We start from the raw sequence: 57671 nt of genomic DNA on the forward strand, positions 1-57671 counted from the left end.
CTGGTCACTTGGCTGAGACCTTCCCCCGGCGGCTGACCGACACGCCAATGGCGCCGACTTTTGGCCAAGACCCACATCACGAACGTTATACCGAGGGTGTCTTCATGGGCTACCGCTATTATGATACCCATGAAATGCATGTGCTGTTCCCATTCGGCCACGGCCTGAGCTACACCACGTTTGAATACACCAACCTGGCTATCGATGAAAACGAACACGGTGCCACGGTCAAGTTTGACTTGACCAATACCGGCGACCGCCCGGGGCAAGCGGTACCGCAACTTTACATCGCAAACCACGCCTCCCACGTCCCGATGCCAACCAAGGAACTGCGCGCCTTCACCAAGGTTGCCGTGGCGCCTGGTGAAACCAAACCCGTGACGCTGAAGCTCAGCCGCCGCGACTTTAGCTGGTGGTGCGAAGGCAAGGCCCGCTGGCAAGCCGATACTGGTGACTATGAAATTATGATCGGCGATTCCTCACGAGACATCCGGTTACAAACCAAGTTGACGATGGACTTTAAGAACTCTCCAGCCCCCGTTACCATGGAGACTTACCTGTCCACCATCGTCCAGGATCCGCGCTTGCGGGCCATCTTCCAGGCGACGGTATTGGCACCGAAGTATGCCGGCGCCAATAATTTCTTGGCTGCCACTGATGAAACCGGCAACCTGGCCTTATTGCAAGACCAAATGTTTCTGAACATGCCGTTGCGTGCAGTCATTGCACTCGGCGGACCTGCACCGTTGATTGCTGACTTCATTGCCGCGGCTAACGAACGGGCCAAATAATTTTGTATCTAAAACAGGCACGATGATCAAGTAGATTGTTACTTGGTCGTCGCGCCTGTTTTTTGCTACTTCGTTAGCGGCAATACCATGTCCAGATGCGGAATACCGGTCTCCAGGTACACGTCACTGACGGGTTGAAAACCGAGCGACGCATAGAAGCTTTGCAGATAGGCTTGGGCCTGAATCACGATACGCTTTGCTTGCGGATAAGTGGTCCGAGCAGCCTGAATGGCCGTGGTCACCAGTTGACGCCCCGCACCATGACGCCGAGCCGTGGGCGCTACCACCACGCGACCAATGCGAACCTGTTGGGGTTCCGGAATCAACCGAGCGTAGGCCAACACGTGACCGGACTCATCCTGGCGAAACAGGTGTTGAGCAATCTGGTCAGCATCGTCAACTTCCTGATAGGCACAGTCTTGTTCCACCACGAAGACGGCCACCCGCAGTCGATAGATTTCTAACAACTCCGTCGTGGTTAACTCAGAAAAGGCTTTTTGGACAAACGTACTCATGTGACCTCCCACTAATTCATGTACTTGACGTGGGCTTGATGATCCAGGGGATATTCAACGGGTGTATCCCAATCATTCAGCATTTCGTCAGTCAGGTGAATACCCTGTAATTCCTGGTTGTCGTACGGTTCCATGAAGTAGGTCCGGTCATCCAGGTTTGCATAGCCCCGGTACTGCGTGTAATCACTCTTGCCATCGGCCTTTAGCTTGACACCCTTAGGAATCGTCACGCTATCCAGCAGGTGTTGTAACAGATTCAATGTCGCCGGCGTCCCGGATGTTGGCAAGCTGTAATGCTTGTTATAAACCGTCCGCACAAAACGTGAAGGCGACGTGTAATCCCCTGGCAACCCCAGCGCCCCCGTTCCTGGCCCCTGCGTCTTCAACGAAAAGCCCATATAATCGTGCAATGGCCGTTCTGCGGCCTGCATCGTGCCATACGTACTAAGGTTCTGCAAATGCCAGCTGAGTTGTGGCGCATTCGTCATGACGCCCACTGGATCGTCAATCAGACGCAGGTCCTCACTGGTTGCTTCCAAGACCGCCGTATCTCCGGTTCGGTCGCTGAAGATGAAATGCAGTGGCGTGGTCAATCCTAGTAAGGCCACGGGCACGTCTAAGATCTGAATGTGATGGACCAACTCCCGTAAGTCAGCCACACTCTTGGCGTTTCCTAAAGCCCAGGCGGTCACGTCATGTGGTGCCAAGCCTAACTTATCTGCTGGCGCCGTCTTTTGGTACTGTGCATATTGTGGGAAGTAAAGGGCCGCGACGCCCAGACCGAATTCGTTGACGCCATCCACAAACATGTAGTGACTAAGATTCCGGCCAGCGCCGATGAAGCCATACTTCGTGGTAAAGGCGCCCGCATCCCCCTGAATTTTTTGGTTCCGCGGCATAAAGACTGGCTGACCTCCTAGTTCAAAAGCAAAGTCCATCGTGCGTGCTAGAAAATGGTCCCCCTGACTATTTTCGTAAGTCAAACTCGTACACATTGAAAATCATCCCGTTTCTAATTTAGTTACTCATTATTCTAACCCTTCGAAATCAATTTTGCACGGATAATCGTTAAAACTATAATCGGTTAATTAGCTTCCGCACTAAACCATTTCTGATGGTTATTTAACGGTTTACGTCACTAAATTTGGGGGTGATAAACCGTTACGGGATGAATTCAATACATCGCTCTCAGTTACCCTCACTTATGCGACCGTTTTCTGGATTATACGGGAATCCAGCCACACCTAGGCATTGTCCAGAGTTAAGGCCCGCGTTACTCCGCGGCATGGTAGCGGATCGTACTTTCCCCATTACCGTTAGCAATGACTTGAAGTTGGTTTTCCACCTGATCACGTAGCTCGCTGACGTGACTGATAATGCCGATCATGCGGTGTTGGCCCTCGATGGTTTCGAGCGATTCCAAAGCCGTCATCAAAGCATCTTCGTCCAAGGAACCAAAGCCTTCGTCGATGAACAATGCATCAACGTCCACGCTCCCAGTGGTCTGTTGAATGACTTCGCCTAACGCCAAGGCCAAGGCCAGTGAGGCAATGAAGCTTTCCCCACCAGATAACGTGTGGACACTCCGTTGCTCACCCACGTGGTCGTCATACACGTTGATCTCGAGACCCGAGCGTTTCTTGGAATTGGCCTGTGCCTCGTCGATCACAAACTGATAGCGACCATTTGTCAGCTGTTTCAGCCGATGATTGCCGACGGTGAGAATTTGCCGTAGATAGGTTTGCAGGACGTAGCGTTCCAAGCCCAGCTTGCTGTTCGGACCATCCCCATTGACGACGCCGCTCAATTCGGTGAGCTCCTGCGTTTTCTTCAGGGTAGTGGCTTGTTCAGCGACCAACTTATCCAATTGGGTGACCCGCTCGGTGTTAAATTCGACCAGATTTTGTAATCGACGTTGCTGCTCCTGTAAGTCCGTGACTCGGGCTTTCGCCGCCACTAGCTGGGCCTGTGTTTGTTCCCGTTGTGGCGTCGGCTTGCCCTGCGTTCGTTTGACCAGAGCGGCAATCGACGTGGCCAATTGCGCTTGATGTTGTTGGTACGCCTGCAGCGTTTGGCGCTTGGCCGGCAACGTTGGTAAGTCAGCGATGGCAGTCGTGACCACCGCTTCTTGTGCGTCATCGGCCGCCTGAAATTGTGCCAGCAACTGTTCGCGCACTGCCGCTTGAGCCGCCGTCAACGCCTGTTGGCTGGTAGTCAATTCTTGTTGTGACTGGGTCACTTGAGACTGGCGCACTTCCACGGCTTGTTGGGCCTGTTGAACCGCCGTTTGGGCCGCGTCCAGGATTTGTTGATCGTGATTGATCTGCTGAGTCAACGCGGTCAGTTGTTGATCGAAGTCAGCAACCGTGGGCGCATCGGCTGGTAAACGCTTGGTTTCCGTTGCCAATTCTGTGCCGAGCTTATCAGCCGCAGCCTGCCGCTGCTTGACCGTCTCGTTCGCCGCGGTCAACTGGGTCGTCAGCGTTTGCGCGTCGGCTTGTAATTGCGTCAAACGGGTCTGTGCAGCTTGCAACTTAGCCAGCTGCTGGTGATTCTCCGTCACGGCCTGCTGATACGCGGTCATCGCCGTTTGTTGCACGTCAGCTAATTGTGTCAAGGTCGTCGTTGCCGGCTGAGCCATCAGCTGTTGCAGGGTCGCCAGGCCGGTTTGCATCGCCGTTTGCTGCTCAGCGACCCGTTGCTGGCCGTTCTTAAATTCAGTGGTCAGTCGCGTGGCTTGTTGTTCTCGCTCCTGCGCCACGGCCGCCAACTCCTTGACCTCGTCTTCAGAAATAGCCACGGCCGTCGTCGTTGCGGCAGGGTGTGGATGATGCACCGATCCACAGACTGGGCACGGACTTCCTTCGGTCAACTGCGCACTCAATAACACGATTTGGTTGCGTAAAAATTCTTGATTCTTCGCTTCGGCCAAAGCCCGCTGCCGCTTGGCCGCTGCAGTGGCTGCGTTGGCTTGTACCGTCAACGCCTGTTGTTGGGTCATCAGTTGATTCTGGCTCGTCGCTAGCTCCTGTAACGCAGCTAACTGTTGCTGTTGCTGGTCTAGCGTTGCTTGTTGCTTAGCCAAAGCGTTTTGCGTTTCATAAATCGTCGCTTGTTGGTCGATAACTTGTTGCTGTTTGGCCTGAGCCGTCTGATTTTCAGCCACCGCAGTCTGACTAGTCGTTGCGGCCGTTGCCGCCTGCGTCACGGCCTGTTGTGCTGTTTGAACTTGCCGTTTTAGTTCCGCTACGCGTTGATAGACAGGCACTAACGCCTGTTGCTGGGCCAACTGGGTATTGGCCTGCTTGAGCTTTGCCACTAGCGGTTGTTGTCGCGTCTGTTCCTGCTGTGCGGCGACCAGCTGGGCTTGTGCTTGGCTCAGTTCTTGCTGGGTCGTTTGTTGCTGCCGTTGCCGCTGGGTCACCATTTGCTGGGCTCGCTCACGCTGCTGCCACTGCGGTTGAAGCTGCTGCGTCCATTCCAATTCGGCGATGCGTTGTTTGAGCTGGTCCATAGCGGGTTGCTGAGCTGTCAGCGTTTGCTGTTCAGCGCGTTGTTGCGTCAATTGCTGCTGATCCTGTAGGAATAACCGTTCCTGCTCATCTTGTCGCACCAAGTCGCTGTGCACTTGATCAGCCGTCGCCAACTTCTCTGTCACGGCTGCCACATCTTGTCGGGTCGTCGCCTGTTGACTGGCCATTAGCGTTAAAATATCTGGCGTCTGGCGATTGGCCAACAGGTTCTGTGCGGCTGTTTGATTGGCCGCGGTCCATTTCAACTCGTTTAACAACCGATCCTGTGTCGCCGCCGTCTGCCGATTAGCCGCCTCATTTTTCTTAAGTTGCCGTTTCAACTGGTCCGTCCAACGGGCGAAAATGGTGGTGTTGAAGAGTTGCTCTAGCACCGCTGCCTTGTCTTCGCTGGGCGCAATCAGGAACCGTCGGAACTGGCCCTGCGGTAGCAAGACGATTTGGGAAAATTGTTTACCGTCCATCTGCAAGAGGTCTTGTAGGTAGTCACGGACTTGGCCTTCCTTGGTCAGCTGAGTCACTTCATCCTCGCCAGCAAAGACCGTCAACGTAACGCTGGCCGTCGCCTCGTGCACACCGGTCCCCCGCTTTTTCGCCAATGTTTGGCTGGGTTCGCGAACGATCTCGTAACGCCGGTCACGGTGGGTAAAGGTAAACGTGACCCGCGTGGTGTCCGTCATCGTGGCAAAGTCCGAGCGCATCGACTTGGCTTCGCGGTCGACACCCGAGGTCTGATTGAACAGCGCGTAGCACATGCCATCAAAGATGGTGGTCTTACCACTCCCGGTCTTGCCGCTGATCAGAAACAACGGCGTGGCGGCGAACTTGGTGAAGTCGATGGTCGCATCGCGATAGGGACCAAAATATTCAAGATGTAGGGTTACTGGACTCATTGCTCTTGCTCCTTTTCTGCGCGTTGTAAGGCCTGCTTGGCCCAAGTCAATTGCTGGTCGCTGAGGGGATGCTGCGTAACCTGCGCAAAGAAATCACTCAGTAAGGTCACGGGATCCTGTTGGACTTGTTGCACGTCTAACGTCTCCGGCGTCACGGTCAACTGGTTGACCCGATTTAACTCGATCACCCGCGGAAAACGGGTCTTCAGCCGTTGCATGACGTTGGTGATTGGCGTGGTGTCCGTCAGATTCACGGCAATAAAGTCTTCTGGTGTTACCGGATAGATGTGATTGCGGTCTAGCAAGTGGTCAAATCTATCTTCCAAGACAACGAGATCATGCCACGGCTTCAGGGGCTTAAAGGTCACCGTTACCGGTGTGGTATCGGTATCCACGATCCACACACCTTTGGTATCCGCCGCCTCACTAGTCGAAAATTTCAGTGGTGAACCACTGTACTTGACCGTGGGTTCATTTTGCAAGGCCTCCTTGCGGTGCAAATGTCCGAGCGCCACGTAGTCAAATGGGGCTAGCAGGTCAACCGGCACGGCATTTAGGCCGCCGACTTGTACCTGTGTTTCCGAATCCGTATGTTGGCTGCCTGCCGCGAAGAAATGGGCGATCAACACGTGCTTTTTATCTGGGGCAAACTGCGCTTGCATCGCCGCCACTAGCCGTTCCATCGCTTGATTGACGGTCCTGATCTGGTCATCATCAAAGAATTGGCGCGCAGCAATCGGTTCAAAATATGGCAGCAAGAAAAACTGCGTGTCCCCTAACGTTACGGGTGACAGCACGTCTGCTAGTTTAGTCCGTAAGAAAAAGTCCGTGCTCGAAAACCACTCGGCACCGTAGCCCAGTCGCACACCGGAATCATGATTTCCACTGATGGCCAGCAACGGGAATTTGTCCTGACGGTTCAGGTCCACCAGCATCTTGGTCAACGCCGTCACGGCCGGTTCACTGGGAAGTGCGCGGTCATAAAGGTCCCCCGCAATCACAATGGCATCCACGTGTTCCGCCTCGGCAATGGCCTTGATCTGGCGGTAGGCCTCTTCTTGTTCCGGAATTAAATCATAGCCATGAAGCTTCTTGCCAATATGCCAATCCGCTGTATGTAAAAAGCGCATAGTCTTTCCCTCTTTCTACTTGTTCTCTGGTGCCCAATCGCAGCCGATCACGTGGTCGTTCACCAAGCCTGCCCCTTGCAGAAAGGAATAGACGGTCGTCGGCCCCACGAACTTGAAGCCCCGTTTCTTCATTTCTCGTGAAATGTGCTGGGCCAAATCAGTCGTTGCCGGAACCTGGGCGTCTGACTGAACGGCGTGGCGAATCGGCTGACCACCCACAAAGGCCCACAGCCACGTGGCGAAGTCTGATCCCGCTGGCCAATTTAAAATGACCTGGGCGTTATTGACCGTGGCTTCGAGTTTCCGCCGGTTACGAATGATTTCGGGATCGGTCAGCAAGCGGTCAATGTCTGCAGGCGTCATGGCAGCGACCTTGGCGATATCATAATCGTAAAAGTCCTGGCGGAAGGCTGCGCGCTTATTCAACACCGTTTGCCAGCTCAACCCCGCTTGATACGTTTCTAAACAAAGCATCTCAAATAGCTTCTGCAGGTCGTGCTGTGGCCGACACCACTCCTCATCGTGATACCGCTCCATCACCGGCGAACCCGTTGCCCATTCACATCGTTTAACCATACCGATTCCTCCCATTTTCTGTTAAATCCACTATACCAGATTACAATCCAAGAACCAAACAAATGTTCGATTTATTATTTCATGAAACCGACACCAATGCCGCTAATCCGGGGCAAATCCCCTAATGTCTCCGCAATTAATTTTGCTTGACCCCGTGCGGCTAATGTCCTATGCTATTGTAAACACGACATGTTTTGGGGATTAGAGGAGGTTATCATCATGCGTAAGACACACCATCTCAGGGTGCGTTCACTGATTACGGCCGTTGCGGCAGCCTTGATCGTGGCACCCGTCATCACCACTAGCACCATCACGGCTTCAGCCGCCAGTGTGACCCCGTCTAGTGCATTGCTCAAGAAATCCAAGGGGTATTACCAAAAGCACGCCAAGGCGCTGGGCAAGAAATACAAATTAGCTTATGATGCACAGACTGCCTTGAAGAAAAACGGCAAGACCGCGGTGTACGTCAAGACCAAAGACAAGACTCTTAAGAAGAGTGTCACCACCGCGATGGCCTACTGGAACAAGAAGTTGGGTAAAAAGGAATTTACCGTAGGCTCAAAGAAAAAGCACAATCTGACGTTTTCCGTTTCCAAGACAACGCCAACCAAGAGTGATCAGAGCGATGCTTGGTGGACACCCGCGAAAAAGCAGTTACAGGTACGCCAGTCATTTTACAATGCCGAAAAGCAAAATATTGGCGTAGCAATGACCAATCAGCTCAACGATGCCTTTTACAAGCAATACGCTGGGTCGATTGAAGCCAAGGCCAAGGCTAATCTAGCTGCCGAGGGCATTACGACCGACGACAGCAATTACCAAACCCTGTTCAATCAGGAAGCCGGTAAGGTCGAGACCAGTTTGCCAGAATACGCCGTCCTGAAAAAAGATGTGACGCTGGTGAAGAACAAGCTGGCCAATGAAGGCCGGATGTACGAATACGCCAGCACGATTGCCCATGAATTGGGGCACGTGATGGGCCTCAACCATTCGCCTAACAAGAAAGATTTAATGTACTTTGAAAGCGGCAGTAACAACGTTTACAGCTACAAGAAGGTCAAGGCTGGCTTGTCCAAATACACGCCAATCACCAAGACCGATAAGAATCGCGCCAAATTAGCGCTCAAGATTTATGTGGCTGTTCACTAATCAACTCCGTAAAAAGTTGCCAATTGTTTTTTTCGTTGGCAACTTTTTTCTGCAATCGAACTGTAATCAATTGTAAATTGTCCGTAACCTCCTCGCAAGTCAGACCGTGTACAATGGACCCAAAGACTGAGGAGGATATCATTCATGCAAATTAAGTTCCATAAATTAGGGGCCGGTTTGGCCGCTGCAGCTGCTGTCCTGGCCGTTGGTATTGGCTTGAGCACAACTAACGCCCAAGCAGCCGGTAGTAAAGTTGCGGATGTTTCGCAATATCAAGGGAATATCAACTGGACTAAGGCGTCCAAGGACTTAAAGTACGCCATCATCCGGGTACAACACGGGAGCAAGGGCGACGCTGGCTACATGGTCGACAGCAAGCGTAACGTCAACGCTAACGGTGCCTACAAGGCTGGCGTGCCATTTGGCCAATACATGTTCGCTGAATTCACGAGTGTGAAGGATGCCCGACAAGAAGCCAAAGACTTCTACAAGCGGAGTAACGCCCACACGAAGTTCTTCGCTTTGGATGAAGAAAAGCGGATGCCAAGTGCCACGAAGTCAGAACAAACCTACGTTAATGCTTGGTTAAAGACGATGCGTAGCCTGACGGACAAGCCACTGATCATGTATGCTGGTGAATATTACGCCAACTCACATAAGCTGGACTTCTCCAAATTTGATGGGTCGTGGATCGCTAAATACAGTTCCACGAAGCCCAAGGTTGCTGGCACGTCCATCGACTTATGGCAATATACCAGTACTGGCCGCGTTTCCGGAATTAGTGGCAACGTCGATCTGAACAAGATTCAGAACAATGCCGTTGTGAAAAGCTGGTTTGCCGGCGCTTCTCACACGACACCTAGCTACTACAAGAGCGTGAAGAACGTTACCGGTATCAAGATCGATAAGAACGTTTACGAATACAACAGCACGTTATTTACCAAGGGCCAACGGAGCACTAAGTTGACTGCTGGTAAGAAGGTCGCTGTCAAAGCCATCACTAAGAACAGTAAGGACGCTTACCGGTTCCAATTGAACAACGGCAAGTACGTCACTGCTAACAAAGCATTCGTGACGACTTACTAAACCAATTGCATGATGAGCAGAGCTTGGGATAACCTCCCAGGCTCTTTTTTTAGTTCTAAGCTGAAGATTGCAAAAATTTATTATGGTACCAAGCTTTATGGCTAAAAATAGTCTTTGACCGCAACCTGGTCCATGCTGGCCGCCTACCGTCCGCCAAATATGGGTCGTGTTGCTGTGGGCGGACGGGTCGAGCCAAAAATCGGTCTCGACACCTCGCCTTTGAGCCGAAGGTCGCGTCTCAAAGACGCCAGTTATCTGAGTGGCATGGGGGTCATGCCGCTCAAATAACTCCCACGGCTGAACCCATATTTGACGGACTCTCGGCTACGTAGCAGATAAAATCACCCATGTAGCTGAACGTTACCATTCCATCTGTCAAACTTCAAATCGAGTCAGCGGACCGTTTCTCAAGCCACTGGCATTCCCCATAACTATCGGAATCCCTAATAGCCGAGTGTTCCCCGGTATTCTTTCACTTACAACCTTTACAATCAGCGCACTGTAAGCGGTTACTTTATGCTAAGATTAGTTTAAACATAACCCTTGGGGGGATTTTCCATGAACGGTTTACTCTTAGTTAATTTAGGCTCGCCCGCCTCACCCACGACGGCGGACGTCCGCCAATACTTACAGCAATTTCTTAGTGACCGCAACGTCATCGAAATGCCGCCAGCCCTGTGGCAACCGCTGCTACGCGGCATTATTTTACCTACTCGTTCCTGGCGGTCAGCGACCTTTTACCAGCACATCTGGACGCAAGAAGGTTCACCGCTAGTCGTGTACACCCAGCGGATGGCGCAGCAGGTCCAACAACTGTTGCCTGACTGGCAAGTGGCCTACGCCATGACTTACGGGCAACCGGCAATTGGACCGGCCCTGCGGCAACTAGCCCAAACCTGTGACCACATCGTCTTACTACCACTCTTTCCCCAGTACACCCAAAGTACCCACGCCGGCATTTTTCAGCAGGCCCGGGCCACTGGCATCGCCGTCACAGCGGTTCAGCATTTTTACGACCAGCCGGCCTACCTCGATATCTTAGCGGATCAGGTCTGGCACGCCTATCAGCAGGCCGATTTCGATGCCGTCCTATTCAGCTACCACAGCATCCCCAGCGCCATGGTCCGCCACGGTGACCCTTACCCGACAGAGTGTCAGACCACCACGCAAGGCGTTTTGGACCGCCTACCTGATCTGCCAGTCGACAAGGTGCAGACGGTTTACCAATCTAAATTTGGCCCGCTCCCTTGGCAGAAGCCGTATCTCAAGAACACGCTGATGCAGCTGGTCGAGCTGGGCAAACGCAACGTCTTGATCGTCACACCATCCTTTGTGGCCGACTGTCTGGAAACGTTGGAGGAAGACTACGTGCAAAATTACCAGACTTTCAAGGCCAGCGGCGGCGATAATTTTCAGCTGGTGCCACCCATGAACGATGATCCCCGGTTCAGTCGGTTTCTCGCGGACCTGGCGCAGCAGCGGCTGACTGAAGCGGGTGATGCCCATGCCTGAACCGACGCGACCCAGTCTCGATGAGGTCAACCGGAGCGTGCCGGTACCCAGCGTCTACGAGACCTCATTCTTTCAAAAATTCCTAGCGTACAGTGGCCCGGGCGCCCTAGTGGCAATTGGCTACATGGACCCCGGCAACTGGTTGACGTCGCTGGCTGGCGGAAGTCAGTATCGCTATCAATTACTAGCCGTCCTGGTCATCGCCATCCTAGTCGCCATGTTCATGCAGGACTTGGCCATCAAGCTCGGCGTGGTGGCTCGCCAGGACTTGGCGCAGGCCATTGCCACGCAGGTCCCCACGCCTGTGCGCATCACTCTTTGGCTACTCAATGAGGTGGCCATGATGGCTACCGACCTGACCGGGGTCGTGGGCACGGCGATTGCGCTGAAATTACTCTTCGGTCTCCCGCTAGTCTACGGCATTCTACTGACCGTGGCGGACGTGCTGATTGTCTTGCTATTCCTGCACTTCGGGATTCGCCGGATCGAATTTATCGTGCTCGTGGCAATCTTGACTGTTGGGATCATCTTTGCCGTTGAAGTCTGGCGCGCCCAACCCGTGCCCAGTGCGATTGCGCGAGGACTGGTCCCCTCACTGAGTTTGCTGACTAACCACGAAAAATTGATTTTAAGCGTTGGTATCATCGGCGCGACAATCATGCCCCACAACCTGTATCTTCACTCAGCGCTCGCACAAAGCCGGCGTTACGACGAACATGATCCGGCACAAGTCACCGAGGCATTGCGCTTTGCCCGGTGGGACGCCACCGTCCATTTGATTGCGGCCCTAATCATCAACGCCCTACTGTTGATTCTTGGCGGTACATTATTTTTCGGCAAGACGGGGCAACTCTCCAGTCTGCAAGCTGTGTACCAGGGACTCAAAGATAGCACCATCGTCGGGGCCTTGGCCAGTCCCGCCATGAGCTGGCTCTTTGCGTTGGCCCTGTTGATCACCGGACTGATTTCATCCATTACCAGCACCTTGTCCGGTCAAATCGTCATGGAAGGCTACATCCACATTCGCTTGCCGCTTTGGCAACGGCGCCTATTGACGCGATTCGTGACGCTGGTGCCCATCATCTTGATTGGCTGGGCCGTGGGCTTTAACGACCACACCTTTGAAAGCCTCATCGTCTACGCCCAGGTGGTCTTGAGCATCGCCCTGCCATTCACGCTCTTCCCACTGATTCACATGACCGGCCAGTCGCCGCTCATGGGCACCCACGTCAATCGCCGGGTGACCGCCATCGTTGGCTATGGGCTGACGGCGGTGATTACTGTCTTTAACCTGCAATTATTGTTTTCCGTTTTCTAAAATTGATCGATAAAAAAAGTCTGGGAAATTCCCAGACTTTTTGATTTCTCAGCTCAACGCCGTAACCACTTGCAAGGTCGCTGAGAAATAGTTCTTCTTTTCAATCGACTTCGGCAGCTGCTTAGCCGTCTTCTTTTTCAGAGCCGTGCGCTTCATCACGCGGGCTGCGTAGTTGACGGGAGCGGTAAATGCCGTGTTCTCGTAGCTGTTGACCGCCTTACCACCTAGTGTGTAGACCGCGGTGATCTTCGACTTGCGGTTATAGAACTTCAACTGTTTCAGCAACGCCTTCTTGGTGACGCTGTCATGTTTAATCTTATAAGTCTGCGCCAACCGCCATGGCACCCGGCAGGCATTGTAGCCAACCTGATTGTCCGTCCCCGATTCGATGGCGTACGGCTGGACAGCCTTGAGCTTCAGGCTCTTACCCGTCACGAAAATGAAGTCAGGGAACAACCCCGTCTTGTGCCGCGCGCTTAGCTTCTTGACCGTGGCCTGACTGCGTTTGGCGACCTTGTTCCAGGAACTATCGTGGGTGTACTTCGCAAACGTCTTGAAGTACCCCGTCATCAGGTCCGCCGTCCGTAATTTGCTCAGGTCATAACTACTGGTGGCCCAATTGCCCATGGTCGGCAGTAAGGTCGTCGGGTTGATTTCCTTTTGCTTGATGGCCTTAAGTAATTTCTTGGCGGCTGCTTTGTAATTGACCTTCTTACTGCCCCACTTCTTATCGGCCAGAATCAAGGCGTAGGCAATATCCAAATCCCCATCGGTCGCTGAATTGCGTTGCTGGCCGGTGCTGGTCATTTTACCGTTGCGCTTGGTCTGTTGCCACTGCATCAGTGGGACCTTTGCCGATACGCGGTGGGCCCGGTAATACTTGTAGAACTGGTTAAATGTCGTCCGTGTGTTGACGCCCTTCTTAGCGGCCAAGACTGTCGCGAGCATGCCGTATCCTTGGCCTTCAGATAGGGCAGTCGTGGCGCCCTGGCCATTATTAGATTTGACATACTTCTGGGTCTTGCCACCCACGTAAGCTTTTTTCCACTGCTTGTACAGCGTGGTGGCTGACGCCGCGTGAGCTGTGACTGGCTGCTGACTCAGTGCCAAACCACCGATCGTCAAGCCACACAAGGCCGCCATGCCGACGATTATTTTATGTAAATGCATGCTGGTAACCCCTTTCATTGATTACCTTCATTATAACGCGCGCAACGCCAAAAAAGGACTGTGACCAATGCCACAATCCCGTGAATCCGGTGCTTCATTTAAGATCAATCTAATTCAGCTAATCCGTGAAGACTTCCTTGGCGATGTTGAACGCGGACCAAGCTTTCGGCCAACCAACGTAGAAAGACAGATGGGTAATGACTTCAGCAATTTCGTCCTTGGTGATGCCATTGCCCTTACCAATCTTGAGGTGGGCTGGCAGTTGTTCGAAATTGCCGGCAGAGATCAACGCAGAAATCGTGATCAGACTGCGTTGGTGCGCGGATAACTTATCCTCACGTGACCACACCTGACCGAATAAAACGTCATCATTAAGTTCGGCAAACTTCGGTGCGAAATCACCCAAGTTGTCCCGACCTGCTGTTTGTTTTTTAGCCATTATTTTGCCTCCTGATCCAACGCGTCGTAATGCGCGTCATCAACTGGTTCCAACCATTCTGGGGTACCCGCCGTAATCGCAACGTGGCTGAACCAACTATCCTTGGTGGCACCGTGCCAGTGCTTTACGCCATCCTTGGTCACCACGACGTCGCCTGGGTGCAGCCGCCGTGCCGGTTGACCCGCTTCTTGGTACCAGCCTTCACCACCGGTTACCAACAGGATCTGAAACCCATTGTGGTGAATGTGCCAGTTGTTCCGGCAGCCGGGTTCAAAGGTCACGTTTCCCACGCCAACACTGACGTCGGGGTCATTGACTAAGCCCTGCAAATAACTTTGACCGGTAAAAACGTCTTGGTAAGCCACGTTCTTATCGCCAACGGGAAAAATCACGCCATCTTTAACATTTTCATTCTTTGCCATATTTTCCAGCCTCTTTAGTCTTGAAATTTTTGCAAGTAGTCGTGGAAGCTCTCAGTATCCGCGATTGACTGATTGACTTTGCCGTCATACCAGTCAATCTTGTGGCCTAAGACCCGCAAATGCATCTGCAGCTCAGCAATGTCGGCTTCGGCATCATCCTTGACCTGCTGTAGCATTGCGCGTCGTTCCGCGATGGTGCTGTCGCCAGCGGCCCGCAACCGCACGTAACGTTTCAGATCATTCAACCGCATGCCGGTCCCTTTGAGATGGAGGATGAAGCCGACCCAGCGGATGTCCTTGGTCGTGTAGTAACGCACGCCGTTGTCATCGCGTTGTGAGCGAATCAGCCCTTGGTCCTCGTAATACCGCAATGTGTAGGTCGATAAGCCCACCAGCTTGGCGAATTCACCGATTCGGTACTGTTTCTCTGCCATCACTGCGCCTCCTTTACTTGCTAACAAGACTAGTAAACACCTTCAAGTGCACTCTAAGGCAAGGGGTAACTGCCAAAAAAATTAAAAGAATTGGCGACCGCCCTAATCAAGCGTCGTAAATTGGTCAATGGCCAGCTGCATGGTCTGGTCAAAACGCTGGTCCACCTTTCGCGCCGACAACCGCAAAAAGCCGCCGATTTCTTGAACGATGAAGCCAAATAAAGCCGAACGATAAAGGGTCGACGCCACTAACGCCGTGTTGCCCGCCTCATCCAAGTGAAGACTCTTAAACATCTGCTGATACAGGTCCACCAATGCCTGATGCGTCGCGGTCAACTGTTGTAGATCATTGAGATTCAAGAGGAGTGGCGCCAAGTGTTGCTGCTGTTTGCATCCCGCCCGAAATTCATGGGCGAATACCCAGAGGGCCTCCTTGCCAGCAACGCCCACCAGCCGCCGCATCAAACGGTCCGCAATCTCGTTAACAAAGGTTAACCCGACTTGATCCAGCAGGTCGTCGCGGCTATCGACATAGTTATAAATCGATTGGGGCCGCACATCCAGCTGACTGGCCAACGCCCGAATCGTTAGGTGGCTCAGCCCTTCGCTAGCAATCATTTCGTTAGCCCGGTCCAGTACTTGTTCGCGCGATAATGTTCGTCGTTTTACCATAAAGTTTCTCCCCTTCACGTCACACATTCTGACGTTATTATACCGTGAACCCCTTACAAAATAAACTGGTCGCTAGTTACACCGGTTTTGGGCAAAATAAAAAGAGGTCGGAAAAATTTTCCAATCTCTTCTCATAAACTATCTTAATGCTAGACTGTTACTTTTGGCGACGGTAAATGCCATAGCTCAATCCTGTGATGGCGAGCAAGCCGATACCGAGCCAAAACATCACTGGATTCTCATGTTCACCAGTCTGTGGCAACTTGCCACTAGCACTAGAACTAGAGCTTGGCGCAGTTGCGCTAGCCGCGGATTGCCCGTGGGTTGCACTCGTTGTGCTTGACTGTTGACCACTCGTTGAACTCCCAGTACCATTGGCAGCTGCGCCAGTAGTCGTGCCACTACCAGTCGTTGTTGATGAACCTTGACCTCCTGTTGTCGTACCAGGTTGTGTTGGTTGTTGCGGCTGCGTGACCGTTGGCTTTTCTGGTTCAGGTTGTTGTGGCGTCGTTGGTTGCTGTGGTTCCTCAGGCACACTTGGTGTCGTGGTCCCAGGAACTTCTGGCGTTTCTGGATTCCCTGGCTCTGGGTATTCTGGCGCTTCTGGAGTCCCCGGTTCTGGATTTTCTGGTTCTGGGTTCTCTGGATTTTCTGGTGTCCCCGGTTCTGGGTTCCCTGGTTCTGGATTCTCTGGATTTTCCGGAGTCCCTGGTTCCGGATTTTCCGGTTCTGGGTTCTCTGGATTTTCCGGTTCTGGGTTCTCTGGATTTTCTGGCGTCCCCGGTTCTGGATTTTCTGTATTGCCACCAGTACCTGGCCCTTCGCTATTTTCACGCTTATCAGTGGCGAAGACCTCGATTGGCGCCGTTTGACCGGCCACAATCGTGAACGGAATTGGCGTTTCATCAAGCGTAAAGCCTGCTGGTGGGGTCACTTCAACAAATTCATAATCACCGGATGCCAAGTCACTGTAAATGATTTGGCCGTTCGCGTCAGTCGTTAAATTATTGGCAACAACCGTTCCGTCGGTCTGTTGTAACCGATAAACCGCGCCGGCCAGCATTTCACCAGTGGCTGCCGCTTGCTTGTTCAAGACGACTTCACCCGTGGTCGCATCACCGGAGCCGCTACCACTGCCACCCCAAGCAATTTGTGAACCGACTGTGCGGCCATCCCAACTGGCTTGGTTCGTCCAACTACCACCGTTATCCAAGGTCGTCGGCCGCGTTTGATACGTCATGTTAATCGCAGTCGTCACATTGGCAAACGTAAACGTTAATTGATTGCCATTTTGACTGACCGTGGGCGTCGTGTTCCCGCTGGATACGAACGTACTCTTCGTCACGTATTCACCAGTTTCCGCAACAACGGAACCGGGAATGAATTCTTGATTTGGACCCAACGTATCCGTGACAACCGCTGCCCCAACGTTTTGACTCATTGGGTTAAACGCAATGTTCCAAGTGAGCTTCGCTGGTGACCCGTCCGGATTCTTTTCACTAATCCAGCCAATTTTATTCAAACCCCAGTCTTCACCGGTACCACCAGTGAAGGTCGTGCCTTTCACATAAAATTGCAACGTGCCACGACGGTTCGTACCGGCCGACGCAAAGGCATCGTTAAACATGATACTCCCAGTCGTTTCGCCGGCTTTAATTGTAAAGACACCGACTTCCCGACCGGTATCATCAAGAATCGAGACAGTCGTATCGTGTTCAGCGACCGCCCCTTCTGGCAATGTCACCGTAGCCGTATCACCAGTCGCAATCGCCTGGCCATCTGGAATCGACCAGTTGTAAGACACCGAATAACTCGTCCATTTGTCTAGCTGACTCCCGTTCGCAATCGCATTGCCATTCACATCTGTAATGGTAGCGTCGCCTGCTTGAAGGCCAGAGGCCAACACCTCCGCCGCGTGAGCCGTGACGTTGTTAAACATCAATCCCCCAGCCAAGAAGACGGCCACAGTCGCGACTAGGCTAACCAACAATCGATAAATTTTCCTGCGCATCTGTAATCCCCCTCCAATGCACACTGTAATCACTAATTTGTTCCTGTCATTCTTCCTACCTTGCCTTTACTATAGACGTGCTTAAGACAAGGGGGGTAAGGGGACTCATTTGAAATCAACAGTTGTGCCCCTTGATTCACCCAACCGGGAATTTACCTGTTTGTTTGGTTGACGAACTCACTTACAAACTATCCACAACTCCTGGCAAGTCACCATTTGGTGGACAAAAAACGCGCTACCTCAACGATAACGCGTTTAATATATTTTGTTTGCAGTTGATTTATTTAGCCACATGGTACGAGCTGGCCGCCTCCCGTCCACCAAATATGGGTCGGAACGCGGTGGGCGGACGGGTCGAGCCACAGAGCGGTCTCGACACCTCGCCTTTGAGCCGGAAACCACGTCTCAAAGACGCCAGTTACCTAACCAGCTAAAACCACTGGTAAGGTAACTCCCACGGCTGAACCCATATTTGGCGGACTCCCGGCTACGGAGATGATTCACTGCCATTCGGTTCAGCCTTTGGTAACAGGTGGCCTACTGACCTAACGCAGTGTTGCTGATAAGCCCCAATTCGCCGGAGTCAGCCAATAGTGCAGCCAACTGTGACGACCCAGTTAGCTGGCGCTTTTGGTCAGGTTACTGGGTGGGACGACTTGGGGGCCTGGCGGGTTGTGCCAGGCTTTCAAGCGAGCCGGAAGACCGCTTCCCAGGCTGGAGGCGTTCCCCATAGCAGGTGGAACTGTTGGCTGACGGAGGCATCTGGATTTACGATTTTTCGTGGTTAGCTTGCCACCCGACCAAAATCTAATGGTTTCATTAGGCGGCCAGCTCAAGCCAAACTACCCGTTCACCCGTTGATGTTGGCGGATGACGTGGTTCAAGGTTATGGCTAACCCCAGCGAAATGGCGGCATAGACGGCGGCGCCCCAACTGATGTGCTTGAGGCCAACCACGCCCAGCATCCCCGAAGCCGTGGCGGACCCCAAGGAGATGCCGAAGTTAAAGAAGATTGAGTTTAATGAAGACGCCAGCACCGTGGATTGCGGATAATCCTGCTCGGCGATGTTGAGGAAATGAATCTGAATCGGTGAATTTAAAATCGTCACGATCAAGCTCAAAATTAGCAATATCCCCAGCCCCCAAACCTTGCTGGACAGTCCCCATGGCAGTAATGCCAGCAGAATCACATCGGCCACATAGAAACGCGGCATGACCCGCAGGCCGTTGCGTTCAGCTAGCATACCGGAGAAACGGTTGCTGAGGATGCTCATGATTCCAATCAAGAACAAAAGCCAATTTAGACTGGTCGTACTGAAGCCTAGCGCCGTGGTCAGTAGCGGCCGAATGTAGGTGTAGTACGCATACATGGTGGCCGCCGTGAACAAGACGAGTACGATGCCCACCACCACGCGGCGGTCTTTCAGCAGGACCAATTGATTCTTCACGCTGCCTTGGACCTGTTCCACCTGACGTGGTAGCAACCAGCCCAACAGGACGCACGTGATGGCACTGATGATAGAGATCAGGTAAAAGGCGTCATGCCAGCTGTAACTGGTACTGATGGCCGTGCCAATCGGCACCCCGAAGACGGAGGCGATACTGAAACCGGCGAAGATCCAAGACACCAGGCTGGCCCGCTTTTCTCGTGGCGCAATGGTGCTGGCAAAGGTCATGATCAAGGAAATAATTGCCCCTGCCACCACGGCCGTGATGATCCGCGACACCAGCAAAATCGGAAAGCTCATGGCCAACCCACTGAGCGTGTTGCCGACCAAGAAGATGCCCATCAACGTCATCAACGTTTTGTACCGGCTGAACCGGTTGGTCAAAATGGTAATAAACGGCGTGCTCACGGCATAGACGGTGGCAAAGATGGTCACCAAATACCCGACCGTGGCCACGGGGACCCGAAATTCCTGGGCAATGTCGGAGAGCACCCCGACCACGATAAATTCATTACAGCCCAACATAAATGCCACTAGGACAAACACAATGGCTTGCCAACGATACTTGTTCATAAACGGTTCCCTCTGTTTTTCATAGATTTCTAGTTATCAGATTACACTATCTCACGGTAAATATTTAGCCAAACGACTCACTGATTTCACGATTCAGTTGGCCGGGAAATCTCAGTTGCTTGATGGTGCGCAATCACCCGGTTTAACACGATGGCCACAATCAGGGATAGCCCGGCAAAGGCGGCGCCACCCAGTCCCAACTGTTTGAGTCCCGCGTGTGTCAGAACCAGTGATGCCGTGGCCGACCCCACGGAAATACCAATGTTAAAGAAGATGGCGTTTAACGACGAGGCCAGTAAAGTCGCCTGAGGATAGTCGGCCTCGGCCACATCTAGGAAGTGAATCTGAATTGGCGAATTCACCACGGAGATGATCAGCGTCAATACCAGCAGGAGACCGAACCCGGTCACTTGCGTACGTAAGGCGACTGGCAGTAACAGTAAGAGAAGGATGTCGACCACGTAGAACCGTGGCATGGTTTTCAGCCCGCTTCGCTCCGCTACCGACCCGGACAGGCGATTGCCAAAGATACTCATGATGCCCAGCACAAACAGTAACCAGTTCAGTGCGGTGGTACTGAATCCCAGTCCGGTGGTCAGCAACGGCCGAATGTACGTGTAATAAGCGTACAGCGCAGCCGCGGAAAAGAGAATCAACACGGCCCCCAAGTAAATTCGTTTGTCGGTCAACAATACCAATTGGTCCTTGATACCGCCGGGCGTCTGTGGCAAGTCACGGGGCAGTAGCAGCGCCATCACGATGCAGGTCAACAAGCTGAGCACGGAGATCAAATGAAAGGCCACGTGCCAACTGGTAGCCGTACTGATGGCCGTCCCAATCGGTACCCCGACGACCGAGGCAATGCTAAATCCGGCCGCCAGCCAGGAGATTAACATGGCCCGTTTGTTGCGCGGTGCAATGTCATTGGCAAATAAAATAATCAGCGATTCAATCGCGCCAGCCACCGCAGCCGTCAGCATTCGTGAAACCAAGAACCAACCGTAGCTCGTGGCAAACCCACTCCAGGTATTGCCAATCAAAAAAATTACCAGCAGCGTCATGAGGGTCTTGTAGCGGCTGAACCGATTGGCTAGAACCGTGATCAGTGGTGTACTGACGGCATAAACGATGGCAAAGATGGTCACCAAATACCCCGCCGTTGCCACCGTCACTCGCAAGGAACGCGCAATATCAGAAATCACACCCACTACCATAAATTCATTACACCCCAACATAAACGCTACCAGCACTAGGGCACTGGCTTGCCACCGGTATTTTGTCATGGCTAGACCTCCGTCTCATTTTAACTTGATTCCTTCTAGCGTACCCTATTTTGCGGGCAAATTGGGCAGAAAAAAACATTTTGCCAAAATATCTCAGCAAAATGCCTGTTAACCGTTATTCATTTAACCAAAGGCTGCAAGTTTGACAGTACGGCAAAATTGGTCTCTGAACGTCATGTGGTCCGTGCTGGCCGCCTTACCGTTCGCCAAATATGAGCTCAGCCGTGGGAGTTCCCTTAGCGGCGCGGTTCATGCCGTTTAGAGAACTGGCGACTTTGAGACGCGTTCTTCGGCTCAAAGTCGCGGAGACGAGACCGCCCTTTGGCTCGTCCCGCCGCCCACCGCGTTCCGGCTCATATTTGGCGGACGGGAGGCGGCCAGCCCCCAAATCTCTGACAGCCGCAGGTGATGAACGTGGACTAGTTTAATGACTTTACTCTCCGTCCGAATCTTAGCAGGTGTCTTTGTACTTGCAATCTTTAATCACCAAACCCCATCACGCATTGACAACCGTTGTTAATTGATTCAGTACTTTTTCAAAATCGGTAACGCCAGTCCCTGTCACCGAGGACAACTGATAGATTTGCTTCACACCAGCGTTTTTCAATCGGTCCTCGGCGTATGTAATTTGCTCGGAACTGGCCGCATCGACCTTTGAAATCACGCCAATGGTCTCGACCGGAAACATGGTCGTAAAGGCCGGCGGAAAGACAGCTCGCTGATCAAGCGCACTTTGAATGGCCACAATGACTTTGGCCCCCACTGACAGCGTCATCAACGAGGGATACAGGTAGCGGTGCTCCACGAATTCTCCCGGGGTGTCGATAATCCCCCCACGAAATTCAACGGCCTGTGTCTTGTCATAACTAATCGTTTCATGATGCAGCCGCTGAATCAGCGTGGTCTTGCCACACCCAACTGCGCCCACAAACATCGCCTTTCTCATTGCACTCAGCGTCCCTTCACCTTCAGTTATCTCGATCGTACATCGCAATGCCAATCGGCGTCACAAATTGTGGAAATTCAGGCTTCACGGCCGTCGTCCCCAACGCCTTACTAAACGTCTTGACGAAATCCTTAAAGTTAATGGCCCCACCCACAACAATGACTGGCTGTTGCGGCCGGCCATTCGTGGCTGAACTGGTAATTGCCGCCATCTTCTCAACGACTGGTCGAATCGTTGCAAAGACTTCGGTCTCACGCGAAACGTCTCGTTTGACCTTCTCGGCTTCATCCATGGACCAATGATTGCGGCCTGATAACACCATGGTCATTTGCGCCCCACCGGTAGCCTCATCCGTCACGTAAACCAGTCGCTTGCGCTTAAAGATACTAATACCGGTGGTCCCACCACCAATATCAACGACGGTACCATCTTTTAGGCGTAAAAACTTTGCCGCCGCAGTCGGTTCATCAACCACTGCGCGACACTCAAAGCCAGCAGACTCAATGACATTCGTCACAATTTTAGCGCTACCATCCCCCGTACCAGGCGGGATAGCCCCACAAGCCGTGGTCAGTGGCTGGCCCAAGACGTCCTCTGCTTGTTGCTTGAGTCGCGTCAAGATCCTGACGGAATCCATGAAGTTTACCACCAGACCATCGCGAACGGCGTGATCATATTCAAAATTACCATAGATAACGTTATCGTCTTGGTCTAACACTACCATCACAATTGACGAGGTCCCCAGATCAATACCCACGCGCAGCGTATCTTCTGCTGTTACTGCCCGAGTCGCGTGATCACCGTTAACAATTTCTGCAAACTGGCTTAACTGCTGATTGGCTGTTTCTAATAAGTTCGGTTCTTTCGTTAGCACACCTGCCACCTCACTATCAAAATTTCGCTAAATTACTGCAGACGCAGCGCCTTTCCCAAGGCTGGATGTTGCTTAAAGAATGCTTGTGAGTACGAACACTTCGCAACAATACCCAAATTAAATAACCGAGCAATCATGATCAACTTCAGCATCAACTGCCCTGCTAATCCCCGGTGTTCGAACTCAGGTTCAATCGTAATGCTTGAAATAACCAGCGAACCGGTGCTCCACTGGAACGTCGCTTGGCCAACCTGCTTTTCTTGTTGCAACAGGCGAATCTTGTCTGTCCCAATCTGAAAGGTCAGCGTCGACGTTGGCGTTTCACCCGGCATTGCGGCAATCAGATTATCCACCGCTAATTTCAAGAACGGCAGTACCGAGTCATCCGTCAGCACCTCATGGTCCGCAAATAACCGACGCACATCACTGATGTAAATCTCAGTGGGTTGCACGGGCTGCATGCCTAGGACCAACGCTAACTGCTTTAACTGTTGGCTGGCACTCAGGCCGCCTAACTTGCCAGTTGAAACTGAGGCAATCAACACCGGCTTATGTTCCCACAGGCTTCCTTGGTAAGAGACCGAGGCAATGTCCAAAGCATTTTTCAAACACCCTGGAATTCCCCGATTGATCTCCGGCGTGACGATACAAAATGCATCCATCCGCTGAACCTGCTCTTTAAATGCCTGACAAGCGTCCTGTTCGCGGCGACTCAAATGGTCATGGAGCAAGGGGAGGTGCGCAATCGAGATAGGCTCCGCCAGGACCGTGTTGGGCACCAACAACCCCAGATTACGCGCCACTTTCCGCGCATAAGACTCTGCTCGCAGACTACCTGCTAATAATCCAATTCGTTTCAAATTTCTCACACCTTCTTTAACGTTCCTAACCGTTTGATAAGAAATATTCACCGACTTAGGCGCAAAAATACCTAGTCATCAGGACTTGTTTATGCCAAGTCTGATATTAAGTAGAATGACAATGTTCGTTGCGTCAGTATTTCCACTACTCCATTTTTCCCTAACTATCTACAACTTTCTCTGTTTCCCGTGCAATGACTAATTCTTCATTCGTTGGAATGACCAAGACCTTCACACGACTATCGGCCGCAGAAATATCAAGATCATTATCCCGATTCGCATCCGCATCGATCTTCACACCCAGGTATTCCAGGTCAGCGCAGACCCGTTCACGAATTGGCGCTGAATGTTCACCGACACCGGCCGTGAAGACCAGCGTCTGTAAGCCACCCAGATCAGCCGTGTACGCGGCGATGTAGGTTTGAATCTGATGGACGTACACTTGTAAGGCCAGCTCAGCCCGCTTGTTGCCATCCGCTTCGGCCTTAAGCACATCCCGCACGTCGTTGGAAACGCCCGAGAGGCCTAACAACCCAGATTTGTGGTTCAAAACTTGGCGAATGTCAGCGGCACTGAGATCTTCTTTCTCTGCTAGGAACGGCAGGATGTTGGGATCAACATCTCCTGAACGCGTCCCCATGACCAGACCAGCCAACGGCGTAAACCCCATCGACGTATTCACAGACTTCCCGTCCTTGATGGCACAAACGCTGGCACCATTCCCCAAGTGGCAGGAAATGATTTTCCGAGAAAAGTCCTGATCGTAGCGCCGATTGACTTCACTGTAAATGTATTGGTGAGATTGCCCGTGAAATCCGTACCGCCGAATACCATATTTTTCGTAGTATTCAAATGGTAGCGCATACATATATGCCTTGGACGGAATCGTGCTGTGGAAGGACGTGTCAAAGACAGCCACTTCTCGTGCGTCTGGTAGGAGCTTCTCGAACGCCTCAATTCCCAGTAAGTTAACCGGATTGTGTAAGGGGGACATGTCCGCGAGGTCCGCAATCTTCTGTTGGACCACTGGTGTGATCTCAGTTGACTGCGTGTAGTCTCGCCCACCATGTGCGACCCGGTGACCAATCCCCACGATTTCTGACTTGTCTTGGATTGCACCACTGTCGAGCAAGGCGTCCGTGACCAGTTGGACCGCTTCCGTATGATTCTGGACCGCTTGAACCGATTTATGTTTTGCGCCCTGATAATCATAAGTAAAGATACAATCGGAATGGCCAATTCGGTCAACCAAACCACTGATCACAACATCTTCTGCTGGCATGGCGTACAGTTTGAATTTCAACGAGGAACTCCCCGCATTAACAGATAAAATTTTTGGCATACGTCATCTTTCCTTCTATCTCCAGAATATTTACCGAATGACTTTCCGGTAAATGGCCTTTAGGTCGTCATCAGTTGGAATCACTGGATTGCCAGGGAACGTCGCGTCTAACTTGGCGTCGTCAATGACAACTTGAGTCTTGGCTTCAGCGTCCTTGACATCAACACCGAAGGCTCGTAACGTTTGGGGACAATCCATTTGAATCATCATCTGACGAATCCGTGAGAGCAGCCGTTGAATCGTTAACCGGTCACTCAAGCCGTGGGAAGCCAACCCGGCTTTGCGAATTGCTGCAGCATACTTATGCAACGCCAAGTCAGAGTGTTTGGCATTGTAAGCCACAACGTGTGGCAACAGCATTGCACAAGCTAAGCCATGAGGCACGTGGAAGTTGGCCCCCAGTTGATGGGCCATCGCGTGGCAGAATCCTAAGCCGGCGTTGGTGAACGCCATCCCGGCACCACAAGAAATCTCGTGAACCGTTTGGCGTTTCTCAACGTCATCCCCATGTTTATAGCAGTCTACCAAATCATGGGTAATCACGTCAATGCCCTTTTCGGCTAAGGCATCAGTGATTGTATTCGCACCCTTGGATACCAGCGCCTCCAGCGAATGCGTCAACACATCCAGTCCGGAGTAAGCGGTAACACTTTTAGGCGCCGTCATGACTAACTGTGGATTCGCTTTTCAGATAAAAAGGCCGCAACACCTAATATTTCATAATTTTAGCGCTCGCCCTTTATCCGTTGTTTAACTTTAATTTAAAAAAAGGAATGAACACTTCAGCCATCAATGACTTGGCGAAGATCCTCAGTATGATCGCCATTCAGAGCAGACACCTCAAACACGCTCTGTGCACCAGCCCGTTTGAGTTGCTGAACTGCCCACGAAACATCCTTGTCGTCGGCAACATCAATCTTTGTAACGACGCCAATGACTTGTCGGCCAAACATCGTGCTAAAGGCCTCTGGGAAAATGAGCCGCTTATCAGTAGCACTCTGTAACATGACCACTAAGTCTACATCCATTGCTGTTGTTGCAAGGTTGGTGTACATCCGTCTATGTTCAATATATTCGCCCGGTGTATCAACAATATTTTCATAGAATTCGACAGACTGAGTCTTATCATATTGAATTGCTAAACCCTTTAAGCGTTGCAGCAATGTTGTTTTGCCACAACCAATTGCACCAATAAACATTGAACGCCGCATCAAACTCCCTCCTATCTTACACACATGCATACCCAAAACAAAATCATACCAAATATAATTTCTGCAATTTAGCCTGATCTGCTAATGAGAAGCGCAAGATTTCTGTCAAGTAAGCTGACATTCCCCCATACTCGTAATTAATTAAGCACATGGCCTGATTATAATAATCCGAATGTACTGAAGCTAAATCACGAACTGACTGTCTAAAGTTCTGGCGGCCAGGACCAATTGGTACAGCGGCTACCCTATCAGAAATGTGCTTCTCAGAGGCCGGATTAGTCAGTAAATAATCTGCCAACACCGTTTCTGGTGCTACGCCTAAAGCTCGTAGTAAAAAGACAGCTGCCATTCCCGTTCGATCTTTTCCCGCTGAACAATGAAATATAATGCCACATTGACCGCCCAATTTTAAAATCAGTTGCAAGAATTCACTATAAGCCTGTTGCGCTTGGGGAGAAATTACTAGCCTGCGATAGACTCGCATCATTCGCAAGTAGCCGCCACGATGTTCTCGCGAAAAGAGACGTTCTAACTCGGCAGCTGAGGCCGCACTTTCTGTCTCATCATTATCAAAAACTGGTAAGTGAATTGACTGCAGCGATCCTAACTGATCCGGAAATTGTTGCACTTCCGCCGTAGACCTTAAGTCAATGACAACACCAATTCCGGCATCAATCAATTTTTGAGAGTCCTCTGCTGTTAGGCTAGCAAGATGGGCAGTGCGCCACAGCTTACGCCATTTCACGGTTCGGCCATTGCTCCCTTGATAACCGCCTAAATCTCGAAAATTAAATCCAGCAGTCAGGTTTAATAGTCTCTCTGGCAAAGTCTATCCCTCCTTCTTACAAATATCGGAAAATTGACTGCGGCAACCCCGCTTGCCAAGCATCCGATATTTCATTTTCTGGCTGTCCTTTTGAGCGATGCAAGTCACTGGGCCACGAAGGATTCAAAATCAACTGCTGCCCAATCGCCAATAAATCAGCAGAACCCTCAAGTTGGCAGACGTCAGTAGCACCCTTAATACCGCCCGCCACCATCAATGGCAAGTTCCCGACAACACCTTTAAATAAAGCTCGCACGGACTTATCAGTTATCTGTGTTACTGGCATTTGATTATAATCTCGCATTGACAGACTCAAATAACTTAATGGCAAAGCCGTCAGTAACTGAGCTAATGCAAGGTTATCAATTATGCTTAGTCCATGAGGTTCAATCTCTTCGGGAGACAATCGATACCCCACCACAAACGGTTGTTGCGCTTGTTGTGAAACATTCAAGACTCGTTTTGCTACCATTAAAGGAAAACGAACCCGATTTGCAAGACTCCCACCAAACTGATCAGTACGTTTATTCGTTAAAGGTGACATAAATTGTTGAAGTAAAAAGCTATTGGCCCCGTGAATTTCCACACCATCAAATCCGGCGAGAATTGCCCGTTGCGTTGCCGCCCCAAACTGATCCACAATCTTATAAATATCATCCACACTTAAAGTCATAGGTACATCTACTTTACCGTGAGTAGCTGTTACAGTACTCGGTGCGACAACTGGTGCACCATTGGTTGCAATACGATTGGTCATTCTGCCAGCATGTACAATCTGTAAGATAGCACGTGCTCCCTGACCTTGAATGGTTTTGGCAAGATGATGTAGGCCAGAAATTTTTTGATCGTCAGCAACACTGATTGAGCCGGTCACAGTCGACCCGCTGGGATGAACGTAAGCCGATCCAACGATATCCATGCCAACCTGTTTTGCATGAATTTCATGAAAATAGCAATCATCTCTACTGACCTCACCACTAAAGCGAGCAGTCCGTGTGGATAAAGGCGCTAAGCAATAGCCGTTACGAAGCTGCATTCCAGACAACCGCTGTGGATGATCAAATTCAAAGTTTTTGGCCACGTTTCCCACTCCCATCTATGTTCGCGTTATCTCTGGTATATCGAAGTTTAATAGGCTATGCAGCGTCTCAACAACTTGACGCAAAGCTGCCTCCACTTCGGATACTTCCCCAACGATAACCACTGAACCACTAAATCTATCAATGAACCCTAGTTCGACATTGCTTGATTTTGTCGCAACGTCTCCAGCAATAATTGAGGCCTCACTGGGAGTAATTGTCAAAATACCCAAAGCATTCTTAGGTGTTTGAATACCTAATTTTTCATAAATATCCGCCGTTGGATTAGCTACAATATGTGCCAGCGTAACCTGTTTTCCTGGAACATATTCCTGAATCGTTCGGTCAATCTGTCTTCCCATAGTTACACCCTCTCGTTCAGTCCAAAACAGCCATTACATCCCGCGCAATGATGATTTCTTCGTCAGTTGGAATCACGGCTACTTTCACGCGACTGTCTTCAGCCTCAATACTGATTTCATTTGCTTGATTCTTAGCCTCATCGATCTTCACACCAAGATACCTTAGGCGAGAGCAGACCATTTTCCGTACCAATGCTGAATGTTCACCAATTCCAGCCGTAAAGACTAGCGTGTCTAAACCTTCCAAATCAGTGGTGTATGCCCCAATATACTGTTGAATTTGATGTGCATATACATCCAATGCGAGCTGGGCCCGTTCATTGCCTGTTTGTGCTGCTTTATCCAAGTCACGAATATCGTTAGAGATCCCTGAGATTCCTAGCAAGCCAGAATCATGATTCAGCATCTTTCGCACATCCTGAGAATCCATGTTGAACTCCTCTTCAATGAAAGGAATGATTTCCGGATCAATATCCCCAGAGCGTGTCCCCATGACGATTCCTGCTAGTGGGGTAAATCCCATCGAACTATTAATCGACTTACCGTCACGAATTGCCGTCAAGCTACCACCGTTACCCAAATGACAAGAGATTAAACGATGCGTCCGTTCTGCCCCAAAAAGTTCTTGTGCCTTTTGCGCAATATATTCATGAGAAGGCCCATGGAACCCATATCGACGAATACCATGATCCTTATAGTAGCTATATGGCAATGCATACATATAGGCCTTTGCAGGAATTGTATGATGAAACGCCGTATCGAAAACGGCAACTTCCTTGGCATGTGGCAAAAGTTTTTCAAATGCCTCAATTCCCATCAAGTTAACAGGATTATGCAAAGGAGACAATACTGATAATTCCTTGATTTTAGACTTTACATCTTCATCAATTAGTACCGGTTCAGAATAGTAGCGTCCCCCATGAGAAACTCGGTGACCAACACCCGAAATTTCATTTTTACTCTGAATCACATGACTAGATAGCAGCGTATCAATGACGTGTTGAATCGCTGCCATATGATCTGGCATTGGTGCCACCGATTTACTCCGACTACCAGCAATCGCATAACTGAATTCACCCGTCTGGCTGCCAATTCTGTCAACTTGTCCACTCATTAATACTTTCGCTTCTGGCATATCATAAAGCTTAAATTTAAGGGAAGAACTCCCCGCATTAATCGCTAAAATCTTTTCTGACATCTGCTTACTTCCTCTCTAAGGGATACCTATTTTTAATCAATCATTGTTCTAAAACAAAAGCGGTCAGGCACAGGTCTGTAGGCTGCCCTTTAGTTTCAGGGTACCCGCAGGCGCAGCACCTGACCGCTAAAACGATCAGCATAATTACAACGCTTACTTAATCACACGTTGATAAATTTGAGCCAAGTCCTCATCGGTTGGCACTACTGGGTTTCCTGGGAACGTTGCATCTTGCTTAGCATTAGCCACAATGACATCAGTTTTGGCAAGGGCATCTTTAGCATCTACACCAAACGCTTGTAAAGTCCGTGGGCAATCCATCTGAAGCATCATTTGCTTGATGCAGTTAATTAATCGGTGAACCGCTACGCGATCTCCCATACCACTAGCTGCAAGACCAGCTTTTCGAGCAGCTTGTGCGTATTTGGCACAAGCGGTCTTATCATGTTCAGCATTGTATGCAACTACGTATGGTAAGAGCATTGCGTTGGCTAAGCCATGAGGAACATGGAAGTTTGCCCCTAATTGATGGGCAATCGAGTGACAAATTCCTAAGCCAGCGTTGCTAAAGGCAATCCCGGCCGCACAAGAAATTTCATGAACTCGTTTTCTAGCTGCCTCATCTTCACCATGCTTGTAACAGGTAACCAAATCATGAGTGATGACGTCCACGCCTTTTTCAGATAGACCCTCAGTAATCATATTGGAATCAACCGCAACAAGTGATTCCAGAGAATGGGTCAACACATCCAAGCCTGAGTAAGCTGTTACACTCTTAGGCGCCGTCATGACCAACCGCGGATCAAGTAATGCCTCGTCTGGTCTCAAGAAATCCTCCATAATTGGGTATTTCTTATGATTTTCAGGATCAGACAATACACAGTGTTGTGTGACTTCCGAGCCGGTTCCACTAGTCGTTGGAATCGCAATGAATTTCTTGATGTCTTGCCGCCGAAGTTTCTCACCGAAGAAGCGAATTCCTTTAGCAGTATCAATTGCTGAGCCACCGCCAATACCGATAACAACTGTAGGCTTCATCGGAACGAATTGCTTAACACCGGCAATAATATTAGCTAACGGTGGATCTGGCTTAACATCCGCATAGATTTTAACTTCATTGCTATCATCTATTTGCGCTAAAATTCGTTTCAGAGTAGGCGTATCTGGTAAGAAGGCATCACATACGAGAAAGATTGTCTCGCCCTTGAGTAAATGCAACCGCTCTAAGCTATCGTTGCCGGAATAAATATCAGTTGCGAGTGAAAACTTTTCCATATTCTATGCCTCCCAAGTCCGTAGTGAAAACCCTTCTGGCGAGTTGAGCCGACGACGACGAGTATAAGTCTTCGACGTTGCGGTACCTTCTCCAGTTGGCGTCGCAATCGTCAAAGCAGAAGCACCACTGTGAGCACCGTTAGTTGCTACACCAGTACCACAGTAAGTAGGCCCATTAACAACGAAAATTGACGTGTTCAGACGGTGAGCCGCCTTATTGATGTTAGGTAAGTTTTCTGAATGGATTGAAGCTGTATGGTGTAATCCACCTTCAACTTCAGTAGCCGTTGCCAATACATCAGCAAAAGTTGGGCAAGTGACGATTGGCAAAATTGGCATCAGCATTTCGGTTGTTACCAATGGATGATCCTTAGAAGCTTCTAAGATAATCAGCGTTGGTTCCCCGGTGTAACGAATACCCGCTTTGTCCAAAATGAAGGTTGCATCCTTACCGACAAACTTCCGGTCAGGATCGCCCTTAGGCCCAATTGTCATATCTGCTAACTTTTCAATGTCAGCTGAATCAGTAACTAAGAACGCACCTTCAGCCTGCATCTTTTGAATAAGTTCATCTTTAACAGGTGCTTCAACAATAACTTCCTTTTCTGCAGTACATAAAATATTATTGTCAAAAGCAGCTGAGTCCACAATGTTGTGAGCAGCCAATGAAACATTGGCTGTCGCATCAACCATGGCAGGTGGATTACCAGCACCGGCACCAACCGTCTTCTTTCCACTAATTAAAGCTTCATGGACAACTGATGGACCGCCAGTGATGGAAAGCATTGCGACATCAGGATGATGCATAACTTCTTGGACAGATTCAATTGATGGCTTATCAAGAGAGACGACTAAGTTATGTAAACCTGTTGCCTTAGCCACAAATTCATTCAACTTTTCAATTGTCCAACGCGTAATATTCTTAGCGCCCGGGTGAGCACCAAAGAACAACGTGTTACCGCCAGCCAACATCATAATGGCATTGGCAATAACCGTTTCGGAAGGATTAGTACTTGGACCAACGGCGCCGATTACACCAAATGGTGCATATTCGTACATTACCAGGCCACCATCACCAGTCTCAGCTTCTGGCTGCAAGATTTCAGGACCAGGCGTATTGTATAAAGCGTTATTTAGCTTTGCGACCTTGGCGCTAACAGTTCCCATGCCAGTTTCTTCATGAATACGTTCTGCCATTTCTTGAATGTATGGCCGGAAGCCTTCACGGATAGCATCAATAACCTGGTTCCGAACGGAGATTGGTTGATCAGCATAATTGATCTGTGCTTCCTTTGTCGCTGCAATTGCATCGTTGACAGTTGTGAAGATCCCGTTATTCCCAGGAGCAGCATCGGCAGCTGTTGCACTTTGCCGATTGCTTAATTCTTCACTCAAAATTTTACGAATAGCTTGTTCAATATTTTCAGTCTCCATGCCTATTTACTCTCCTTTAAGAACGCAGCAACTGCCGCTTCACAAATAGATTGGTCTTCTTCAATAAGACCACCACTAACGCCAATAGCACCGATAGCCGTACCATCAATCACTAGTGGAATCCCACCTGGGAATGAAACTAACTTGCCATCCAGCATTGTCTCCATTTGATACAAAGGTGCACCTGGTTGAATATCTTTACTGATATCTTTCGTAGGTTCCTTCATTGCAATTGCAGACCAAGCTTTTTTGGGAGCCAAGGTTGAGCTTACTAAATTGGCATTTGGCATGTGGTACATCATTTGTGGTGTCGTGGCTTGATCCATAATGCAAATTGTCACGCCGACCTTCAGTTCATCAGCCCGTGCAACCGCGGCATCAATCACCTTTTCCATTTTGTGCCGATCAAATAAGTTCATGGTAGTTCCTCCTTGTTTAGCTAGTACCTCACGAATAATGTCTTGAATTTGTTTTTCATTCATTTTTTTCGCCCCGTCACTTGAGCATATCGTTTAACAACACGATCAGTTAGCTCGTTAATTTGAAATTCGTAGTCCTCTGAGCGAGCCATGATATAGAAGAAATCTGAAAGCCGATTGATATAACGTTCTAAGACCGGTCTCACTTCTACATCAGTTGAGAAACGGACAAACAAACGTTCTGCTCTTCGACAAACAGTCCGACAAACATGGAGCTGCGCACCAGCTAAACTCGCTCCTGGCAGAATAAAACTAACGACTCGCGGTAACTCATTCGTATACCGATCAATAATGCTCTCTAACTGATGAACATCCTCATCTGTTATTACCCGACTGTTAGCGTTAAACTTGGGAGCCTCTTGCGTTGCAATCTCTCCCTGAAGGAAAAACATCTTATACTCGATTTTTTTTAAAATCTCTTGGTTTTCTGGCTTAACGCAGAACTTGTCGGCTAAACTAACGTTGGCATTCAATTCATCGAATGTGCCGTAAGTTTCTACACGGAGCGAGTCTTTTTTGACCCGGGTGCCGTCATAAAGGCTAGTTGATCCTTTGTCGCCACCTTTAGTATAAATTGGCATGTCGCCATCTACCTCCTACTGGTCGAATCGATCGATAATCCCGACAATTGAACAGTCATTCACATCACGAGCGGCTCCATCTCCACGATTGGCTCTCCGTGCACCTGCACCACGAACTAGTAAAACATATTCGCCAACTCCAGCACCAACTGAATCAGCAGCAACTTCTTGATGACGAACGGCCCGACCGTCGGAGTTAACCGGTTGGACAATCATCAGTTTACGCCCAACCAGCGATGGATCTTTCTGTGTCGAAACGACACTTCCAACTACTTTTGCCATATACAATCTTCATCAGTCCTCATTTGCATTTTCATCTTTTTGACAGATAACACGTCAGTTGCTTCTGCCGTTAGTCGTTGCTGCGGTGTAACTACCAGAATCGTTTTATCTGGTAATGCCGCCAGTGTTGCTCGTGAAAGGTGTTGTTCATACAGCGCTAAAATTGGCTGTTGTTGTGTCGTCATAATTTGGACTGGCCAATCCAACAACATTTTTCGCGGAATGAAGTTAACGGTTAACTCGTTAACTACCAAATGAATGTGCACTTGATAGTCAATTCCTTGTAATAACCACTTAACCCAAGGATTGTTAAAATCCAACCTGTATAAACTCACAATAAGTTCAATTGAGACATTATCTACCGTCACACTAGCATTGTCCAAAAACACTTGTGACGCAGGGATGGCGGCCTCTGGTTCGTAAGTACAGTTATAACTATGTTCTTCACGCTGCTTGAGTCTGTTCAGAACCTGAGCCACTAACTGTTCCAAATCAATCACCAACCTATCTCTTTTACACTACTTTTTAACAATTTTACCGAAAGTATTGGCACCGACATTAGCAGCATTAGCTTCGTCAGTATCAATATGCATTTCCAACACGAAATCTTTTCGTGGCCGGCAAATGACGTCATCATATACTGTCCGCCGATTATCAGATTCGATTTCAACGGATACCGTATCACCCAGTTTTACACCAAAACGCTGTGCATCCTGATCACTCATATGAATATGACGCTTAGCAATGATGACACCTTGAACATTTACCTCACCATCTGGCGTTACCAGCTTAACTGAAGGTGCACCATCTAAATGTCCTGACAATCTGATAGGCGCATCAACACCAATTCTCAAAGCTTCAGAGCGGGCAATTTCAACTTGTGAATGTGAACGGCAAGGGCCTAACACACGTACATGTTCAATTTTTCCTTTTGGCCCAACAATATCAACAACTTGTTTTGAAGCAAACTCATTAGGTTGTTTCAGGGGCTTAAACACAGTCATTTTCTGATTTGGAAAGAGAATGTTATAATCCTCTTCAGTTAAATGAATATGGTGATTAGACACACCAATCGGAATACGATTGGGATCCATCTCTTCTTTAATAATTCGGTGAATAATCTCACGCAATGCTGTTTCGTCCATCAGTTATACCTTCCTCACTATTTAGAATCACACTTAAAATTAGTAGGTAACCTGACACTTACCAATCACTGATAGATTAGAACGCGATAGGCACGACTTTAAGCCTTAAAATCTCGACCTTACGACTGTCATATCATCCTGCAAGTCATTTAAACAATCCTTGATGTCAATCATAAATATTTAAAGAGGTCTGAGACTCTTCGACTCAAAGTCGTACTTACCGCGTGTAAAGTCAATCAAACACTCGGCAAGACGATTAATACTACCAGTTTAAGCACAGATACTATTAAAACTATTTAGCAGCTGGCTTGTTAGTCTTTGGTAAAATGTTTTCCACTTCAGAGTGTGGACGAGGAATAACGTATGAACTCATAACTTCGCCAATGTTTTCAGCAGCAGCAACACCTGCATCGACAGCAGCCTTAACAGCGCCAACATCGCCGCGAACCATAACAGTTACCAGTCCACTACCAATTTTTTCTTGACCCATCATTTCAACGTTAGCAGCCTTAACCATAGCATCGGCAGCTTCAATCGAAGCAACAAGTCCCTTAGTTTCAATCATTCCTAAAGCGTTATTCATAATAATTTCCTCCTAAATTTAAATTCGGGTTACTTTTTCCCAAATAACTCTGAGTAGTGAATACATTTCTTCCGAGGCTCACCAAGCTTGCGAGGACAATCTGGATCACCACAAAGGTTACAAGTTACCTTTGCCTTCTTCGGTTGCGTAACTGCTTGCGAAGTCTGTTTTTCACTAGTCGTTTTACTTGGGGTTGGCTTAAATACTTCAACTGGTGCTGAATTATCTGTTTGGGATTCAGTCGGCGTTGTCTCAACAACAGTCGGGTTTGTCTCCTCGGTAAACATCAGCTTAGGTTGCCGATCAGCAACCCCCATAGATGGATTTGCCAAGACCGTTGATCCAACGTATGCATCTCCAACCATCAGACGTCCTGTTTCAATTGCTACTGAAACCGCAGCAACATCGCCATGAATTCCAACGGTAATCCAACCGCCACCTTTAGTATTTTCTAAACCAATTAGTCCAATTGCTGCAGTTTTCAGCATTTTATCTGCTGCAACAATGGCGCTAGGTAGCCCAGTAGTTTCCAGATATCCAATTGCATCCATCTTACTTAACCACCTATCACACTAATTTCTTAAAGGGTACTCCCTTTACTAATCGAGCAGCATTGGCACCCAATCGACGTAACCTTTCAGCAGAATCAATCGAGACCACAAATAGCGGTTGATCAGGTTTCAGATTCTTGTAATGCACCACGACTTGCTGGTCGTCATACCCAATTCCTACTGATAACCGAGAAGCTAGAGCGGCTTGATAGGCTCGGGCTGTGATGTCTCCTTCATCAATCACTTTAGAATCAATAGGAATTGCTTCCTCTTCAATGCCGTTAAAAAGCGGTTGTAAGACTGTAGGGATAACATCATTTTCCGTAGGCAGAGCAATAAGTATTGCCGGCCTGTCTGTCATGCTAGCCATTAGCTTCCCTTCTCTCTCGAGCGTAAGCTAGGATTAACCCAGTAGCAACGGCGTTTCGAGGCCCTTCGGTAGTTCGAATATTCCCTCTTCCGGCAACCAAGCTGTAGTGAGAAAGTTCGTCCGTTACTAATTGTGGAATTTCAAAATCCAAAGCCGATCCCCCAACGATAACAACAAACGGAATATCACGAATATTTCCAGTAGGACTAACGTGTTGCAGTGCTCGACGCGCATTTTCAACAAATACCCGTTTTTTAGCACTCTGTCGCACTTGTTTTACCTTTTCAATCGCCATATTACCTGGAATTGGCACATACCCATCCGGTTTAATAACAACCGTCCGAGCAAAAATTTCAGATGGTAATGGCTCTTCAAAGAATTCAACGGCGCCATCTTCGTGTCGAATCTGGAATAAGTTTTCAACCCGTGCTAGCGGATACTTTTTAATATCCTCAGCTAAGTAAACATCATCCAAACCTAACTCTGAGTTAATAATCATCGTGACCATATCACCGGCTCCGGCCAGATGAATAGCAACAATATCGTTCTGTTTATTGATAATCGAAGCATCCGTGGACCCAGCACCCAAGTCTAAGATAGCAATAGGCTTAGTTGTTCCTGGTGTAGTCAACGCTCCAAGAATAGCTGCCTCAGCTTCGGCCCCACCAATTTCAACAGGAATGTTGATTTCATCTTGAATCGCATCAGCAATTTGTTGCATTTGTAAGTGATCTGACTTAACCATGGCAGCAATTCCGACGGCTTGTTCGGTTGAGAACTCACCAGCTAAACCACCTTGAACCTTCACTGGAACAGCAGTATCTACAGCCAGCAAATCTTGAATAGCAATGTCATGGTTTTGTTTATTAGTTAAGTCCGCCATCGTCTGACGTACTTTTTCCAACATCCCACCAACATTAGTTCCTGACTCACCAGTAATATTTTGGATACGGTCAAATTGATTGATCTTTGACATAATAGCGTCCGCACCAGCGGCAACGTTAACTTTGTCAGAATCCTTTCGACCTTCAATCTGAATACTACCAGCCGGAATAACTCTGGCTTTGACATCACCTTGTGGCGTTTTGATTACAACTGCTGAACGGTTCCCAATCAATGCCCGAGAAACTGGCACAATGTTCTTCGTCTCCTCAGCAGTCAAATCAAATAGTGTTGCAATCCCATACGGATTAGATAGCTGAGAAATAACTTGCCCTTTGCCAGCTACTTCAACACCGGCCATCATCCCCAACGGCACTTTGTCTAGCAACGCTACTTCATCAACAATCGGTATCTTGTTCTTCAATCGATTATCTACTAACACGCCATCATCATTTTGAAGAATTGCCGCTGTAATTTTATATCCATTATCATGGTATAAATTAATCAATCGTGCGGCATCCTCAAAATCAATCTTTGCGGGCACTAAGACAATGTACGGTCGTTCTTTATCAGTTTCGTTTAATAAGCTTAGGAGGCCTACGGTATAACCAGACCCAGTTCCGACTCCACCTGGTGTGTTTGGATTGTGACCGATCATCGTAGACTCTGTAATAACCGTCTCCGTGATTGTCTCCATCGCTACATCACCAATAACTGGTGTCGCCTCATTGATTCGAATCAAATCGACGTCAGACAATGATAAATTGCTCTTGTTCAGAACTTGTGTCACTGCTTTTTTTATACCAATTAGGTTTTGCGTTGTCCCTTTGATACCGGTCGTTTCCGCAATATCCGAATTGATAAAATTCACGTCACCTTGGTCCGAAATATCCGCTAAGGCCACTTCTGTCGACGAATTTCCAATGTCGACACCTATCACCTTTTGCATATGAAGACTCCTAACGTTCAGTATTGTGGTACCATCTGGCCACAGTTAGTTGTAGACCAACTAAATCTGCGGGATACCAGCTTAGCTAACATCAAATTCCCTATGGCACCATACTACTAGGCAAAGTGCGCAACTAATTCCTGGCTAATTCTGGAACCACTCATTATTCCGAAAACCAATTAATCTTCTAGTTATCGCCCTTAAGTTTCTTACGGGATTCATAGAAGTCCGCAGCTTGTTCAAACCAACCTGCATTAACTGGTGCATTGTACTTATCTTTCAGTTCTGCTGAAATCGCTAACAATTCAGCCTTTGATGAACGGTATGGCCGTAAAGCATTGTACATTTCCAATAACCGATCATCTGGAATTGCCGTTAATTCGGCAGCTCGCTGAAAGTTACGCTGAATAGCGTCTCGGCCAGCATCCTTAGCAACTTCGCCTTGAAGACGCAGCGTATCAGGCGTGATACGAAGATCATTAGACTTAATCTTATCGCTTAAGATATTATCCAATGTGATATCCTTTAGCCCTTTACCAGAAGGTGAATGAACAAGTTCTGGGTGCTTGCTGTAAAGTGGATAATCTTGTTTAGTCAATTCCTTTTCGTTCTTCACAGATGACTTTGGTGCAGTCGTTGTCGCAGTTGCACCTGTGTCACCGATTTGTTGAACGATTTTTGCTACTAAATCATCAATTTCGCTCATTACCGGTTCCTCCTAGTTAAAGTTAACTTCAATCTGTTCTGCAGGTTTTCCCATGACAACTTGCTTAGTTTCTTTGATATGCATCAAAGCTGACAGGGCTTGATACTGAACACGTGCCATTTGATCATTAACCGTTGGAACAGGACTTGGTGACATGCCCTTAGCATATTCAGCAGCGTTCTTACCAATTGCTCGGTACGTATCTCCATCAATCACTGGTGCTTGTGGGAAGAGTTCCAAGTTGGACAAAGGTTCTTGATCCTTTTGATGGATGATCGTCGTACCCTTGGATTGAATAGCAATGGCAATACCTGAGCCAGATAAGTGGTCACCTTCAGCACCACAGAATGATACATCAGATGTCCGGTAAATCTTGACAACCCGTGCTTTCAATCCTTCTTCTTCAATCCCAGCAATGACTTGACGTAAGATTTCCTTATGGCTAATCCCAGTTAAGTTATGATCCAAAACTTCTGCAAACGCAGGTGCTACGGCAATAACTACTTCGTCGCGAGAATAACCTGGCTTAGCAACACCGACATGCTTAAACCAATCTACTGATTTAGCTTCGTCAGGCTGTGCTTGACTGCTCGATGATTGAGTTGAATCATCTTTGAACGAGATTGGTGTGTCAACATTCTTTGTTTCAGCAATAACGTTTCTAATAATATCGCGTAATAAACTTTCATCAATTTCTTGAGCCACAGTGTTAACCCCCTTTTCGGCCTAAAGCTGCATATTCTGTGGATCGATAGCAAACGGCAAGTTCTTGATCCGTTCCCATTCGTCCTTGTCTTCTTCCAAGCGGTAACCGGTACCAGGACCTTGGTAATCGTTAGCATCATTGACTGCAGAAATAACATTCCACTTTTCATCAAAAATAGCTGATGTTTGTAAGAAGTCACCACAGACCTTTTGCTTCTGCAGATCTAAGACGGCCTGAGCAGTATCTTTGTAACCATGGTTGTAAAGTGCCTTAACAATATCGACACCAGTCGTACCACGATCCATTAACTCTTGAGCAGCCTTCATATCTTCAACCATGTTACGGTCTGGCATGTCAGCTGAAGTATTAGCGTATGTAGCCGCCTCTACTTCTTCATCAGTAATCTTTGGTAGTCCAAGATCGTCAAAGACAGCTTGCAAGGACTTAGCAGCCTTGTTCCGTGATTTGATGATGGTTTCTTCATCTACAGGGTGAATCCCACCATTAACACCTAAATCACGTTCCATGACATAGTAATCATCATAATCCATTGCATCAGTGTTTGAACCAGCAAAGGTGTTATCATAGTTTGGCGTTGATGAGTAACCAGAAGAAATGTAATCCGTCCCAGCAATAAATTGCCCCATCAAACGTTCAGTACGACGCATATCTGAATGAGAGAATGCTTGGTCGTTAGCTGAAGCACATTCCAAATCAAGCATCATGCACAAGAGGTTTTCGCCTAAAACAGAACGAATACCAGCTGGTACTGATCCAGGAATTCCGATACAACTTACACCACCGTTTTGAAGGCCTTGTACACCAGAAGCCTTGGTAATGAAGATACAACGTGATTCCAGGTAAAGCATTGATTTGCCTTCGGTATATCCCATCATTACTTCGGAACCAGAACCTGATGTAAACCGCATCTTAAGTCCACGAGAAGCATAGCAGGAAGCCAAGAAACCTTTGGACCAAGGCGTATCATCACCATCAGTGAAGACCTTATCTGTACCATAAACGGAAATAGTTTCAGCATATCCGGTAAATCCACGCATCCCTAAGCTTAATTCAAGCGCTTCTTCAACAGAGCATTGCGTGATAACACCTGGACGACCAGTCTGTGCACCGACCATTAAGGCAATCGCATTCAGCGGAGCGTAACGTGCAACGGCAGTCGTCGTTTCTTGTTCAGGGAATCCACGCAATGCAGCATCAGCGGCATCAGCAGCAATTTGAACAGGATTGTCACGAATGTTAGTAACGTGGCATTGCGTAGCAGGAGTCCGACGTGGACGCATCTTTTGCGTAGCCATAATCATTTCAGCAAAGTTTAACTTGCTAATTACTTCTTCGGCTTTTGCAGGCGTCATAGCGGTCGTGATCTCGATAATATCCTTACGGGAAACGTTGGGGTCACACAGCATATTAGCAATCTTAGTTGAATCCATTGCCATAACTTTTTCTGCATTCTCTAACTTAATTCCGTAATTAGCAATGTACAGATCAATCAGGTCAAAGTCGTCACGCTTCTTTTCATCTAATTCCGTGACGATGCCATTTTCAATCTTGATGCTAGGCTTGGGATCATTAGGACCCATCATAGCGACGAATCCTTCTTCAGGCCATTCTTTAACGAAACCATCTAAATGGATTGGTCGCTTTTCAAGTTCTTCAAATCTTTTTTGACGTTTCAATTAAATATCCCCCTTTTTAGTGAATGTACGATGGAAAATCGTTTACTGGCTTTTCGCCTAATTGAGCTAAAAGTTTTAAGCCAACCTCACGACCAGCGATAACTGCTTGGCGAACAGCTCCGGAATCTCCGCTGATGTGAACGATACCTTCATTGGAAAAACTTGTACCGTGGCCAGGTGAAGCAAAGGACAAGACATCGACACCAGCTGTCTTAATAGCCGTATCTGCCATAACGACACCAATTCCTGAAGGAGCACCACAAATTAATCCGTAAGCTTTTCCTTCTGGAGCGCCAAAGGCAAGGTGGCAAGCACCAGCTGCACGGGCAGTAAATTGTAATTCTAGATGCCCTGCTGCAGAGTTATAAACATCGCCGAATGTCCGGCTAAGATTATCAAGTGCGACTTGAATGGCTGAGCGAACATCAGATGGATCATACCCACCAATCAGAAGTAAGACACCATGTCCGGCGCCACCCTTTGTATCCCGTGGCATTTCGACATCAATAACTTCTGTATTAGTTGCCTTAACCGCTTCATCCATAGCCATGATTTGTGGACCAGCACCGGTCCGTGAACTAAGTACACCAATAACTGTAAAACGTTTGTTTACGTGTAAATTATCAAGTAATAATTTATCCACACTGGGAATACACATACCAATTGTGTCCCCAGTCTCAGAAGCCCCAACAAATTCTGGGACAACACTAGTTGAATTCAAAAAGTTATCCATTGTTTTTCCTCCCGATGACTGCGAGGCCGACTTAACCGTTACCCCGTGACGCAGAAGTTCTTTGACGATTTGATCCATTAACTGCTGATTCGCCATCTGAAATTACCTGCTTACTTATTTTTTGGTTGGCAGAATTTTTTCAACATCTGTATGTGGACGTGGAATAACGTAATTGGAAAGAACCTCACCAATATTTTCTGCGGCAGAAACTCCAGCATCAACAGCGGCTTTGACGGCACCAACGTCGCCACGAACCATGGTAGTAACTAACCCGTGGCCAATCTTTTCTTGACCAACTAAGTCAACGTTAGCAGCCTTAACCATTGCATCAGCTGCTTCAATAGCAGCAACTAAACCTTTTGTTTCGATTAAACCAAGTGCTTCTTGTTCCATGATAGAACCTCCAATTTTTGGCTGGACAGTAATTACCGCCCGTTCTCTTAAAACGCTTACATTGTACAAAGCCTCACTAATACTATTTATCGCAAAATAGTACTTTTTGTGACAAAAAAGTGGGAATCGGTGGTTAAGTCATAAAAAGCTCAAAATATTACAAAGAAACTGTAAATTTCCACTTGCAGTTATGCTAAATTTCCCCTACAATAATTCTGTGGTAGCGTATTCATTACTATTTTGACAATATGTTTTGGTAAATAACTTCTTTCGGAAAATTCAATTATTGGGGGAAATAAACATGCCCACTTATTCACCAAGTCAGGAAGATTATCGGAAACTTGCACACTCATTAGCGAAGTTCACCAGTCTAACTCAAATTAATACCATCTTTTTTGATTTCACTGGCATCCTTTTAAAGGACGATTTTGTTTACGTTAATCAATCTGTCATTGAAGACAATTTAGCTCACCAAGGATTTGATGAATACGCGCTATTACCTGTGAGTCGAAATATCCAGCTCTGGGGAGCTATCATGTGTGATAGTTCTACCGTTTCAAAGAAACGATTGTTTCTCTCACGTGCTTACTTAGAAGATGCCATGCGTCAAATTTTTACTGAAAAGGCCTTGGGGAGAATCAGTGTCTGGGAACCATTGACTTCTGATCAAGCCAGCCAGATTGGTGCTCTAAATGCCTTCATCACTATGGGAAAGAACTCTACCAATGAGCTCTCAAAATTTGCGAACTCTACGATATCAACGACAGCAAAAGAACACCCCATTGATAATGATGAGGTCTTTCACAGCGTGACCTCTGCAATTGATTACATTCGAAAGAATATTCAACACCCCATTTCATTAAATGAGGTCGCTCAGCATGCTTTTCTATCTCCTTCATATCTCAGTCGTTTATTTAAAAAATATCTACACGTTAATTTTGTGGAATACGTTAATAATCAAAAAATAGCTCTGGCTCAAGAAAAACTATTACTTACCTTGACTCCAATTAGTCAAATCTCTACCCAAATCGGCTTTGCACAAACCAGCTATTTCACCAAAATTTTCAAGAAAAAAACTGGTATGACGCCCTCTGAGTATCGACAACGTAACCATACAATTAAAAAGATTTACACGATTCCTCGTGACTTAAATTGGAACGAGCAAGGAAGCATCATTGACGCTTCTAAGAACTACTTTGAAAATAATCATATCGGTTGGAAAACTGAATCGTCAGAAGGCGCCATCTATGTCAACAGCATTGGTGAGCTCAATGACGCAGGCGGCGATCGTGGCTGGATCTATACCGTAGACGGTCAGCAACCCACTCAACCTGCGGATGAAATTTCAGTTGAAAACAAGTCAGTTATTCAATGGGTCTACACTGGAAACGATAATTGAACCTAATTCGTCGAAAATAAAAGAATACCCATATGGGCTGTTTCTCCTTTTCAGGGGGCAGCACCATATGGGTATTTTATTATTCAGCCTTCTGTATCCGCTTACATTTCAATAACTAAAAATCATTTAATCAGTGCTTGTAAGCCAGCTGCTAAGATACCACCAACGATAGGGCCACACATCGGTACCCAAGCATATGACCATTCGCTAGATGACTTGTGTGGAATTGGCATTAGCGTATGAGCAAGCCGAGGTCCCCAGTCACGTGCTGGATTCAACGCAAATCCAGTCGTTGTACCTAGTCCCATCCCAACTACAGCAATTAATAAGCCTACGATAAACGGCTTAAGCCCTTGTGAAAAGTCACCTAAGTTTAATAAGATGAAGACAAACGCCCAAGTAGCAATGGTTTCAGATAGAAAATTAAATACTGGATTATTGATTGCTGGACGAGTTGCAAATATACCAACAGTATTGCCAGATGCATCATCAGGTGTCTCTTTAAAATGTGGATAAAATTGAATGATAACAATTACCGCACCAACAAACGCACCTAGAAACTGTCCTAATAGATAGGGAACAACTTCACCCCAGGGGAAGAAACCAAATAAAGCGAATCCAATCGTAACTGCCGGATTCAAATGACCGTCTGATCCCAACGCACCACCAACGTAAACACCCATCGTAACTGCCAAACCCCAGGCAAGACTGACATAGGTCCAATTCGAACCCTTTGCATACGTCTGTTTCAAATTAATACTCGCACCTGTGCCTGCACCTAGTACGATTAAAATCATTGTCCCAAAAAACTCGCCAATAAAGCCACTCATATAAAACACCTGCCCTTAAATTATTAATTGAACAAGCGTAGTTTACCACACACCCCCCTATCCATTTTTTACAATCCGAATAACTATTTTGTCCTTTAACTTCTCTAACACACTTATAATCGCATTTACTAGTTCAATTTAATGTTAATAAAACTATCCTGACCACCAACTACTCCAAAAATTAGTATTTTATTAATTTTTATAACAAAAAAACAGGTACACAGCATATCGCACTGCATACCTGTTAAATCACCACATCAATACCCCTTAGTCGTAAAGTACCAATGCACCTTATCACCGTTCTTAACCGACTTCAGGTTAGCGGCCTTGTCAATGAATTTGCCGTTGACCCGGTACTTCCAGCCGCTCCCTGCCTTGATGTCGTTTTGGGCAAGGCCGTTGATGCTGCTAACGTACACGGCCGCACCCTGTTGAGCAACGAGCTTCAGTTTGGACGACTGGAGCACGGTGAAGGCGTTCGACTTACTCGTCAGCTTCACTTGCCCATCGAAGAAGGTCTTCTTGTACCCACTCACGACCAAATGCGCTTCCGCTGCAGACCGCGTCTTTTTGACAGCCGGCTTGGTTTTCGCCGCCTGGTGCTTGGTCGTCTTCGCCTTTTTCGACCGCTTCGTCACCGACTTGGCAGCTGACGAACTCGCTGCTACCGAGCTCGCTGTCGATGACTGACGCTGCGCTGACGGCTTTGTGGCTGACGAGGCTGAGGTCGTTTTCGTCGTTGTTTTCTTAGATGAAGATGACCGTTGATGCTTCTTCTTGGCAACGGAACTACTAGTCGCAGCCGATGATGAGGTCGACGTTGACGCCGACGAGCTAGTGGCGACCGCAGCCGTATCTGGCTCGGCCGCTTGACTCTGACGGCTCTGCTGGAAGGCCAGCGCGCCACCAATGACCAATATTGTGACGACTACTGCTGCGATAATCCATCTAGTCCTTTTCATGCAAAAATCTCCTTAACTCTGAACTGAATTACTTGAAGGAATAAACTAACTTCTTCGTGTAAACACCGTTGTGGGCAGCACTAGCAGCAACACTCACTTGACCGTAAGCCAAGACCATGCTGTAAGCATCCTTGATGGAGCCATCGGCCTTAACGTAGCTGAACATTGCCTTCAAAGGCGTTGCCGTTTGGCCCTTCTTGATAGCCTTCTTGTTCACAAACTTAAAGGACGTCTTAGTCGTCGATAATGCCAAGATGCCTTCAGCAGTGGAGTTCGCGTTAGGATTTTCCTTACCAGCGTAAGTGAACCCAAAGGCACCACTCTTGTAGATGTTCTTCTTCAAGTAGTTCCGGCCAGCAACTTCTGCCTTCTTGACCGTCTTGTTCTTGCTCTTACCCAACATCATGGCGTTAACTGCAGCGGCCGTCGTATCACTATCGACACTGGCAACCGTGTTGTTGTAAGACCAGCCATTGTTGGATTGCTTGTTCTTAGCAATCTTCAAGCTCAAAGAATTCTTAGAGAATTTCGCCTTGCTAGGCTTCTTGAATGTCTTGTTAGATGAAACGGCAACCAATGCTTGACTTTGAACGTTAACCGTTTGTTTGGTCATGGATTCCTTGTATAACTTATTAACCAAGTTCATGTTCTTCTTGGCACCAGCTGGCTTGTACTTCGTTGGGTTCAAACCAACTGCTTGTAAGCCAATGATTGCCGTTGCCAAAGTTGCTGGGTCACTCTTGCTGTTGATAACCAAGTTCTTCTTGATCAACTTTTTGTTTGCCTTAGTAAACTTGTAGCCTTGCTTCTTCAAGCCTAACAGGAAATCAGAGTAACCGGCAGCGGCCCCAGTGGTTGGGTAAGCGGACTTACTGAAGATCTTGGCTTTGCCGTTGACCCCATCCTTATTTTGTTTCATCATCTTTTTAGCGTATGTATAGAGCGCCTTTTGCTTACTCTTTTGTGATTTCTTGGAAGCGACCTTAACACTAGCGGCGTTGACATCCATGACTGGTACAACGGCCCCTAAAGCCATAACGGCGGTTAATGAAGCAGCGATTAACTTATTGTTCAACATGAAAAATATCCCCTTTTATAATATATTGTACTTCGTGATTAAACGGTCCATGAGCTTACGCCACGGGTGGTACAGGAGTAACAAACTAATTGCATTCGTTGCGGCGTGCATCGCGTCAAACATCAAACTGGCCGCAAATGACAGGAAGAAACTGGCTGGCCGCAAGGGACGTACATACGCCAAGGCGTACCAGAGATCCAGGATCCAACCGAACCAAAATCCCCACAGGGCTCCCCAGACGACCATGACCCAGACGTTATTCTTCAATTGCGTCCGGCCTAGCAATCCAGTCGTCAGGCCCATCAGGCCCCAGGCCAACATTTGCCACGGCGTCCACGGTCCTTGCCCCAAAAACAGGTTCGAGACCAACGCCATCATGGAACCGGAGACGAAGCCCAATTCCGGTCCCAGGCTGACGGCACTGACGATCACCACAAAGCTGGTCAACTGCACGTTGGGAATCGCCGCCAACGGCACCCGGCCAATGACGCCTAACGCCACGATGACCGCCAAGAAAACCAGCAGTCGCGTGCCCATTTGCCGCTTTTCAAAATGCCAGTAGGCTGGCAACAAGCTGCAAGCCAAGCAGGCAAAGCTAAAGATAATAAAGTGATGCCCCTTCACCAACAACATGCCGCCGAGCAATACCAGTATCAAGACCACCGGGACGATTAAATTCCAACTACTCTTCCACCAGCCACGCTGTTCGATAATTCTCACCTCCTTAAATGGTTTCGTGGGTCACATCTTGGCTAAACAAGGCACTCGGCACCTGCTGGCGGACCAGCCGATTGACTGCAGTCGTCGACAAGAAGTTCTCCGTGAAGAATTGACGCGTCGGCTGCGGTTGATTGAGTCGGCCATCAAACATGAAGGTACAAGCGTCGGCAAACTCGGCACAAAAGTCCATGTCGTGACTCGCCATGATGAGGGTCAACCCAGCCGCGTGAGCTTGTTGCAAGACGTGGCCCACCAGCAATTTGGTTGCTGGATCCAGGCCCTTGGTCGGTTCGTCTAGCAACAGGACTTCTGGCTTCGTGATCAGTGCCAACGCCATCCCCAGCAGCTGCTGTTGCCCACCACTGAGGTCAAACGCGTTTTGTGTGGCCACCTTCGTTAGCTGGAAAGTCTTCAACATAGCTGTCACCCGTTCGGCCACCGTAGCCCCGTCACCACCGGTAAGCTTGGCCTGCGCCGTCAGTTCCTCGGTCACCGTGTCGCCGCTGAATTGTTCCGTCGGATTTTGCGACAGAAAACTCAGTCGTTGCAGACGGTCGGCATTTTTCATCTTCCACACCACGTGCTGGTCGAGCTTGACCTTACCGTGTTGCGGCTTGCGCAGGCCCGCCAATACGCTGAGTAGTGTGGATTTGCCAGACCCATTTTTGCCGATGATGGCCAGCCAACTGCCCGGTTTAACATCTAGGTCGACCTGATGCAGGATGTCGCCAGTCGTTGGGTAGCGGAGAGAGACGCCACTTGCCGTCAAGCTGAAATCACTGGGCGGTGTGTTGGGCCGCGGCGCTTGCGGCGGTACCGCCGTAAACCGCCAACCCTGCTGGGCAATCATCCGGCGGCCGGTCGTCACCGTTAGCGGCAAGTCGTCGACCGGCAACCGCTGATCCAAGAAGAACGCGGGTACTGCCGGCACAAATGGCCGCAACGCCGGGTCCGCTTGCATCCGCACCAGTCCCGCCGACACGGGACCATCGTAGGTCAACCGGCCGTGTTCCAACAACACCATCCGGTTGGCCAGCGCCAGCACCCGGTTCAGCCGGTGCTCCGTCAACACGATAGTAATTGCCAACTCGTCGTGCACCTGTTGTAAAATATTGAGAAAATTTTGCGCGGTGGTCGGGTCCAACTGTGCGGTCGGCTCGTCCAACAGAATGACCTGTGGTTTGAGCGCGAGCACCGACGCCAGATTGACCAGCTGCAATTGGCCGCCAGACAGGTCGTCGATTGGCAAATGCAACAGTTGGTTTAATCCCAAGAAATTGGCGACTTCGGCGATGCGACCGTTCATGGCCGCCGTTGAGTACCCTAAATTTTCTAAAGGAAACGCCAATTCCTCAATCACCGTCGCCATGATGGGTTGGACTTGCGGGTCCTGTGCCACGTAGCCCAACTGCTGGGCACTCACGTCGCTGGTCAAATCCGCAACCGGTGTTCCTTGATAGGTCACTCGTCCTTGCTGGATGCCCGCCGGCTTGAGTTCTTTTTTCAATTGCTTGAGCAACGTGGTCTTACCACTACCAGTCGCCCCCACGACCGTGACGAAATCCCCCGCATGGATCTGCAGGGAAACGTCCGTCAAGGTCGGGGTCGTCTGCCCGGCATAGGTAAAGGTCAGATGCTCACTTTTGATCAATTCTCGCATACGCGGTATCCCACCTCACCCATCAACGGTAAACTTGCAAAAATCAAGACACTGCCGGCCAACCACCAGTCACCGCCATTTAGCGTCGTGAACTGTGTGATGTCACCGGTCCAGCCCCAGCCCAACGTGCGCAGGCCAATCACCAGCACAAACATGACCAGGGTCACCAGACCAAAGGCGCCGTCCATCGCCTGCCAACGATATGTTTGGTAATGGCTACGTTTCTTGTTGCCAAAGCCGCGCGCTTCCATCAACACGGCCGTCTCCATGGCTGAAGAGACCGAATCGATCAACAGGACGCGCAAAAGCTGCCCGGTCTTCTGCAATCGCAGTCGCCAGGAACCCTCGCCGACCACGACGCCACGGGTCTTTTGCAGCATGACCAGCCGCCGAAACTTTTGCGTGAAGAGATTGACCATCCGCAGTGAAATCGTCAGGAGCATTGCCAGCCGTGGCACCACCGGAAACAAGAGATAGCTGAGCTTAGGCGTGGTGATCACCCCATTGAACAGGACGAATGCCAGAATCATACCACCCAGTGACAGCGCCATGGTCAGCCCATACAAGACGGCGGTCTGGGTCACGCGAAATGTCAAGCCACCCAAATGACCCACCCACAAAGCATGGGTCCCGGTCTGATTCAACACCACGTTGAACGCCCAGATCAGCGCCATCAGTGACCCGACCCCTTTGAGCGTGCCCCAAACCTTTTGTCGGTTAAAATACCAGCCACACAACCCACACAGGCTGGCGAAAAGGACCAGTGTCAGCAGTAAGTGGTTAAAGATCAGCAGTAATGTGAAGAGTTCAACGAAGTAACCAGCCGCCACCAACGGGTGTAACCGGCTGAAAAAAGTCATTTCATCAAAGATACCAACCTGCATAGTCTCTTGCCACCCGCTTTCTTGAAACCGTTTTCCAGGTTTCCATCTTATCATTTTTTTCCGCGCTGGGTCCACAATATCTTGTTAAGATTATCCTTTTTTGTACTACCAATAGCGCTTTTTTGTGATTTTAAGTTATTCTTGTCCGTACGGGTAGAAATTATACCAGTAACCTAGTCCATTTTGCTAACCCACAATTAAAAAGATGGGGCCTTGACTTAGGTTCACCACCAGTTGCGCACGGATTTAGCTAGTTTTCACTTCTTTTCACATGTTTTTGAAAATTAAATGACTCCCACGGCTGAACCCATATTTGGCGGACTCACGGCTACGTAGCAGATCAACCACTCATGTAGCTGAACGTTACGATTCCAGCAATATTCCTGCTGAATTTGTGGCCGATTTCTAGCGTAACCGACCGGTGTACCGACTGACAGGGGAGTTGTAGACCCGTCCCACCACCTCAAAGGCGTCAAGCAAAAAGGGATGTCCCCCGGCCACCTGGCCCAGGTACATCCCTTATCAATATCCACGACTAATTAAAGGTTGAAAGTAGCTAAATATCATTTGCGCCCCCCAAGATTCATAGCGATAAAATTAGCTATCTACCGTTTCCCGGTGAGAACTGGCGGACTCTCGGCTACAAGCGTACTTGCCAGTAGCGATTGATTTAGCCCAGGTAGCCGCTGCTTTACCACCTGACTCTACTAGGTCCAACACAGGGTTACTGATAAACACTAACTTGCCGGAGGCAGCCAGGGTGGAGCCAGCTGTGTCGACGGTGTAGGCTGAGGTTTTGTCTCAGCCTACACCGTGGGACAACTTGAGAGCCTGGCGGGTTTAGCCTGGCTTTCAAGCGGACCGGCAGACCGCTTCTCAGGCTGGCGGTGTTCCCCAGAGCAGGCGGAACCCTGGCTGACGCAGGCTCCTGGTTTCGCCAATCTTAGTGGACAGAACACTGTCACTCTGGAAATCAACGCGCTAATTTTAATCTTTCAATCCATAACTAGCCTATTTTTTAATCGTCCGCACGATCTGTTCCGTGATTATCTGCAGGTCCTGCGCCTCGCCGTGCACCAGCACTGGTGCGTAACTACTCTGAATCACGTACACCATCAACTGGCCCGCTAGAATACGGACGATGCCCGCAGCGTCGATGTCTTTACGTAATTCACCAGTCCGGGCAAAATTCTTCATCAATTCACTAAGAAAATCAAAATCCTTGTTTGAAATCAACTTTACAAATAACTGCCGCATCTCTTCGCTCGTCATCATTTCCATGACGATGATTTTCACGGCTTCTTGGTTTTCCTTGATGAAGTGATACCGGTCGGTCACGATAAACTTCACCATTTCCGGTAACGTTTCACAAGCCGTGATACCTTGGAAGAATTCATCACGGTAAGCCGGAAAGAAATGTTCCATTACCGGGCGAACAATGGCCAACAGGAGATCTTGCTTGGTATGAAAGTATTTAAAGATGGTGGCCTGACTCACCCCGGCCTCTTCTGCCACCTGGACAGTCGAGGTCCCATCGAAACCGTTCTCTGAGAACAGCGCCATGGCGGCCGTCAACGCCGCTTTCTTCCCTTTAGGCATCTGTTCATGTTCCAGCCAGTCACGATAGCTTTTGAAAATGTTTGGCTCCACGCCACTCACCCTTTCTAACAGTCTTCCTAGCCATTATACGCGACTTCGTTCACAATCTCATGTATTTTCTAGACTTTCCGGTAACGCCGTAAGCCGACGACGTTTAAAATCGTCAAGGCAACCAGAAAGACCAGCAGGACCAAGATGTTCCAGCCCTCGTCAAAGAGTGACGCCCCGCGCATGATGATAGCGTTGACGGCATCCCCGGAGTATTTCAACGGAATCACGTAGGAAATGTCGCTGACCCATTTGGCCATAGAATCCAACGGAATGATTCCAGAGAAGAAGACCTGAGGAATTACGACCAACGGAATGAACTGCATCATCTGGAACTCGGAGTTGGCAAACGTGGATAGCAGAATCCCAAAAGCCAAGGCGACTAACGCCAACAAGAGATTGATCACGACCACGCTGGCCATATTGCCGACGACCTCGATTCCTAGCAACCACACCGTAACCAGCACGATGACGATGGTTTGGATCACGGCTAAGATGCCGTAACTCAACATGTACCCGAAGACGATGGACGACCGCTTCACTGGTGTTGCCAGCAACCGGTCCAAGGTCCCCGTCGTCCGTTCCTTTAACAGCGCCATCCCAGAAATCAGGAAGACAAAGAAGAAGACGAAGAAGCCCATCAGAATCGGCAGCATTTTCGCAAAGTAGCCGGTATTCTTGTCGCCGTAAACGTAATGGTTGGTGATTTTCGGTGTCTGTTGACTCGTACTCTTGGTACTGGTCGTTGTCGACTTGGCCTTAGTGGCCGCCGCTTGTTTCGCTGCCGCAGTCGTGGCCGTTGTGGCCCCCGCCGTGGCGCTAGCTGCCTGTTGCTTTTGCATGGCTAAAAGCTCAGCTTGCAGTTTAGCCATCCCGGTCGTACTCTTCTTCAACGCCGTCTTCAACTGTCTAATACTCGTCGCCGTCAGGGCGTTCTTGAAGGCTAGTTTCACGGTCGCCGTCTTACTGGAATCCGTGTTGGCGTAGGTCAGGCTGTAATTGTGGCCATTTTTCTTAATGATGGCATCAATTTTTTCGTCGTGCAATGCGCGCTTGGCCGCCGTTTGCGTATCATACGTCTTGACGTCCACGTGCTTGATGTCGCCCATTTCTTTGTTTAATTTCTGGGTCACGGCGACGGTTCCAACATTGACGTTGGTCGTCGAGTTCGTGTTAAAAATCACGCTCATCAGTAGCATCACTAGGATTGGCGCAATAAACATCAACGCCAGTGTCCGCTTATCCCGGAATAACTCCTTGAGTACCCGGTTCATAATCCCAATCGTTCTCATTATTCAACACCCTCCGCCTTTAAGAAGACATCCTCGACCGTCGCAACACCGTACTGCTGTTTCAAGACGCTTGGCTTATCAAACGCCATCACTTCGCCGCCCAGCAACAAGGCCACCCGATCGACCAACTCTGCTTCATCCATCACGTGCGTCGTGATCAAAATGCTGCGACCCTCATCACGAATGCTACCCAGTTCAGCCCAGATTTGCCGCCGCAACGCTGGGTCGATGCCGACCGTCGGCTCATCTAAAATCAACAACTCCGGATTTCCTAGCAGCGCAATTGCCAGCGACAACCGCCGCATCATCCCACCGGAATATCCGGAAACACGCTTGTCCAAGTCAGCCGTTAAATCCACGACCTGCGCAGCGTGTGCGACTTCCTTAGCCATATCCGCCTTGGCGATGCCCTTCATCAACCCGTAAAATTTTAAATTTTCCCGACCTGACAGGGATTCGTACAACGCATCCGTTTGCGCCATGTAGCCGATTCGGCCCAGCAACTCGCGGTTAGGCATTTGGGTATCGAAGACTTTGGCGGACCCGCCGCTAGCAACTTCCATGCCCAGTGTCACTCTGATAACGGTCGACTTCCCGGCACCGGATGGCCCGATCAACCCAATGATCTCACCCCGATTCAATGTGAGATTGATGTCCTTGAGGACGATTTGATCGCCAAATTTTTTGGCTAAATGATTTAAGGCAATAATTGGTTTTGCCATAGTGATGACCTCCTAAATGTTCATGTGTGTAGGTGAGTGATCACTTACTTACCTGATAAAATGAGTATATACTCACCTAGAAGTTTTGTCAACAGGCCCTTGCAAAACTTTTAGAATCGGCGTACTGTGTATGTACACGATAAAGAAAGGACGATACGTATGGCACATCACTTTACCTCCACCTGTGCTTATTTCACGGCCGCACGCTACATGCGCAGCGTCGAGCAGTTGGCCGACCGGATCTACGCGCCGACTGGGATGAAACCCGCCTACGCCTACATCATGTTAGCCTTGGAGGACCAGCATCCTCAGACCATCAAGGCGCTGAGCACACACCTGGGCTACGAACGCTCCAGCATTTCGCGCATGGTCAAGACGCTGGCCAATCGGCAGTTGGTCACGCTCACGGCCCAGGGGCGGGCCACCAGTATCGATCTAACCGCCGCCAGTGCCGACTTTCTGCGCACCGCAAACGACTGCTTAACCGCCTTTAGCGACGCGACTGACGACCTGCTGGGTGACACCAAGGCGCCGATGACGGCGCTACTGACCGAAAATAATCAAAAATTACGGGAGGGTTTACAATAATTAGCTATCACACTGTTACCGTTAACGATTTAGACATCTTCTACCGTGAGGCCGGCGACCCTAGCCGACCACTTCCACGTGATTGCGCCGGACTACCCTGGTTTCGGCCAATCCAGCGCCCCCGACCACACCCAATTTGCCTACACCTTTGACCACCTGAGCGCCATCATGACGGCCCTTTGGCAAACGCTCGACCTGGGCCCCGCCTACATTTACGTCTTTGACTACGGCGCCCCAATTGGCTTCCGAATCGCCGCGGCTCACCCCGACTGGATCCGGGGCATCGTCAGTCAAAATGGCAACGTCTATCAGGCCGGTCTGGGACCCAAGTGGGCGGAACGTCAGGACTTCTGGGACCACCCGACGCCGGCCAAACGCGACAGTTACCGGACGGCCTTTGCCCCAGCCACGATTCGGGGCCAATACCTCACTGGGACCGCGCCGCACATGGTCAGTCCCGACGGCTACACGCTGGACATCGCCTACACCCAGACACCGGGGTATGCGGAGCGCCCTTTGGCTTCGACCGGTCCTTCCCACAGCGTCACGGTCCAAGTTTGGCGAACGGTAAGGCGGCCAGCCAGAACCAGCTACCAACTCAAAAATGCATCAGTAGCTGCGACTTAACCACAGTTACTGATGCATTTTTCTGTCTACTTGCGCGCAACGAATCGTAAGAATTTCTTAAGCCCACGCTAAACGGGTCACAAATACCTGGTGAATTTCGTTTGTAAAGGTAAGACAACCGTTTTCTAGTGCTACAGGACTTGCAAGACCAAGCGCACTTGTTGGTCGACTTTTTCACGGGTTCCGGGTGCCAGGTGGCGATGATTGCGTAATAGGAGTTCGTCAAACAACGTCCGAATAAAGATCGACATCAGCGTATGTGCCAACGTCTGTAACTCTGCAGGCGTTCGGCGGGTCTGCAGGTTCAAAAACGACTTCACCAGGCTCGCCTGCACGCCGTCAAATGACTGAATCAACCAGGCTGATTGGTCGTCTGACAACATTTCGCGTTCACGGACCGTGATAAGAAAGGACTGGTAGCCCACCTCATCTTGAATGACCGTCGCAATTCCATCAAACAGCGCCATTACGTGGGTCTCGACGTCCGAACCGTCCCAATTATCTAATAGCTCATGTGCCACTCGCATGCGGCTATCGACGCCCTCGCGTACGATAACGTCGAGTAATTGGTGTTTTCCCTGGGGAAAGTAATAGTAAAGTAGCCCTTCCGCAATGCCCGCCTGTTCATTGATCTGGCGGGTCGAGGTACCGGCGTACCCCTTTTGGGCAAAGAGCTGTCGGCCAACGTCGATGATATTTTGTCGCTGTTGTGCACTTTTCTTCATGACTGTCGCTCCATCTTTCGCCGCCCTGGCAGCGAGGTTATTTACGTTTAATTATACCGTTTTTGACGGACCAATGGCTAGCGACTGTTGATCACCGCGCCAACCGGCAATGTCGTCGGGTTCCGCGCGGTAGGTCAGCGGCTTGCCGTACGCCGTTTCGTAGGCGGCCTTCTTTTGCTGGTAATCCGTGGCCATCATACGGCGACTATTCTCCCTGACCGATAACTGCGGGTCCGGATAAATCGTTGGCAAGACGTGCATCACGTAGCGGGTTTGGTCGAATTCGGCGTTGTCCACCCGCGGCAGGTCACGAATCTCCACGAAGCACGACACGACCGGCACGCCGAACTTGGCGGCGTAGTAGTACGCGCCACGCTTGACCGGCCGCGGCTTGCGGTAGTTGAACCACATTTCTTGTTCCGGATAGATCAGTAACAATTGCTGGTTGGCTAGCACCTGTTCGACCAATTGGGGAAATACCCGGCCGGCGTACTCCTTGTCATCGCTGATGGGGATGGTGTCGTAGTAAGTCATCAAATAGCCGATCAGCCCACCCATTTCCAAGTTCGTGTCACGACTAACGATGAATAGTCGCTTGCGTCCCGCGGCCCGCATCGTCTTGCGCACGACCGTGTTGTCCAGCGGGTTGAAGTGGTTGCTGGTGACAATGGCACCACCCGTTACGCCTTGCAAGTTGGCCAAGCCGTGAATCTCCGTGCGGCGGTTGAAGTAGCGCGTGGCCAAGTTGGCGACGCGCCGCGACACGTGGTTATTCACCCGATACGTAAGTGTGTCCCGTCGTGCCAAGTACTGGCGCAACAGGTCTTGTTGTTGGGGCTTGGTCAAAGTGGGATCAGCCACCTCCACTTTGGCGTTGAATTGTCCCGCCGCGGCATCGCGTTCAATGTTGGCCACGACTTGTTGCTTCATCCCACCAATAATCATTTAGCTCAGCTCCTTTTCCATTTGGTCCAAACTGGCCCGACTCTGACTGGCAAATACGTTCAACTGACCCAACAACCCCTGTTCTGTTTCCCGGTCCTTGGCGCGGTCGGCGTCAGTGTAGGCCTGCTGGATGGCCTGAATTTCCGGATAGTACGGTGATTGCGGTGCGATGGCCCAGAAATAATCGCCGTTTTGTGCGTCAGCGTAGTACCACGGCTTGCCGAACAGACTGTAGTGTAGCAACTTAGGTGCCGTGACGCGGGTCTGGGTCGTCGGCATCACGTTCCAAGCCCGGTCCAAGTGCAACACCCGGTTGCGGCACAGCAGGTTCAGGTAATCCTGGTCGGGGGCAATAAAGTCGACCCGGTAGTCGGTAAGACAGTGAATGAATTTTTCGTTAAACTGTTCTGCCCGCATCTGCTTGAGATTCAGCAACATCACCCCGGAATTGAAGTAATCGGCAATGGGCAGCCGGAGGTGTTGTTCCACGTAGGCCACACTCTGCGCATTATCCGCGGCGAAGGTATCCGCTACGGCACCCACCAGATTGTCCCCTAGCGGCTGGGCAAATAGTTCGGCCAGATCCGTGATCGTTACCACGTCGGCGTCCAAGTAAATGCCGCGGTCATACTGGGGAAACATGGCGGCAATGAACAAGCGGAAATAAATCGTCAGGGTGAAGGTGTCCCCGCGTAATTTCATATGCTCGCCACCCAACTGAGCCTTTAAGCTGTCTTGCATGGGCACGAAGCGAATCGTCACATTGGCGGTCGCCTGTTGGCCTAGCTTGGCTTGATTGGCGGTAGACAACTCATCGCACAGCACGATGATCTCGTACTGCTGGGCAGAATCGGCGTGAGCAATGATTGACGTCAGCGCGACGGACAGATATGGCGCGTAGGCGTCGTTGATGGAGAAGAAAACTGGAATCGTTGTGTTTGTCATGGTGAGGACTCCTTTTATAAGTTTGGAATCAATTTTTGATAATCCGCTAAAATATCATCATATTCATGAAGCTTCAATCGCTGGTGCATGGCCGTGACCTCCCACGGCTTGACGGTGAGGGTGTGGACCCACGGGAAGAACCGAAAGCTGGTCGTAAAGTGCTGAAAAACGGTGTCGGTGTGGAGGCGACGCTGTTCGTTGTACCGCCGTGGCAAGAGTCGCTGGTGCGTG

60 protein-coding genes (2 of these 60 only partly in view) are annotated in these 57671 nt (G+C 49.3%); 8 read left to right on the forward strand and 52 right to left on the reverse strand.

Going from position 1 to position 57671, the window contains the following annotated elements; translation table 11 throughout:
- A protein-coding gene (locus NGM66_RS00875) for a glycoside hydrolase family 3 C-terminal domain-containing protein (protein WP_208908602.1) crosses the window boundary here: on the forward strand, positions 1-791 show its end. Its footprint begins 1465 nt before the window's first position; 791 of the gene's 2256 nt are visible here — the last part of the coding sequence; the start codon falls outside the window, past its left edge; the stop codon is at positions 789-791.
- A 65-nt stretch (positions 792-856) separates the two neighbouring features.
- Here the strand turns inward: NGM66_RS00875 and NGM66_RS00880 are convergent, their stop codons facing one another.
- From NGM66_RS00880 to NGM66_RS00900, 5 genes are all read right to left on the reverse strand, one after another.
- Positions 857-1306: a GNAT family N-acetyltransferase gene (locus NGM66_RS00880; RefSeq protein WP_208908599.1), complete on the reverse strand. Its 450-nt coding sequence runs from the start codon at positions 1304-1306 to the stop codon at positions 857-859.
- Positions 1307-1317: 11 nt separating this feature from the next.
- Positions 1318-2301, reverse strand: a complete 984-nt coding sequence (locus NGM66_RS00885; RefSeq protein WP_208908597.1) for a choloylglycine hydrolase family protein — start codon at positions 2299-2301, stop codon at positions 1318-1320.
- Between the two features lie 278 nt (positions 2302-2579).
- Positions 2580-5729, reverse strand: coding sequence for an AAA family ATPase (locus tag NGM66_RS00890; protein ID WP_208908595.1), 3150 nt, complete (start codon positions 5727-5729; stop codon positions 2580-2582).
- The gene (locus NGM66_RS00895) at positions 5726-6859 is read right to left on the reverse strand and encodes an exonuclease SbcCD subunit D (protein WP_208908593.1); all 1134 of its coding nucleotides are present in this window, start codon (positions 6857-6859) and stop codon (positions 5726-5728) included. The genes NGM66_RS00890 and NGM66_RS00895 overlap by 4 nt, the downstream gene beginning before the upstream one ends.
- Before the next feature lie 15 nt (positions 6860-6874).
- Positions 6875-7435 (reverse strand): DNA-3-methyladenine glycosylase I, encoded by a 561-nt coding sequence (locus NGM66_RS00900; RefSeq protein WP_208908591.1) that lies wholly within the window; start codon positions 7433-7435, stop codon positions 6875-6877.
- A 219-nt stretch (positions 7436-7654) separates the two neighbouring features.
- Between NGM66_RS00900 and NGM66_RS00905 the strand changes: the two genes are divergently transcribed.
- The 4 genes from NGM66_RS00905 (at position 7655) to NGM66_RS00920 (ending at position 12500) form a co-directional block, all read left to right on the forward strand.
- Positions 7655-8584, forward strand: a complete 930-nt coding sequence (locus NGM66_RS00905) for a matrixin family metalloprotease (RefSeq protein WP_208908575.1) — start codon at positions 7655-7657, stop codon at positions 8582-8584.
- 144 nt (positions 8585-8728) lie between these two features.
- A complete protein-coding gene (locus tag NGM66_RS00910; RefSeq protein WP_208908573.1) occupies positions 8729-9670 on the forward strand; it encodes a GH25 family lysozyme in 942 nt (313 codons plus the stop codon).
- 558 nt (positions 9671-10228) lie between these two features.
- Positions 10229-11182: a ferrochelatase gene (hemH, locus tag NGM66_RS00915; protein ID WP_208908571.1), complete on the forward strand. Its 954-nt coding sequence runs from the start codon at positions 10229-10231 to the stop codon at positions 11180-11182.
- On the forward strand, positions 11175-12500 hold the full coding sequence (locus NGM66_RS00920) for an Nramp family divalent metal transporter (protein WP_208908569.1): 1326 nt from the start codon (positions 11175-11177) through the stop codon (positions 12498-12500). Before hemH ends, NGM66_RS00920 begins: the two co-directional genes overlap by 8 nt.
- A gap of 48 nt (positions 12501-12548) precedes the next feature.
- On the opposite strand, the gene NGM66_RS00925 is transcribed toward NGM66_RS00920, so the two are convergent.
- The 34 genes from NGM66_RS00925 to NGM66_RS01090 all read right to left on the reverse strand — a co-directional run bounded on the left by NGM66_RS00925 (position 12549) and on the right by NGM66_RS01090 (position 42416).
- Entirely contained in the window at positions 12549-13670 is a 1122-nt protein-coding gene (locus tag NGM66_RS00925; protein ID WP_208908567.1) for a family 8 glycosyl hydrolase, read from the reverse strand.
- Between the two features lie 118 nt (positions 13671-13788).
- On the reverse strand, positions 13789-14109 hold the full coding sequence (locus tag NGM66_RS00930) for a carboxymuconolactone decarboxylase family protein (RefSeq protein WP_208908565.1): 321 nt from the start codon (positions 14107-14109) through the stop codon (positions 13789-13791).
- The gene (locus NGM66_RS00935; RefSeq protein ID WP_208908562.1) at positions 14109-14531 is read right to left on the reverse strand and encodes a cupin domain-containing protein; all 423 of its coding nucleotides are present in this window, start codon (positions 14529-14531) and stop codon (positions 14109-14111) included. The genes NGM66_RS00930 and NGM66_RS00935 overlap by 1 nt, the downstream gene beginning before the upstream one ends.
- Before the next feature lie 14 nt (positions 14532-14545).
- Positions 14546-14965: a MerR family transcriptional regulator gene (locus NGM66_RS00940; RefSeq protein WP_208908560.1), complete on the reverse strand. Its 420-nt coding sequence runs from the start codon at positions 14963-14965 to the stop codon at positions 14546-14548.
- Between the two features lie 102 nt (positions 14966-15067).
- The gene (locus tag NGM66_RS00945) at positions 15068-15637 is read right to left on the reverse strand and encodes a TetR/AcrR family transcriptional regulator (RefSeq protein ID WP_208908557.1); all 570 of its coding nucleotides are present in this window, start codon (positions 15635-15637) and stop codon (positions 15068-15070) included.
- A 157-nt stretch (positions 15638-15794) separates the two neighbouring features.
- The gene (locus NGM66_RS00950; protein WP_208908555.1) at positions 15795-17648 is read right to left on the reverse strand and encodes a SpaA isopeptide-forming pilin-related protein; all 1854 of its coding nucleotides are present in this window, start codon (positions 17646-17648) and stop codon (positions 15795-15797) included.
- Positions 17649-18490: 842 nt separating this feature from the next.
- Positions 18491-19669, reverse strand: coding sequence for an MFS transporter (locus NGM66_RS00955; protein WP_208908553.1), 1179 nt, complete (start codon positions 19667-19669; stop codon positions 18491-18493).
- 86 nt (positions 19670-19755) lie between these two features.
- The gene (locus NGM66_RS00960) at positions 19756-20952 is read right to left on the reverse strand and encodes an MFS transporter (RefSeq protein WP_208908551.1); all 1197 of its coding nucleotides are present in this window, start codon (positions 20950-20952) and stop codon (positions 19756-19758) included.
- A gap of 496 nt (positions 20953-21448) precedes the next feature.
- Positions 21449-21898 (reverse strand): EutP/PduV family microcompartment system protein, encoded by a 450-nt coding sequence (locus NGM66_RS00965; RefSeq protein ID WP_208908548.1) that lies wholly within the window; start codon positions 21896-21898, stop codon positions 21449-21451.
- Between the two features lie 22 nt (positions 21899-21920).
- Positions 21921-22772 carry an ethanolamine utilization protein EutJ gene (gene eutJ, locus NGM66_RS00970; protein WP_258115327.1) on the reverse strand — a complete coding sequence of 284 codons (852 nt, stop codon included), beginning with the start codon at positions 22770-22772 and terminating at the stop codon, positions 21921-21923.
- Positions 22773-22804: 32 nt separating this feature from the next.
- Positions 22805-23632: an NAD(P)H-dependent oxidoreductase gene (locus NGM66_RS00975; RefSeq protein WP_208908536.1), complete on the reverse strand. Its 828-nt coding sequence runs from the start codon at positions 23630-23632 to the stop codon at positions 22805-22807.
- Between the two features lie 160 nt (positions 23633-23792).
- A complete protein-coding gene (locus NGM66_RS00980; RefSeq protein WP_208908527.1) occupies positions 23793-24974 on the reverse strand; it encodes an acetate/propionate family kinase in 1182 nt (393 codons plus the stop codon).
- 30 nt (positions 24975-25004) lie between these two features.
- Positions 25005-25640 carry a dehydroquinate synthase/iron-containing alcohol dehydrogenase family protein gene (locus tag NGM66_RS00985; RefSeq protein ID WP_208908525.1) on the reverse strand — a complete coding sequence of 212 codons (636 nt, stop codon included), beginning with the start codon at positions 25638-25640 and terminating at the stop codon, positions 25005-25007.
- Positions 25641-25756: 116 nt separating this feature from the next.
- Complete coding sequence (locus NGM66_RS00990) at positions 25757-26185, reverse strand: EutP/PduV family microcompartment system protein (protein WP_208908522.1); 429 nt, start codon at positions 26183-26185, stop codon at positions 25757-25759.
- Between the two features lie 43 nt (positions 26186-26228).
- Entirely contained in the window at positions 26229-27011 is a 783-nt protein-coding gene (locus tag NGM66_RS00995; protein WP_208908520.1) for a tyrosine-protein phosphatase, read from the reverse strand.
- Positions 27012-27027: 16 nt separating this feature from the next.
- Positions 27028-28092: an oxidoreductase gene (locus NGM66_RS01000; RefSeq protein WP_208908518.1), complete on the reverse strand. Its 1065-nt coding sequence runs from the start codon at positions 28090-28092 to the stop codon at positions 27028-27030.
- 15 nt (positions 28093-28107) lie between these two features.
- Positions 28108-28452 (reverse strand): BMC domain-containing protein, encoded by a 345-nt coding sequence (locus NGM66_RS01005; RefSeq protein WP_208908516.1) that lies wholly within the window; start codon positions 28450-28452, stop codon positions 28108-28110.
- A 16-nt stretch (positions 28453-28468) separates the two neighbouring features.
- Complete coding sequence (locus NGM66_RS01010; protein ID WP_208908514.1) at positions 28469-29650, reverse strand: acetate/propionate family kinase; 1182 nt, start codon at positions 29648-29650, stop codon at positions 28469-28471.
- Positions 29651-29803: 153 nt separating this feature from the next.
- Positions 29804-30925, reverse strand: coding sequence for a 1-propanol dehydrogenase PduQ (locus NGM66_RS01015; protein ID WP_208908506.1), 1122 nt, complete (start codon positions 30923-30925; stop codon positions 29804-29806).
- 3 nt (positions 30926-30928) lie between these two features.
- Positions 30929-32359, reverse strand: a complete 1431-nt coding sequence (locus tag NGM66_RS01020) for an aldehyde dehydrogenase family protein (RefSeq protein WP_208908504.1) — start codon at positions 32357-32359, stop codon at positions 30929-30931.
- Between the two features lie 2 nt (positions 32360-32361).
- Positions 32362-32841 (reverse strand): GlcG/HbpS family heme-binding protein, encoded by a 480-nt coding sequence (locus NGM66_RS01025; RefSeq protein WP_208908502.1) that lies wholly within the window; start codon positions 32839-32841, stop codon positions 32362-32364.
- Positions 32838-33419, reverse strand: a complete 582-nt coding sequence (locus NGM66_RS01030) for a cob(I)yrinic acid a,c-diamide adenosyltransferase (protein ID WP_208908500.1) — start codon at positions 33417-33419, stop codon at positions 32838-32840. The genes NGM66_RS01025 and NGM66_RS01030 overlap by 4 nt, the downstream gene beginning before the upstream one ends.
- Positions 33420-33434: 15 nt before the next feature.
- A complete protein-coding gene (locus NGM66_RS01035) occupies positions 33435-33707 on the reverse strand; it encodes a EutN/CcmL family microcompartment protein (RefSeq protein WP_208908498.1) in 273 nt (90 codons plus the stop codon).
- Complete coding sequence (gene pduM / locus NGM66_RS01040) at positions 33689-34201, reverse strand: PduM family microcompartment protein (protein WP_245155312.1); 513 nt, start codon at positions 34199-34201, stop codon at positions 33689-33691. Before pduM ends, NGM66_RS01035 begins: the two co-directional genes overlap by 19 nt.
- An 18-nt stretch (positions 34202-34219) precedes the next feature.
- A complete protein-coding gene (locus NGM66_RS01045; RefSeq protein ID WP_208908493.1) occupies positions 34220-34846 on the reverse strand; it encodes a phosphate propanoyltransferase in 627 nt (208 codons plus the stop codon).
- A 292-nt stretch (positions 34847-35138) separates the two neighbouring features.
- On the reverse strand, positions 35139-35432 hold the full coding sequence (locus NGM66_RS01050) for a BMC domain-containing protein (RefSeq protein ID WP_308706587.1): 294 nt from the start codon (positions 35430-35432) through the stop codon (positions 35139-35141).
- Between the two features lie 26 nt (positions 35433-35458).
- Complete coding sequence (locus NGM66_RS01055; RefSeq protein WP_208908488.1) at positions 35459-35980, reverse strand: BMC domain-containing protein; 522 nt, start codon at positions 35978-35980, stop codon at positions 35459-35461.
- A gap of 16 nt (positions 35981-35996) precedes the next feature.
- Positions 35997-36350 (reverse strand): glycerol dehydratase reactivase beta/small subunit family protein, encoded by a 354-nt coding sequence (locus NGM66_RS01060; protein ID WP_208908486.1) that lies wholly within the window; start codon positions 36348-36350, stop codon positions 35997-35999.
- Entirely contained in the window at positions 36343-38181 is a 1839-nt protein-coding gene (locus tag NGM66_RS01065) for a diol dehydratase reactivase subunit alpha (RefSeq protein ID WP_208908484.1), read from the reverse strand. The genes NGM66_RS01060 and NGM66_RS01065 overlap by 8 nt, the downstream gene beginning before the upstream one ends.
- 187 nt (positions 38182-38368) lie before the next feature.
- Positions 38369-38887: a diol dehydratase small subunit gene (locus NGM66_RS01070; protein WP_208908481.1), complete on the reverse strand. Its 519-nt coding sequence runs from the start codon at positions 38885-38887 to the stop codon at positions 38369-38371.
- Positions 38888-38899: 12 nt separating this feature from the next.
- Positions 38900-39592 carry a propanediol/glycerol family dehydratase medium subunit gene (locus NGM66_RS01075; protein ID WP_208908479.1) on the reverse strand — a complete coding sequence of 231 codons (693 nt, stop codon included), beginning with the start codon at positions 39590-39592 and terminating at the stop codon, positions 38900-38902.
- A 21-nt stretch (positions 39593-39613) separates the two neighbouring features.
- Positions 39614-41290 carry a propanediol/glycerol family dehydratase large subunit gene (locus tag NGM66_RS01080; RefSeq protein WP_208908469.1) on the reverse strand — a complete coding sequence of 559 codons (1677 nt, stop codon included), beginning with the start codon at positions 41288-41290 and terminating at the stop codon, positions 39614-39616.
- A gap of 16 nt (positions 41291-41306) precedes the next feature.
- Entirely contained in the window at positions 41307-42119 is an 813-nt protein-coding gene (gene pduB, locus NGM66_RS01085; protein WP_208908467.1) for a propanediol utilization microcompartment protein PduB, read from the reverse strand.
- Between the two features lie 18 nt (positions 42120-42137).
- Positions 42138-42416, reverse strand: coding sequence for a BMC domain-containing protein (locus NGM66_RS01090; RefSeq protein WP_208908458.1), 279 nt, complete (start codon positions 42414-42416; stop codon positions 42138-42140).
- Positions 42417-42717: 301 nt separating this feature from the next.
- Here NGM66_RS01090 and NGM66_RS01095 point away from each other — a divergent pair, with 301 nt between their 5' ends.
- Entirely contained in the window at positions 42718-43815 is a 1098-nt protein-coding gene (locus tag NGM66_RS01095) for a helix-turn-helix domain-containing protein (RefSeq protein WP_208908456.1), read from the forward strand.
- A gap of 122 nt (positions 43816-43937) precedes the next feature.
- Here the strand turns inward: NGM66_RS01095 and NGM66_RS01100 are convergent, their stop codons facing one another.
- The 9 genes from NGM66_RS01100 to NGM66_RS01140 all read right to left on the reverse strand — a co-directional run bounded on the left by NGM66_RS01100 (position 43938) and on the right by NGM66_RS01140 (position 53610).
- Positions 43938-44645 carry an MIP/aquaporin family protein gene (locus tag NGM66_RS01100; protein ID WP_208908454.1) on the reverse strand — a complete coding sequence of 236 codons (708 nt, stop codon included), beginning with the start codon at positions 44643-44645 and terminating at the stop codon, positions 43938-43940.
- Between the two features lie 257 nt (positions 44646-44902).
- Positions 44903-45607, reverse strand: coding sequence for a DUF4430 domain-containing protein (locus tag NGM66_RS01105; RefSeq protein ID WP_208908452.1), 705 nt, complete (start codon positions 45605-45607; stop codon positions 44903-44905).
- A gap of 28 nt (positions 45608-45635) precedes the next feature.
- A complete protein-coding gene (locus NGM66_RS01110; protein ID WP_208908442.1) occupies positions 45636-46685 on the reverse strand; it encodes a prenyltransferase/squalene oxidase repeat-containing protein in 1050 nt (349 codons plus the stop codon).
- 15 nt (positions 46686-46700) lie between these two features.
- Positions 46701-47318 (reverse strand): ECF transporter S component, encoded by a 618-nt coding sequence (locus NGM66_RS01115; protein ID WP_245155336.1) that lies wholly within the window; start codon positions 47316-47318, stop codon positions 46701-46703.
- 91 nt (positions 47319-47409) lie between these two features.
- Positions 47410-49065: an ABC transporter ATP-binding protein gene (locus tag NGM66_RS01120; RefSeq protein WP_208908440.1), complete on the reverse strand. Its 1656-nt coding sequence runs from the start codon at positions 49063-49065 to the stop codon at positions 47410-47412.
- A complete protein-coding gene (locus tag NGM66_RS01125) occupies positions 49053-49949 on the reverse strand; it encodes an energy-coupling factor transporter transmembrane component T (protein ID WP_208908438.1) in 897 nt (298 codons plus the stop codon). Before NGM66_RS01125 ends, NGM66_RS01120 begins: the two co-directional genes overlap by 13 nt.
- 1011 nt (positions 49950-50960) lie before the next feature.
- Entirely contained in the window at positions 50961-51599 is a 639-nt protein-coding gene (locus NGM66_RS01130; protein ID WP_208908428.1) for a TetR/AcrR family transcriptional regulator, read from the reverse strand.
- Between the two features lie 68 nt (positions 51600-51667).
- Positions 51668-52888: an ABC transporter permease gene (locus NGM66_RS01135; protein ID WP_208908425.1), complete on the reverse strand. Its 1221-nt coding sequence runs from the start codon at positions 52886-52888 to the stop codon at positions 51668-51670.
- Entirely contained in the window at positions 52888-53610 is a 723-nt protein-coding gene (locus NGM66_RS01140) for an ABC transporter ATP-binding protein (protein ID WP_208908423.1), read from the reverse strand. Before NGM66_RS01140 ends, NGM66_RS01135 begins: the two co-directional genes overlap by 1 nt.
- A 159-nt stretch (positions 53611-53769) precedes the next feature.
- On the opposite strand from NGM66_RS01140, the gene NGM66_RS01145 reads away from it, so the two are divergent.
- Both NGM66_RS01145 and NGM66_RS01150 read left to right on the forward strand, forming a co-directional pair.
- On the forward strand, positions 53770-54198 hold the full coding sequence (locus NGM66_RS01145; RefSeq protein ID WP_208908421.1) for a MarR family winged helix-turn-helix transcriptional regulator: 429 nt from the start codon (positions 53770-53772) through the stop codon (positions 54196-54198).
- 45 nt (positions 54199-54243) lie between these two features.
- The gene (locus NGM66_RS01150; RefSeq protein WP_245155311.1) at positions 54244-54825 is read left to right on the forward strand and encodes an alpha/beta fold hydrolase; all 582 of its coding nucleotides are present in this window, start codon (positions 54244-54246) and stop codon (positions 54823-54825) included.
- A 131-nt stretch (positions 54826-54956) separates the two neighbouring features.
- On the opposite strand, the gene NGM66_RS01155 is transcribed toward NGM66_RS01150, so the two are convergent.
- The 4 genes in view from NGM66_RS01155 to NGM66_RS01170 are tightly spaced (at most 51 nt apart) and all read right to left on the reverse strand, a layout consistent with a single transcriptional unit that may run on beyond the window.
- The gene (locus tag NGM66_RS01155; RefSeq protein ID WP_208908419.1) at positions 54957-55550 is read right to left on the reverse strand and encodes a TetR/AcrR family transcriptional regulator; all 594 of its coding nucleotides are present in this window, start codon (positions 55548-55550) and stop codon (positions 54957-54959) included.
- A gap of 51 nt (positions 55551-55601) precedes the next feature.
- On the reverse strand, positions 55602-56495 hold the full coding sequence (locus NGM66_RS01160; protein ID WP_208908417.1) for a lysophospholipid acyltransferase family protein: 894 nt from the start codon (positions 56493-56495) through the stop codon (positions 55602-55604).
- Entirely contained in the window at positions 56496-57440 is a 945-nt protein-coding gene (locus tag NGM66_RS01165) for a glycosyltransferase family 8 protein (protein ID WP_208908415.1), read from the reverse strand.
- A gap of 14 nt (positions 57441-57454) precedes the next feature.
- Positions 57455-57671: the final stretch of a glycosyltransferase family 8 protein gene (locus NGM66_RS01170; RefSeq protein ID WP_208910988.1), read on the reverse strand. 605 nt of this gene lie beyond the right edge of the window; only the last 217 of its 822 coding nucleotides appear in the window; its start codon lies off the right edge, out of view — the gene reads right to left on this strand; the stop codon is at positions 57455-57457.

Source organism: Levilactobacillus yiduensis, from assembly GCF_024718525.1.
GTDB classification, from domain to species: domain Bacteria; phylum Bacillota; class Bacilli; order Lactobacillales; family Lactobacillaceae; genus Levilactobacillus; species Levilactobacillus yiduensis.

Bases quoted from the DNA above. Each gene is read 5' to 3' on its own strand.
- NGM66_RS00880 (WP_208908599.1), bottom strand. From the start codon at position 1,306: ATGAGTACGTTTGTCCAAAAAGCCTTTTCTGAGTTAACCACGACGGAG.
- NGM66_RS00885 (WP_208908597.1), bottom strand. From the start codon at position 2,301: ATGTGTACGAGTTTGACTTACGAAAATAGTCAGGGGGACCATTTTCTA.
- NGM66_RS00890 (WP_208908595.1), bottom strand. From the start codon at position 5,729: ATGAGTCCAGTAACCCTACATCTTGAATATTTTGGTCCCTATCGCGAT.
- NGM66_RS00895 (WP_208908593.1), bottom strand. From the start codon at position 6,859: ATGCGCTTTTTACATACAGCGGATTGGCATATTGGCAAGAAGCTTCAT.
- NGM66_RS00900 (WP_208908591.1), bottom strand. From the start codon at position 7,435: ATGGTTAAACGATGTGAATGGGCAACGGGTTCGCCGGTGATGGAGCGG.
- NGM66_RS00905 (WP_208908575.1), top strand. From the start codon at position 7,655: ATGCGTAAGACACACCATCTCAGGGTGCGTTCACTGATTACGGCCGTT.
- NGM66_RS00910 (WP_208908573.1), top strand. From the start codon at position 8,729: ATGCAAATTAAGTTCCATAAATTAGGGGCCGGTTTGGCCGCTGCAGCT.
- hemH (WP_208908571.1), top strand. From the start codon at position 10,229: ATGAACGGTTTACTCTTAGTTAATTTAGGCTCGCCCGCCTCACCCACG.
- NGM66_RS00920 (WP_208908569.1), top strand. From the start codon at position 11,175: ATGCCTGAACCGACGCGACCCAGTCTCGATGAGGTCAACCGGAGCGTG.
- NGM66_RS00925 (WP_208908567.1), bottom strand. From the start codon at position 13,670: ATGCATTTACATAAAATAATCGTCGGCATGGCGGCCTTGTGTGGCTTG.
- NGM66_RS00930 (WP_208908565.1), bottom strand. From the start codon at position 14,109: ATGGCTAAAAAACAAACAGCAGGTCGGGACAACTTGGGTGATTTCGCA.
- NGM66_RS00935 (WP_208908562.1), bottom strand. From the start codon at position 14,531: ATGGCAAAGAATGAAAATGTTAAAGATGGCGTGATTTTTCCCGTTGGC.
- NGM66_RS00940 (WP_208908560.1), bottom strand. From the start codon at position 14,965: ATGGCAGAGAAACAGTACCGAATCGGTGAATTCGCCAAGCTGGTGGGC.
- NGM66_RS00945 (WP_208908557.1), bottom strand. From the start codon at position 15,637: ATGGTAAAACGACGAACATTATCGCGCGAACAAGTACTGGACCGGGCT.
- NGM66_RS00950 (WP_208908555.1), bottom strand. From the start codon at position 17,648: ATGCGCAGGAAAATTTATCGATTGTTGGTTAGCCTAGTCGCGACTGTG.
- NGM66_RS00955 (WP_208908553.1), bottom strand. From the start codon at position 19,669: ATGAACAAGTATCGTTGGCAAGCCATTGTGTTTGTCCTAGTGGCATTT.
- NGM66_RS00960 (WP_208908551.1), bottom strand. From the start codon at position 20,952: ATGACAAAATACCGGTGGCAAGCCAGTGCCCTAGTGCTGGTAGCGTTT.
- NGM66_RS00965 (WP_208908548.1), bottom strand. From the start codon at position 21,898: ATGAGAAAGGCGATGTTTGTGGGCGCAGTTGGGTGTGGCAAGACCACG.
- NGM66_RS00980 (WP_208908527.1), bottom strand. From the start codon at position 24,974: ATGCCAAAAATTTTATCTGTTAATGCGGGGAGTTCCTCGTTGAAATTC.
- NGM66_RS00985 (WP_208908525.1), bottom strand. From the start codon at position 25,640: ATGACGGCGCCTAAAAGTGTTACCGCTTACTCCGGACTGGATGTGTTG.
- NGM66_RS00990 (WP_208908522.1), bottom strand. From the start codon at position 26,185: ATGCGGCGTTCAATGTTTATTGGTGCAATTGGTTGTGGCAAAACAACA.
- NGM66_RS01005 (WP_208908516.1), bottom strand. From the start codon at position 28,452: ATGGGAAGACAGATTGACCGAACGATTCAGGAATATGTTCCAGGAAAA.
- NGM66_RS01010 (WP_208908514.1), bottom strand. From the start codon at position 29,650: ATGTCAGAAAAGATTTTAGCGATTAATGCGGGGAGTTCTTCCCTTAAA.
- NGM66_RS01015 (WP_208908506.1), bottom strand. From the start codon at position 30,925: ATGGAAAAGTTTTCACTCGCAACTGATATTTATTCCGGCAACGATAGC.
- NGM66_RS01020 (WP_208908504.1), bottom strand. From the start codon at position 32,359: ATGGAGACTGAAAATATTGAACAAGCTATTCGTAAAATTTTGAGTGAA.
- NGM66_RS01025 (WP_208908502.1), bottom strand. From the start codon at position 32,841: ATGAATGAAAAACAAATTCAAGACATTATTCGTGAGGTACTAGCTAAA.
- NGM66_RS01030 (WP_208908500.1), bottom strand. From the start codon at position 33,419: ATGCCAATTTATACTAAAGGTGGCGACAAAGGATCAACTAGCCTTTAT.
- NGM66_RS01045 (WP_208908493.1), bottom strand. From the start codon at position 34,846: ATGGACGAAACAGCATTGCGTGAGATTATTCACCGAATTATTAAAGAA.
- NGM66_RS01055 (WP_208908488.1), bottom strand. From the start codon at position 35,980: ATGGATGCAATTGGATATCTGGAAACTACTGGGCTACCTAGCGCCATT.
- NGM66_RS01060 (WP_208908486.1), bottom strand. From the start codon at position 36,350: ATGGCTAGCATGACAGACAGGCCGGCAATACTTATTGCTCTGCCTACG.
- NGM66_RS01065 (WP_208908484.1), bottom strand. From the start codon at position 38,181: ATGCAAAAGGTGATAGGTGTCGACATTGGAAATTCGTCGACAGAAGTG.
- NGM66_RS01070 (WP_208908481.1), bottom strand. From the start codon at position 38,887: ATGAGCGAAATTGATGATTTAGTAGCAAAAATCGTTCAACAAATCGGT.
- pduB (WP_208908467.1), bottom strand. From the start codon at position 42,119: ATGGCGAATCAGCAGTTAATGGATCAAATCGTCAAAGAACTTCTGCGT.
- NGM66_RS01090 (WP_208908458.1), bottom strand. From the start codon at position 42,416: ATGGAACAAGAAGCACTTGGTTTAATCGAAACAAAAGGTTTAGTTGCT.
- NGM66_RS01095 (WP_208908456.1), top strand. From the start codon at position 42,718: ATGCCCACTTATTCACCAAGTCAGGAAGATTATCGGAAACTTGCACAC.
- NGM66_RS01100 (WP_208908454.1), bottom strand. From the start codon at position 44,645: ATGAGTGGCTTTATTGGCGAGTTTTTTGGGACAATGATTTTAATCGTA.
- NGM66_RS01105 (WP_208908452.1), bottom strand. From the start codon at position 45,607: ATGAAAAGGACTAGATGGATTATCGCAGCAGTAGTCGTCACAATATTG.
- NGM66_RS01110 (WP_208908442.1), bottom strand. From the start codon at position 46,685: ATGTTGAACAATAAGTTAATCGCTGCTTCATTAACCGCCGTTATGGCT.
- NGM66_RS01115 (WP_245155336.1), bottom strand. From the start codon at position 47,318: ATGTTGTTGGTGAAGGGGCATCACTTTATTATCTTTAGCTTTGCCTGC.
- NGM66_RS01120 (WP_208908440.1), bottom strand. From the start codon at position 49,065: ATGCGAGAATTGATCAAAAGTGAGCATCTGACCTTTACCTATGCCGGG.
- NGM66_RS01125 (WP_208908438.1), bottom strand. From the start codon at position 49,949: ATGCAGGTTGGTATCTTTGATGAAATGACTTTTTTCAGCCGGTTACAC.
- NGM66_RS01135 (WP_208908425.1), bottom strand. From the start codon at position 52,888: ATGAGAACGATTGGGATTATGAACCGGGTACTCAAGGAGTTATTCCGG.
- NGM66_RS01140 (WP_208908423.1), bottom strand. From the start codon at position 53,610: ATGGCAAAACCAATTATTGCCTTAAATCATTTAGCCAAAAAATTTGGC.
- NGM66_RS01145 (WP_208908421.1), top strand. From the start codon at position 53,770: ATGGCACATCACTTTACCTCCACCTGTGCTTATTTCACGGCCGCACGC.
- NGM66_RS01155 (WP_208908419.1), bottom strand. From the start codon at position 55,550: ATGAAGAAAAGTGCACAACAGCGACAAAATATCATCGACGTTGGCCGA.
- NGM66_RS01160 (WP_208908417.1), bottom strand. From the start codon at position 56,495: ATGATTATTGGTGGGATGAAGCAACAAGTCGTGGCCAACATTGAACGC.
- NGM66_RS01165 (WP_208908415.1), bottom strand. From the start codon at position 57,440: ATGACAAACACAACGATTCCAGTTTTCTTCTCCATCAACGACGCCTAC.